The sequence below is a fragment of the Arcicella sp. GW821-FHT09D11 genome (genome assembly GCF_059416265.1).
This window is the reverse complement of record NZ_JBWKOV010000003.1, coordinates 298,930-356,600: the sequence shown is the minus strand read 5'-3', so window position 1 is coordinate 356,600 and position 57,671 is coordinate 298,930. Positions and strand designations below refer to the sequence as shown.

Below are 57,671 nucleotides of genomic sequence, written 5' to 3'. Positions count from 1 at the left end.
GGAAAGCTAAGAACAAAAAGTAAAGGTTCGCACGGAGGGCACAACGGATTGAGGAATATTGAGGAAGTATTGGGTAGTTCCCAATACGCTCGTTTAAGATTTGGTGTTGGCGATGATTTTGGTAAAGGAAGACAAGTAGAATATGTTTTAGGAAAATTTGATGGAAGTCAGTTTGCAGAATTGCCAGAACATCTAGACCGCGCCATAGACATTATTTTTAGTTTTTGTTTACAAGGAATAGATAAGACGATGAACTCGTTTAACCAGTAGTTGTATTATTCTAATATTTTGAAAATAAATTAAAATAATTTAGAACAAAATATTTGCAATGTTTTTGTTATGCATGCAGAATAATATTCTGATTATTTTTAGTTTTGTTTTGCTATCAAGTGTTTTTTGATTGATTTTTAGGTAGTTACTACTAAATTTTGTGCAAGGAATAGGCAATGATATTTGTATATTTATATAATATTGCACAACTTTGCAACGTTATTTATAAAAATGAGTCTTTGTACAAAACCACGAATTATTTTTTTATTATTTTTTTAAAATAATTTCAAAAACGAACTTTTTTGGCAAAGAATTTGTATTATAACTAACAAGACAATGATAAAGCTGATACACAGATTATCATTTTAAAAGAGAAAATTATTAGTTGCTTATAAGATTTATTTTGATAGCAACGATTAGTATATATAATTAAAAATTTTTCATAGTTAAATAGGTTTAGAGGTAAGATGGAAAGGGCGTTTCTTCTAGAGACGCCACTTTTTAAAAAGCTAAGCTTTTTGTGAAGTTGATTGAGGAGTTGAAAAAACTTAGTTTATTGATTTGAATAGTTATTTTTCATAGTTAAATAGGTTTAGAGGTAAGACGGGAAAGGGCGTTTCTTCTAGAGACGCCTCTTTTTAAAAAACAATTAGAGAATCGAGGTAGTGAGAGAGATTGAGTAGTATTCTTCTAATTTTTTAAATATTAAAGTGCAGTTATTTTTCATAGTTAAATAGGTTTAGAGGTAAGACAATAAAGGACATGGCCATTGGTTATGTCCTTTTTTTATGCAGAAAGCCCTTTGTATCATCTACAAAGGGCTTTCTTATTTACTATTATGCTATTTCTGACGCTTAGTTTATCCTAAACGCTTACGGATTGCCTCATAAAGAATTACGCCAGTTGCTACGGATACATTTAAAGAACCCACACGGCCTACTAAAGGAATCGTAGCCAATTCATCTACAGAGCGCATTAAATCGTCTGAAATACCGTCTTCCTCAGACCCCATGATGATGGCTGTAGGAATAGAAAAATCAATATCGTAAATATTTTTTGATACTTTTTCAGAACAAGCGACTACTTGAATACCAGAATTTTGTAAATACCTGACAGTGTGAAATAAATTATCTTCTCTGCAAACAGGTAAAAAGTTTAATGCACCAGATGATGTTTTCATCGCATCGGCATTAATCTGAGCAGCACCTTTGGTTGGAATCACGATAGCATGAACCCCAGTACATTCGGCAGTACGAGCAATCGCCCCAAAGTTTCTTACATCAGTAATTCTATCTAATACTAAAATTAAGGGTACTTCGCCTTTTTCGTACACATCTGCTACTACATTTTCAAGTTTAGCATAATTGATGGCCGAGACAAAAGCAATAACGCCTTGGTGATTTTTACGGGTAATTCTATCTAGTTTTTCACTAGGTACTTTTTGAACAGGAATTCCTTTCAAACGCGCAAACTCTAGTACTTCTAAGCTGCCTAATTCTCTTTGAACCAGTATTTTGTCAATTTCTTTGCCAGAACGAATTGTTTCTAAAACTGATTGAATACCAAATACTATATCTTTATTTTCAGGTTTTGCTTGGTTGAAATATTTGAAGGGCTTTTTTTGTCCATCTGAATGGTTTTCCATTGTTGTTGTATTTAATTGATTATTAATTCTTATCGAGCGATAGTTCCTCTTATTTTTTGTAAAGTTCGGAAACTTTTCATTCTATTTTTAATTTTTGATGAAGAAACACAATAAGTGCTACTTTTTTACGTAAATAAGTACAGTTTAAGATAAACCTTTTAACAGATTTACTACCAGAAAATAAGCTTCTGCCTGTGCCCTAAACCTAGCCGTAGTGGTGCTTATTTATTAAACGGTTGTATTTTTCCAAAAAAATGTCTTATCTTTGCATTGTATCTGTGGAAATATACAAAATCGTTCTTTGAATTTACATTAATATAATCCTTTCTTTAACTGCTGTATTTCAGTAGCTTACTTATCGTTATTTCATTATCCTGATAAATACCAGGAAACAATTTCCACAGAAAAAATCCTAATTACTTAAATATTCAAACATTATTTTTTTTTGTTAAAGTTTCGTCTTTTTTCGAGTCACTCTTTAATTATTGTTCACGTAAGCCAAAAGAGGTTTACTTAAATCCCAAATCAAGGATATGAAAAAATTGATTAAATCGACAGTAACCGTTCTTTTATTGGGTTCTGTACTTTATGCTTGTAAGGTGAAACAGCAACAGAGTAGCCTTTCACACGAAATACAACAAGCGGTACTTCCCCACAAAAGCAATGCTTTACTTACAAAAATGTTAGCCAAAAGTTGGATAATAAATGTAGTGAATTATCAAGCTGACGCTCGTAGAAATGTATTATATGAACGAGGTGTCGCCGCTAATTTACATGATTATTCAAAGGAGGCTTTCAGATTAACAAGTGATGAAGAAGTAGATTATACGGATGGCGCTGGTAAAATTCACCATGGTACTTGGGCATTGAAGGATGATGATTCCAAACTATTGATGTCTTTTGAAGATGGAGAAGAAATACAATGGGATATCATTACAACCGATAAAAACCATTTGGATTTACATCTTGCCATTGATGCCAAAAAAGTAAAATGGAATATTCAAGACTTAAGTCAAATTGATATTCCAACTGCGGTTGTCTTTGCTGGCTTTTATGCTGGAATTGTAGATGAAGATACCCAGAAAGTAAATGTAACCTATCGGATGATGCCGAGAAGCTAAAAAAAAGAGCCATTTTTCGCATGAGAAATGGCTCTTTTTTTATAATAATTCTTTCGTAGGAGACCAGAAGAGTTCTTTAAAATGTTGGATTTTATCGTTTTTTACAATAATTCCTTCGGCTTCCAGTAACTCTTGCATTTTGTTGCCACCAAAAAAGGCTTTGCCAGTTAATACACCATTACGATTTACTACCCGATGGGCTGGTATTGAATCGTCTGTATGAGCAGCATTCATCGCCCAACCCACTATTCTAGCACCCCTTTTCCCTCCCAAGTATTCAGCAATGGCTCCATACGAACTTACTCTGCCAAATGGAATTAGCTTAACCACTTGATAAATATCATCAAAATTGTTTTCCATCTTATAATTGTTCTCTGTCTCTTGCTTCGTTCAAAAGCTCTTGATACCAAGCTTCGCCATATTTTCTGATTAATGGTTCTTTCAAAAACTTATATAGCTCAACACCCAGTTGTTCGCCATGAGAACAAGCATCTGAACAAATGTGCCAGCGGTCGTAGTTGAGGGCTTCATAATGCTCGTACTTCGTAATCCTGATAGGGTATAAATGGCAAGAAATAGGTTTTCTCCATGAAATCTTTCCATCAAAATAAGCCTGTTCTATCCCGCACTTCAACGTATTTCTATCATCATAAATAGCATAGGCACATTCTCTACCTTTGATAACAGGTGTTGAATAGTCGCCTTCCCAATCTTTTACATAAATGCCTTCTTCTTCAATCGTTTTAATTCCTTCTTGTGAGAGATAAGGCTTTACTTCTTGATAGACTTGATTCATAATAGATAGCTCATCATCATTAAGTGGAGCTCCCAAATCACCTTCCACACAACAAGCGCCCTTACATTTGATAAGATCACAAACGAAGAACTTTTCGATAATGTCGTCGCTAATGACTGTGTCTTCTATCAATATCATAATAAATTTTTATTTTCGTTTATATCTTAGCATGCATTTAACACCTTAGATAACGCAAAATTACAGTAAATTTTAATGTAATGACTGAAATTACAATAATTAACCCTTAATACTCCACTAATTTAAGACAAGGTATTTTTAGATATCTTTATTGAGATAATTAAATATTGAAGGTTTAATATTACTTTAGGTAAATTTTTTATCTTCATTAATTTAATATAAGCTATTAATCTTTTATTGGATTACAACTCAAGGAAATAAATCAATTATGTGGTAAATAGGATGGAAGCTTACTCTTTTCATGTTATTTCTCTTAGAATTTCTAAATTATGAACAAGTATTTTTTGGCGGTTTTAATGCTTTTTTCTTACACTTTATCTAGAGGTCAGTCTTTGCCTCGTAGTATTAAAGTTGGGTCTATCAACGTAAAATATGATAGTTATGCTAAGGGTATTATTGAAAAAGAAATACAGAGTTTAAACAATAACCGTAAATACCTTGATGTACTGGTGGATAAAATGGCAATACATTTTCCAGTCATAGAAAAGATTTTAGCTGATGCTGGTATCCCCGATGAAATAAAGTATTTGTGTGTACAAGAAAGTGTTTTTGACCCAGATGCCATCTCTATTTCTGGGGCAGTAGGTTACTGGCAATTTAAAAGTGAAACTGCCAAAGAAATAGGCTTGAGGGTAGATGGAATAGTAGATGAAAGAAAACACCTTGCGGCATCTACTAAAGCAGCCGCTATTTATCTGAACAGAAGTAATTCGTTGTTAAACAATTGGATGACTACCGTGCTTTCTTACCGAATTGGGCAGGGAGCTATCAAAAACCACCCAGCTACAGATTGGGCGAATAAAAAGGAAATTACGGTTACAAATACTACAGATTGGTATTTACTTCGTTTTTTGGCTCATCGCTATCTATTAGAGATTGAATACAACAAAGTAAAAAATAATGCTAAAAGTGATTTTTTATATGAGTATAGTAATAGTAGAGGCAAGAGCATTACTGAAATAGCGAACGAATTATCGGTAGCTCCTTCGGTGATAGCCGTGAATAATGTTTGGTTAAAAAGCTCATCAGTGCCTAAAGACAAAGACTATATTGTGTATGTACCGATGACTACACAGAAGTTTAAAGAATTGAGCCAGAACAATGCCAATCAAAAAAATGATGGCAATAAAAATAATACAAATGATTTAGGTTTTCCTGTATTGGTGCGTCTCACACAAGGGAATAGTAAAACAGAGCCTATTTATTTTGAGATTAATGGGAAAAAGGGAATAATGGCTATCGAAGGGGATACACCAGAAAGTATAGCACGCCGAGCAGATGTTAATCTGCATAGGTTTTTAAAATACAATGATTTGGATATTGATAGCAGAATTATTCCTAACGAAGTTTATTATCTAAAGAAAAAAGACCGCAAGGCAATGGTAGCGTATCATACTGTTCAGGATATAGAAACACTTTGGTCTATTTCGCAGATGTATGGCATTTATCTAGAAGACTTAATGGCAAAAAATAGAATAGCATCCTTACAGCGTTTACAAAAAGGAAGGCTATTATGGTTGATTGATACGAGACCAGATACGCCGATTCAATATGTGGAGATGCCTAAAGTGAACTCTGTTGAAAAAACAGTTATCGTATCGACACCTCCAAAACAAGTAGATACGACTAAATCTGTCGTAATTCTGGATAAACCAAAGGAGGAGAAGCCAACTGAAGTTCCCATTAAAGATAATAAGCCTTCAGGGTCGGGCGTAATTGATAATAGAGTTACTACCAAAGAGAGTACAGTGCCTGTAGTAAAAGATAATACTCAGGTCAGTGATAAAACAAGACCAATTTTTACTGACCCAGCAGGCCCTCCGAAAATTATTATAGAAGAAAAAATAGTAACTAAAGAGTTAAAAAATCATACAGTATTGGCAAAAGATACCTATTTCTCAATAGCTCAACTATATGATATGAAGATAGGTGAACTTTTAACCTTGAATGATTTAAGGCTTGATGAAAAACTACGTGTAGGACAAGTTATCAAAGTGTATAAGGTGAGGAGTACGCCTATTTCTGGAGCTTATGAAAGTGAAAAGAAATTGGATGGTAAAAAGGATGAGAAAGTTGCGGATGTAAAGGTTAAAGAAGCGACTGATAGAACGCCAACTATTATCAATAATCCTAGTAAGGTGTTGACAAAAGATGACCCTGCAAATACCAAGACTGAAATCCCTAGAATAATTACAAAAGAAGAAGTAGACAGAAAAAATTTAGAAGCGATTAAGAATTCTTCTAGAAATATCCACACTGTAAATGCTGGAGAGACACTTTATAGCATTGCTAAACTACATGGAGTTACTGTTGCCGACCTTAAAGCATGGAATGATTTAACTACTAATACTGTAGAAATAGACCAGCAATTATGGTTTTCTAAAAATAGCAGTAAATTCGTTGAAACAAGTGATTATGGGGCTGTTACGCCTAAGGCTATCAAGAAGGTAGTGAAGCCTAGTGAAAACAATATATACCATATCATGAAGGTAGGGGAAACAGTATTCAAGGTTTCACAAATATATGGTGTTACTGTAGAGCAAATTGTAAAATGGAATAACCTCAAGAATTTCTCAGTAAGCGTAGGGCAGAGGATATTGATTAAGAAGTGAGGAGGAGGAGACTTTAGGACTCTGGACTTTAAGACGCTAGATACAAGACTTTGAGACGTTAGACTTTAACACTAAGTACTTTAAGATGTTAGACATAAGATATAATATGCAAGCACATCTTTTGTCTTTTGTCTAGCGTCTTAAGTCTAAAAATCCTAAAGTCCTCCAGTCCTAAAGTCTCCTCATCTCTTCCTACAAATCATCAATCCATCTCTGATAGGCATCAGTATGTTTTCAGTTCTTGGGTCTTCATGACACATCTTATTGAAATCCAATAAGTTTTGAGTATCCCTATCAATCTTTTTATTAGGCTCAATATTAGCGACTTTTCCACTCCAAAGTACATTGTCAGCAATGATATAACCTCCCTTTCGTACTTTATCAAATACCAAATCGTAATATTTTTGATAACTCATTTTATCAGCATCAATAAAGACAAGATCAAATGTTTCATAAAGCATAGGAATGATTTCAGCCGCATCTCCAATTCTGTAATCTATCTTTTCCGCATAGTCGGATGACAAGAAAAATTGTTTTGTAAAGCTCTCCAATTCTTCATTGATATCAATAGTTATGATTTTCCCACCCTCAACTAATCCTTCAGCCAAACATAATGCAGAATAACCTGTATAAGTACCAATCTCCAAGATAGTTTTAGCTTGCAACATATGGGAAAACATTGATAACACTCTTCCCTGTAGATGCCCTGAAAGCATTCTAGATTGAAGGATTTTAGCATGTGTTTCTCTGTTAAGATTGGCTAATAATTCACTTTCTGGAGAAGTATGGCTTTCCGAATAATCATTGATATTTTTAGGTAAAAAGTCCATTGTGATAATTTTAAAAGATTATTATGATAAAACTTGCTGATAAAGTGATTGTAATTGTAAGGCAATATTTTCAGCAGAAAACTGAGCGACGTGTTGTTGTCCATCTAAAACCATTTGTTTCTGCATTGTTTTGTTGGATAAAACTTGTAAAATCTTGCTCGACAAATCGTTTACATCTGCTGGGTTTGCATATAAAGCACCTTTTCCGCCTGCTTCTTCCAAGCATGAACCAGTTGCCCCAATAACAGGAATCCCCGAATGGAGCGCTTCTAGAATAGGAATGCCAAAGCCTTCGAATAGCGAAGGATAAACAAACAAGGATGCGCCTTGATACAAAGCTGGTAAGTCTGCAAAAGGCACTTTGTTAAATATTTTGATATTGCTAAGTGAATGTTCCAATATATACTCCTCAAGCTGTTTTTGATAGACTGATTTTCCTCCTACTAATATTAATTCATAGTCTGAAAGATGTAATTTGTGAAATGCTTTTACGAGTAATAACTGATTTTTTCGTTCGGTAATAGTAGCTACACAAAGCAGGTATTTTTTATGAATATTGTATTTAGCTTTACCCGCTTCAATGTCTTCCTCACTAAGTTTTTCCTTAAAAACATCATCGGAATCTTGATAAACTACGGCAATCTTTTCTGGATTAATTTGGTAGTATTCAATAATATCCCGTTTGGTTTGTTCACTAATAGCGATAACCAAATCTGCATATTGACAAGCTTTCTTGAATTTCAACTGGTAAATAAACCTATCGAAGGCTGGGTATAGGTTTGGGTAACGCTCAAAAATCAAATCGTGGATGGTTACAATAGCCTTGATGTTGTTTCTTTTTAAACCAATAGGCAATTCATTACTAAGTCCATGAAATACCTCGATACCATCTTTTTTTAAATCAGTAGTAATCAAAAAACTTCTCCAGAAAGATTTCAGTTTTTTGAAAGTCGGCATTCTGAGATTGAAATTAAGAGAAGGTGTCGTTAGGTATTTTTCAGTAAAGGGAGCTGTGCTTACCTTAGGAGTGTAGGCAAAATAAGTATTTTTAGTGCTATATTTTAAAAGAGCATCAATGATAAATCGGCTATAATTTCCTAAACCCGTATTATTGTTAAAAGCTCTTTTGGCATCAAACCCGATTTTCATTTTTATTAAATAATTGGTGGATAGTGATTTGTTTTAACTTTTGAATCAAATGAAAATAAATTTCAGAGATTTCTGCACAAAATTACCTTGAATTGGGTTAAATAAAAATGAGAATGATTTGTTTCGCAAATTATACCAATATATCACTAGTACAGAATGCTAGTGACGAATATTTTAACACTATTTGTTTTATGATATAACAAGGCTTAAAATTACTTAACTTTGTATTTAAATTAGATTATATTTTATAAAAAACGAGCAATATATTATGGATAAAATTGCTTGTAAATGATACGCATGTTAGAAATAGAAGAATATAGATTATCGAATGGCATTAGAGTAGTACATCGACAAGTAACACATACAGCGATTTCACACATTGGAATCATGTTGGATATGGGGAGTCGTGATGAGAAAGCTCATCAGCAAGGCTTGGCTCACTTTTGGGAACACATGGCTTTTAAAGGTACTAAAAAGCGTACGTCATTGCAGATTATCAACCGATTAGAAATAGTTGGAGGAGAATTGAATGCCTATACTACGAAAGAGAAAATCTGTTTTCATGCTTCTATTCTGACTCCTCACTATGAACGTGCACTAGAATTATTAGCAGATATCACCTTTCATTCTAGTTTTCCAGATAAACAAGTAGAGCGTGAGCGAGGCGTTATTTTAGAAGAAATGGCGATGTATTATGACTCACCAGAAGATGCTATCCAAGATGATTTTGATGAAATTGTCTTTGCTAATCATCAATTGGGAAAAAATACATTGGGAAATCAGGAAAGCGTTTCGAATTTCAATAAAAAAGATTTATTTGACTTTATCGCTGAGAATCTTGATACTGAAAGAATTATTTTTTCGTCTATCGGTAATTTGCCTTTTAAAAAAGTAATACAGCTAGTTGAGAAGTTTTTAAAAGATATTCCTGCTAAATCTTCTAATTTAATCAGGATTCCTCCAACAGATTATAAACCTCAGAATATCAGCATTACAAGAAGTATTACCCAAGCCCATGTTGCTATCGGAAGAACATCATTCGCATTGGCAGACGATAAGCGATTACCCTTCTTTATGTTGGTCAATTTATTAGGAGGGTTTGGGATGAATTCAAGGTTGAATCTGGCTGTACGCGAACGCAATGGCTTGGTGTATGCCATTGATGCTGGCTACACGCCTTTTATTGATACGGGATATTGGGGGATTTATTTTGCTACCGAAGTAAAACGATTGAATAAAGTAAACGATTTGATTTTGAAAGAGTTGAAAAAGTTGAGAGATATTACCTTAACTAAAACTCAGCTACAAAATACCAAAGACCAGTTAATGGGGCAAATGGCGATGTCGGAAGAAGGGAATATGAGTTTCATGTTGATGATGGCCAAAAGTCTTTTAGACATTGATAGAATAGATAGTCTTGATTATTTATTTGAGCAAATCAAGAAAGTATCGGCTAGTCAATTACAAGATTTAGCCAACGAAATGTTTCAAGAAAAAGACTTGAGCTATTTGACATTTTTGCCCGAGTAATTAATGAAGCTGTTTAAACTTTCCGTTTCTTAGGTGAAAGTATTGTATTTTTGAATTTATTTTTTCAAAATTTGGGAAGCATAGCATCGATACGTTGAGTAAATTTTGGAACAAGCTATTCTAAAAGACTTAGTTTAACCCGAAAGGGAAAGTTTAAACAGCTTCAATATTATATAAAAATTTAATTGCCTTAAAGTTGTTATCTTTAAAGCTGTAGACACTTGCATTTATATATCCACATTCCCTTTTGTAGACAAGCTTGTCATTATTGTGATTTTCATTTTAGCACTTCGTTAAAGTTAAAAAGGGAAATCATCATAGCGATTTGCCAAGAAATAAAACTTCAGAAGGATTATCTTCAACATAAGGAATTACAAACGATTTACTTTGGCGGAGGTACGCCTTCATTGTTGGATGAGCATGATTTAGCCTTGATTTTTGAAACAATTTATCAATGTTTTAGCGTAAATGAAGGTGCAGAGATTACTTTAGAAGCGAATCCAGATGATTTGACAAAGGAAAAAATAATACTTTTTCAACGGTTTGGTATTAATCGAATGAGTATTGGGATTCAATCATTTAACGAAAATCATCTGAAGAAAATCAATAGGATTCATACTGCTCAGGAAGCTGAAACCTGTGTTAAGTTGTCTCAAGATAGCGGTATTCATAATTTAACGGTCGATTTAATCTATGCTATTCCTTCGGAAAGTCACGCTATTTTTGAAAATGACTTATTGAAAGCTACTAACCTTGGGCTTAATCATATTTCTGCTTATTGTTTGACAATAGAACCTAAAACTGTTTTTGGGAAATGGCTGAAACAAGGGAAAATTGAAGTAATCAATGATGAGTTTGCTAGTCAACAATTCGAGATATTAGTCAAACATTTAGCGGATAATGGTTTTGAGCAATATGAAATTTCTAATTTCGCTCGGAATAATCAATATGCAAGGCATAATACCAGTTATTGGAAACAGGAAGAATATTTAGGAGTTGGGCCTTCGGCTCATAGTTTCAACCATCAAAGTCGCCAATATAATAGTGCTAATAATGCTCAATATTTAAAATCATTGGAGAAAGGTCTCGTTCCAACGACTATTGAGTTACTGACCAACGAAGATAGAATCAATGAATATTTACTCACAGGACTAAGAACAAAGTGGGGATGTGATATAGAAAAGCTCAATCAATTGTTAGGAAATGATTTCCTTGATTATCAAAAAGATATTCTTGCAGGTCAATTTGTAGAAAAACTTATTTATCTTAAAGACGATACGCTGCTGATTACAGAAAAAGGAAAATTGTTTGTAGATAGAATTGCCTCAGATTTATTTATCGCTTAAATTTTTAACTCTTTTTTATTAATCAGAAATACGTTTCTACGAAACATCGTAAATTTGTATTATAATTCTTTCTTTGTACTGTTTATTGAAGCGTAAATAGAAAAGAATTAATAGTCAATAAAAATTAATCGTGATATTACATGGCAAAAAATACGTTCAGAACTCCTCCGCCAGAAGAGAACTCAAATTTAAACCCCAACTTATTCCAATCTTCATGGAAGACCTTTGGGATATTTAATAGACGCCATCCCATTTTTCAATATATAGCTTCCCTTTTTATTAAGTTCTTGATTTACTTTATCTCTATTACCCTAGCGTGGGTATTGGTATTAAAGTTTGTTCCGATTTGGGTAACCCCAACTATGATAGACCGTAAAGTAACAGCATTGTTTGATGGAAGAGATTCGGAAATTCATTCAGATTGGGAACCTTATGAAAATATTTCTAAAGAGGCAGCCTTAGCTGTAGTAGCTTCTGAAGACCAGCTATTCCCTCAGCATTTTGGCTTTGATTTCAATGCGATGTGGGGTGCCTTTCGCTATAATTTAAAGGGAAAAAAAATAAAAGGAGCAAGTACTATTTCGCAACAAGTAGCTAAAAACGTTTTTCTTTGGCAAGGACGCAGCTATGTCAGGAAAGTATTAGAAGTGTATTTTACATTTCTAATCGAAATCGTATGGGGTAAACAAAGAATTTTAGAAGTCTATTTGAATGTGGCTGAAATGGGGAAAATGACTTTTGGGGTTGAAGCCGCATCTTTGCGCTATTATGGGCACAATGCTAAGTCAATCACCAGAACAGAAGCTGCCAGAATCGCAGCCGTTTTGCCAAGCCCTAATAGGTTTTCAATTTCGAATCCTTCAAAGTATGTTCAACGAAGAACTAACTTTATCACTCGCCAAATGAGAGGACTAGGAGGGAAAGCTTACATCGCTGAGTTATAGAGATAAACAAATGGTTGATTTAGAGAGTCGATTTTTAAAATACTTTCTAAATTAATCATAAGCGATTAAATTATATTTATCAACTAACTTCATCACTCTATCGGCATAATACTTACCGCCTTTATGAGAATACCCTTTCTCGCCAATTGAATAAACAAAAGTATAGGCTGCTGAATATTTTTCTACCCCTGCTGCTAATTGTCCTCTGTAAAATTTAGGTATATCGCTGTAATCACGTTTCCATTGACCTGTTTTGTGTAAGAAGATTTCTTCTACCAAAAAAGTCATACAATCTCTTCTAGAATTAAAGCGTTTGTACCAGTTATCAGGACGATTCTCTTCATCGTAGATATATTGACCAATGTCAGTAACTCTTATAATTCCAACTTTTCCTTGATGTTCATCAGGCTGACCTTTCAGCTGATATGCATTTGAAGGATTTCCCCACCATTGTTTGATGCCTAAGAAGTTGTTAGCATATACTGCATTTCTGCTAAAGCCATAACCGCTTTCTAAAGCAGACATCGCAATGATTATGCTAGCAGGAACTTGATATTTTTGAGATAAATACTGAGCATCTTGACTGATGTCCGAAATGAAATTACGAGCTTCGTCAGCCGTAGGATGTCCGATGGCTGTCGTATAAACATTTTGGTTTGTTCCCAGAGGGTCTTCATTTGGAGTAGGAGGGAACTTGAACGAAGTAGTAAAATTGTCTGAATATTGATACTTCGGTAGCATTCTATCACGCGATAGATTTTCATCAATCGAGGCATATAGCTTGTTATTCCTACCTGTATTAGTGCGTTCTAGAATGGTAACATTGTTATCAAATGTTTTACCAGAGACTACGATTTGTCCGTATGATACATTGACCGTATCATGCCTAGCAGATATTCCGACAAATTTTAATTGTTTAACACCTGGGTAACTGAAAAGGAACCTGAATACGGCCTTATTCGATTCAACCATCGCTGTGCCTAAACTTTTATTATCAGAATATACTTTTACTCTATGTACATTATCTCCAACACGGAAGATAAAGCTTACATCATCGCCAACTTGTACTTTTTTTTCATAGTCAACATTAAATACAAATCGATTAATTTTATTTGATGGAGTAAATGCAAATAAAATAAAACCCAGTAATAAGATGCCTATTACTTGGTTAATAAAACTGGTTTTTACCATTGTTAATGATTTGTTAGATTTTTTGGATTTTAACTCAGCGGCGGATAAGAATAATCCTTTTGTTAATCTTAACAAAAAAGAATTGTGCCTAACTTTTTATCTCATTAAGCACAACGCAATATAGAAACTTTTGTTTAAAATTTTACTTAGTTGCGATATAAAAAAAGTCAAAACATTCCTCTGCATCATCAGATAAAAAATAATCTTGATAAGTAATACCTGTTACTAATTGATTATCTGATTGTTGAATAAGATTTCTACTCATTCTGTTAGCAATATCATAGGGTATCTGCAACATCCATCTAGGCAGACGATACTGTAAATTAAAAATATCAAATCGGGTAATTTTTTCTACAGAGCGTTTATTTTCTTCATAATAGCTCATTACCTTCTCATTACCATGCACTCCTTGTGTTTTGATACTAGCAAAATGCTTAAGAATAAGATTTTTAAGTTCCGATGCTAGGTATTCTCTAACATGCCAAGGGTTTCTTGAAAGAGAGTACTTCTTATTAACAGTTGTCAAAATAAGCTTTCCACCCGGTTTCAATACTCTATGAGCTTCCTTGATAAATTCATTATCGTCTTCAATATGCTCGATTACCTGAAAAGTAACGATATAATCAAAAGTATTGTCAGCTAGTCCTTTTAATGGGGGTAAAAACATATCAATAAATTTGAACGAAGGATATTGAGCCGTTAATTGATTCATCAAAGGCTCATTTTTATCAACGCCTGTATAGTTTGAAACAGACGGAGCTAAAACAGCTACTCCTCTTCCTGTTCCACAGCCAATTTCTAACAAGTTTCCAGAAACAATTTTAGCGGCTTCAATGTAGGGAAATAATAATCGTTGATGAACAGGATTATCTGAAATAATTTCTGAAGAAGCAATCTCGGTTGTTTTATACATGATATTGAGTAAAAAAGGAATTTGTACTTTAAAATCTTTAAATTTTTTATGTTTTAGTAATAATAAGCTTGTAATCAATTGTTTACATAGCCCACTAGTCGTTTTTAGTGAATGGCTTTTCCGATTGTAAATCTTTTAATTAAAAATAATTTTTAATTTTATTCCAAATTTAAGGCATTTGCTTGACATGAGGAAAATACTTGTTAAATTGAATTCGTTATAAACTCAAAACTTCGTTATAGCATCTAATTAATTGACGTTTTTATTTGTGTCAACATTTCTAATATTTATCAATGCAATTAGCTCCCAAGCTAGTAGCTATTCATTTAAACTGATGAAAAAAATACTTCTTATTATACCGATTATAATGTTTTTGGCAGGTTGTAGTCCCACTTCACCTAAAAAAGGCAAAGAACAAAGTGATAATAAAGTGCTTTTACAGAGATTTCTAAGTAAAAGTAGATTTTTAGATAATGGTACTTCAATAAGGATTTTTTTAAGTATTGATATTGATAGAACATTTACGTTGGCAGAAGCAACCAAAGATTTTGCCATTGCCTATAATCTTTATCCAGACTATAATTCAAAACAAACAAGTTTGGGAAATGGTAACGTAGCTATTACCGCGGAAAATGCTAGTCAGGAAGGAGGATTATTCACTGTTTGGTTTGATATTCCTAAACCTAAAGATTTACTAACAGGCTTGGCTCTTACTGAAATAAGGGATTTGAGAACAGGGAATAAAATCTTAAATGATTGTTTCCTAAGATTTCAATCGGGCAAATCAAGTGATTATTTTATGTTTTTCAATAAAAATGGAAAAACGCCCATTGCAAGAAATTACTTCACTGTTCAAGATACTGTCATGCTAAAAAGCCTTTCAGGCAAACAGCAGACGTTTAAAGTTTTTAAATATCGTTATGAATTTGAGGCGGCCATTTCGCCGATGTCTACTACGCCAAGAGCGGCCACCAAAAGCCTTTATGTAGATTCTTCTTTTACGGTGGCAAGTAATCAGCCCATCACCCTAAAGAGTGATGCACTTTATTATTTTACGAGAGATACCACAGAATCTTATGGAATAGGGATGGTAGTGTCAGATAAGCGATTCCCGAAAGTTACTCGTCCAGAGAAGCTAGTGAGACCTTTGATTTATGTAAGTACTAATGCTGAAACAAGCGATTTGTATAATTCTAAAGACCCTAAGCGTTCGTTAGATAATTATTGGTTAAATATCATGCAAGGAAACCAAGGAACAGCCAAAAGAACGATCAAGTCTTTCTATCAAAGAGTAGAACAAGCCAATAGGCTTTTTACAAGCTATAAAGAAGGCTGGAAAACGGATAAAGGGATGGTATATATCGTAATGGGCGACCCAACCAGAATTACGCGTACTAAAGACAAAGAAGTGTGGACATATACACGTAATAGCCAATACTCAGAAGTGAATTTTACTTTTACTAAAAGGGCTAATCAATTTGCTGACGACCATTATGAACTACAACGTTATGCAGAATACCAATCCATCTGGTTTCCAACAGTTGAACAATGGCGAAATGGAGATAAAATTTAAGTATAAAACCATTTTGAAGAATGCTCAATTATCATTTCAATGATAAAGGAATGCAGTTCTTCAATTAATATACTATCATGAACCCACCTAAAGTTATCCCTTGGGTGGGTTTATTGTTTCTTCCCGTTTGTTTATACTACATTCTTTAATTTACCCAGCTTCCTTTTTGTTTCTGCCGTATATTCTTCCAAATGTTACCTAAAATAAATCCCCTCCGTATATTTTATAATTATTAACAGTAATTATAGAAATTCATTTTCTAAATCATTTTTTTTAGCTTGCCATTAGAGTTCCTCCTCCTTTAGAAGGAATCTTGAAGAAGTACAATTTTTACAAATATTGATAAAGCTACTTAAGATTAAGGAGAATGCCCTTGCGAATAGATGTTATCTAAATGGATGTCTTAAATGAAACACTTTATGTTTTATACAAAATCTAATGAATACCTTTTGTATAGTTGAGTACTTTATTAAAGGTATTTTGATTAAAGGCAATGCATAAGTTTTGTTTTAAATAGAAAATAACGAATAATATTTCGAATAGGACTATTTTGGTGCGTTATAGATAATATTTATATTACTATTTTGATATTGAATAATATAATTTAGATAAAATATACCGCTTAATAATTTTTTTATATGAAAATCGAAATTTGTTCTTACTTTTGACTTAGAAGAATGCAAAAATTCTAAGTTTCATCTAATTACTTGTAATTTTAATTCTTTAATATGTCTAAACGCTATCTAACTTTCATGCTATTTCTTTTTGCATTTTATCTATGCAAGAGTGAAGGTGTTTATGCTATAGACGATTCAACAAACGTTCATAAACATAATGTTTCAATAGGATTATCAATAGGTACTATTGGTCCTAGTATTGAAGTGGCTACTAATATTTCAAAAAATAATCGTTTTTTTGGTAGGCTTGGTACTAGTTACTTACAATACCAGAATCTTTTCAAAGTAGATCTTAATAGTAAATCAACTATTAATGTTGAACCTGATTTAAAATTCAACCAAATTTTCTTAGCGGCTGACTATTACCCTTTCAAAAAGAGTAGTTTCCACCTATTTCTTGGAACTAGTTATATATACAAGTTTAATGTATCGTCTTTTATAGATACTGACACGGGTATTAATATTGATGGAGTAGAAGTAAATGCGGAGGATTTTGGAGAAATCAATTTACGAATCGATTGGAATAAAATTGTACCCTTTGTAGGATTAGGCATTGGTAGGGTAGTACCTAGAAGAAGAGTTGGATTTAACTTTGAATTAGGGTGTTATTACATGGGAAAACCCAAAATCGTTAGCAATTATTTTGGTGTGCTTGATACTACTAATGCTGATGAACTCATTCCAATTATCGAGAGAAATATAAAAGACTATTCTTTTTTACCTTTTATTAATTTTAAGTTGAAGTTCAGAATTAACAAGACCAAACAATAGATTAACAGATTTTATACTTTTTAAGCATCTTATTCATCTTTTAGAAATAGAAACAAAGTCCTAAAATCAAAAATGAAAATCTTTGGATATTCCATAATGTTGATTTTTATTATAAGCTCATTATATGCTTGTAATAATCCTTTGGAAGACGTGTCTATAAAAATAAAAGATCCGCTTACATCATCTGCTATTAATTTAACCTATAAAAATGCCGTATCGACTGATACTACATTGATACCTAAACAAATAAAATTTACTTTTTTAGGTGACGATGCAGAAGGAATTGTGAGTTCAGTGGGCAATAAAAAAATTAATATTAGTCGCGAAGGTCTATTAGGCATTGCTATTGCACCAGATTACGCAAAAAGACCAGCCAATATTAAAGTAGTTGCTAGTTTAGAGGGTTATCTAACCGATATTAATTATATAACCCTAGCTAATACAGCTAATATTAATAGAACTATCAGAATGTTCAATATCAGTAACTTACCTAAAGGGATGAGTGTTGATATTAAAAAAATAGAAAGTTCAAGCGTTGAATCTACTACCACTACTTTAAAAACGAATGGGAAAAATGAACAGGTTAGTCTTGTTTTAAATGCTGGCACAAATTTGTTAGCACAAAATACTGAAAAATTATCAGGACAATTCACGTATACATTAACTCATTTTGAAAATATAGCAAGAGATTTTGTTCCTTCTAATTATACTATTTATCAGGCAGTTGGTCTTGATAATAAAGAGATATCACCATTTGAGTTAGTTCCTTATGGCTTCTTTTCTTTAAAAGCCATGAACGAAAAGTTTGATGAAGGAAGCAACCTTTCAAAGAGTACGAGCGTAAGTATAGAGATTAGCAATAATAGTTATCATACTAATGGGCAAGCCCTAAAAGAAGGAGATGTCATACCATTTTGGGGTTATATCAATAATGTCTGGAAAATGTTAGGTAATCCCGCCATTAAAAAAAATAGCAATGGTAAATTGTATGTTAGTGCAAACATAACAGCTTTGACGTACTATGCACTAGGTGAAATGATTCCAGTTTGTGTTAAAGGACCAACAATTAAAGTTACTAGTTCCAATAATGGATTAGATATTTATCATTATTGTCGTTTAATTGAAGTTAGTTCAGGAAAGAATATTGGAGATTTATATATTAGTTTGAACAATGGTGCTGTATATCCTTTGGCAGGTAGAAGAAAGAATACAGTATATTTGCAAGTATTTAACTTTAATAATCAATTTGGAGGCGATTTATCTAAACCAATTTTTCAGTCTCAGCCATTTGATTTGTGTGACGAGAAAACAATACCAGTTAACATTGTTGCTCCTCCGCCACAGCCAGTCAATGTAGAATTGATTATAGAATGCCCTAAAGGACAAGTTGTAAACGAACCAGCAGTACCAGTTAAAATTGATATTCAATTTCAGCCTCAAGGAGCAGCAGCGAATGATTGGAGAGATTTGATGACCTTAACCAGAACTCAACGCTCTGGTAGTACTTATAAATTAAAAGTAGGCGGTACTTATTCAATTAGAGCCTCACCAAACCCAGCACAAGGCTGGATATTTTACAAAAGAGATACATTGATTAAAGATGTAAATTATCGTTTCTATATTGATAACAAAGAATTTTGTAAGTAGGGTGAGTGTCTGGACAAGATATTTTGATTGAAAATAAAAATATATGTACATGATTTTATCTAATAGAATAATTTGTTTTATTAAAAGAGGTTTTGCAAATTGTTAATTGAATACAGTTATACGTACTTTTACATAAAATAAGCATTTAATCAAGATTAATTTAGCATACAAATAATTCGCTTACAATACTAAAAAATATCCGATTTGATGAAAATTTTTACTAAACTGTCAATCTTCTGGTTATTAGTACTCTGTTTTGCTTTTCAAGCAAAAGCACAGATAGTATATGAACCTAATTATAAAACAGTTTATGGGTATCTATCCAGATTGGCTCAAAAAGGAGTAATAGACTTAAACGACGTCACGCTACCCTTGCCTAGAACATATATTAGTGGCAAGTTGGACTCTCTAAATAATCATCATGAGTTATTGGCAAGTTTGGAAAAAGAAGAATTAGTCTTTTATCTGAAAGAATATACCATTGAACGCAATCTGACCAAAGAAATAGAAGCAGATAAAGCCTTTAAAAGTATTTTTCATACGAATGAAAACGATAGATTTAGGGTTGCGGCTTATCAAGACAAGCAATTCTCATTTAATCTTCAACCAATTGTTGGTTATCAATTAGAAAACATCAATAGTACGACTATTAACCAGCGTTGGATAGGAGCTTGGATGTATGGTTATTTAGGAAAGAGTATTGGTTATAGTGTTGATTTTCGTAACAACCAATTGAATAATTTATTTCCTGGATATGACTACTTAAGAAACTTTAATGCAGAACCGGGTAGAATAGGAGATTTATTAGTGGGAGGGAAAAGATTCGATTATAGTACCATTAATGCAGCTATTACAGCAAAATGGAAATGGGGAAGTGCTACTTTTGGTAAAACTGCTTTGAATTTTGGTTATGGAGTGGGTGGAAAAATAATTTTGTCGGATAAAGCTCCGTCATACCCACAGGTGCGATTAGATATTAATCCAGTAAAATGGCTATCGTTTACTTATGCACATGCTTGGTTAAACTCTAATTTGATTGACTCATCGTCAATTTACAAAACATCTGTTAAAGGAAGCAATCAATTTGAATATCGTGGTAAATATTTGGCTTTTCATGCCTTAACATTTAAACCACTAAAAGGATTAAGTCTTTCAATAGGAGAATCTGCTATTTATAATGATAATGTTAAAATTGGTTATTTAATACCAATTGCTTTATTTCAAGGCATGAATCATTATCTGGGAGAAGCAACTAGTGGACAAAATGCCAGCAATACAATATCTAACTCTCAGTTTTTTTTACAATTTAGTTCAAGAAATCATATTCCTAAAACACATCTATATGCTAGTTTTTTTGTTGATGAAATAGAATTTTCATTAACTGGAGGAAATGCTATAGAACGTAATAATAGAAACCACACGGCCTATCAAATAGGAGCAAGTGTAGCAGATTTTCCTATCAATAATTTGCACTTAACACTTGAATATTCTAAAATACAGCCTTTTACGTATATCCACTTTATACAGGCACAGACTTTTGAAAGTAGTAATTATAACTTAGGACATTGGATTGGACCTAATGCTGACCTACTTTTTGCTCAGTTACATTATAGAGTCATAAGAGGATTAGATGTTAAGTTTATTTATAACTATATCAGAAAAGGAGCCATAGGAACAGGAGCACAGCAGGTAGATTTTAAGACAAGTTATCCTTTTTTATGGGGCACTGGTAATAAGTATAGCTATATACAAGCACAGCTTCAATATGAATTTATACATGATTTATTTTTTAGAGTAAATTATCAAAGTGACAATAACCCAAGCGTTACCACTACAGAAAAAAATAGTAGTATATCAATGGCTATAAATTATAGTTTCTAGTACAAATCCAATTAAACAATCTTATAATAATTTTCAAAATATCATCTTCACTATCAATTCTATGATGAATATGTTTATTAAAACAAAAAAAGTTAAAAACTTTAAACTACTCTTAGCAGCAGTTGGCTTTTCGCTATTTTTCGCTTCTTGTGTTTCCACAAAGAACGTTACCTATTTTCAAGGGACTGATCCTCTAGATTCAGTACGCTATTCAACATTGAAAGATATTACGCCCTTGATTCCTAAAATTCAACCAGATGATATTTTAGCAATTACGGTTAGTTCACTAAGTGCAGAATCAAATGAAGTATTCAATTTTCAAAATGTTACGCCATTAATTACTTCTAACTTCCCAGGAGGTCTTAGTAATGGTATGGTCAGAAATCAGCCACTCGGATATCTAGTAGATCCAGCCGGGAATATTGAAATGGCTTTAATCGGGAAAATACACGTTGCTGATTTGCCCTTAGAAGAAGCTGGCGTGAAAATAAAGCGTGAATTAACGAAGTATCTGAAAGAGCCTACAGCGAGTGTAAGATATTTAAATCAAAAGTTTACGATTATAGGTGAAGTAAACCGTCCTGGTATTTATAACCTTCTCGATAATCACACATCATTGCCTGAAGCACTAGGGGTGGCTGGAGATTTAACCATTTTTGGTAGAAGAGACAATGTAATGCTAATGCGTACTACAGATGGTAAAAGAGAAATCATTAAGCTAGATTTGACAAAACGTGACGTCTTAGAAACGCCATACTTTTATCTTAGAAGTGGTGATGTATTGTATATAGAAGCAACTAAAGGTAAAATTACTTCATCAGACAGGACTTTGCAGTTGATTCCTATTGCTACTGGAGTAACGACTACGTTAGTATTGTTATTAAATTTATTGTTTAAATAATAGGAGATTTTTTTAATAAGGATAATTAAAGTTTTGAAATTATGATGGATAATTCAAATGATTTTATTGAGAGTAATGAAAGCAGTTTCGATATAAGAAAGTTCTTTTTAATGTATATCAGGTATTGGTACTGGTTCGTGTTTTCGTGTTTGATTGCATTAGCTGGTGCGTATTTTTATCTTCGTTATACTGTACCCATTTACAGAGTTGGTGCAGTGTTATTGATTAAAGATGAGAAAAAGGGGATAGGTGGCAATGATATGTTAAAGGAACTAGAGATGTTTTCTGGCAACAAAATTGTTGAAAATGAGATGGAAGTCTTAAAGTCTCGTACGCTTATTGAAAAAGTAGTTGATGACTTAAACCTAACGGTAGCATACTACCAAAAAGGAGAAATTAGACCTTACGATCAGATTTTCAAGAACTCTCCATTATGGGTACAGCATGGCGAATTGACTAAGCTAGCTTATCAAGAGCCATTGTTTATTAAAATTCTTAATAGACAAAAATTCGAGTTGCAAAATAAGGCAGGAGAACCAATAGGAACGTTTGCTTATAGCCAGAATATTAGAAGCAAGTATGGTGCTTTTCGTGTTTTCTTGAATGATTCTCTTTATCGTACTGATAATGATTTAATTAAAATTAATTTTTATGATAAAAATTATTTAGTTGAACAGTATCAGAACAATATCAAGGTAGAGTTATTGAACTTGAAAAGTACAGTTTTAAAATTGTCGTTGGAAGATGCTTCACCGACAAAAGGAAAAGCTGTATTATCAAAACTCATTGAAGCATATACCTTCTCTGCATTGGCTGATAAGAATATGGAGGCTACGGCTACCCTACAGTTTATTGACCAAAGATTAAGATTAATTACAGGAGAATTAGGGGATGTAGAGAAAGATGTAGAAACTTATAAAAGTTCACAAGGTATCACTGACTTGAGCGTTGAGGCTAATTTGTTTTTAGAGAAAGTGAAAGAGAATGATACTAAAATGAATGAAGTAGATATTCAATTAAAAGTATTAGACGGTGTTGAAAACTATTTAAGAAGTAGCCAAACTGGTACTGCTCCAGCGACTTTGATGGTAAATGACCCTGTATTGATTGGATTACTAGGTAAATTAAATGAATTAGAGATTCAAAGAGAAAAATATGCAAGAACTACAGAAGCAGCCAACCCTTTGTTAGGAACTATTAATACTCAAATTGCTAATACTAAAGCCGCAATTAGAGAAAGTATTTCTAACCAGAAACAAGGATTGTCAGTTACTCGTAGTAGTTTGAAAGGATTGAACAACCGTTTTGAATCTTCAATCCGTACGATTCCTAAAAAAGAAAGAGAGTTTGTAAACATTAAAAGACAGCAAGGAATCAAAGAAAGTCTTTTCTTGATGCTTTTACAAAAGAAAGAAGAGACCGCAATTTCTTATGCATCAACTGTGACGGATAGCCGTTTAGTGGATGAACCTTATAGTGACCCAAGACCGATAAAACCCAAAGGTAATTTTATATACCTTATTGCATTATTAATAGGTATTATCATACCAGCAGGTGCAATTAATCTAAAAGAATCTTTCAATGATAAGATTCAGTCGAAGGGCGAGATTGAAAGTACAACAGGAATTTCAGTTTTTGGTGAAATTGGTAAGAAACCAAAAGAAATGAAAGACAATATTGTTGATATGAAGAGTACGAGTTTCTTAGCAGAACAATTCAGAACACTTCGTACCAATTTACAATATGCAGCTGGGGGTGTTAATATTGATGGTAGAGGGAAAGCCATATTATTGACTTCATCAATTGGTGGAGAAGGTAAATCTTTTGTGAGTATTAACCTAACGTCAAGTATTGCCTTACTAGATAAAAAGGTTATCGTACTTGAACTAGATTTACGTAAACCAAAAGTTTCTGAGTATCTAGGAGTATCTCGTGAAGTAGGTATATCAAACTATTTGATTGGTCAGGCGAATATTGAAGATATTATAAAGCAAAGTTCATTGCATCCCAATATGTTTGTTTTGCCTTCGGGTCCTATTCCTCCTAACCCTTCAGAATTATTGTCAAATGGAAAAATGGCTATTTTGATTGAAGAGCTTCGTAAAAAGTTTGATTATGTAGTATTGGATACTCCTCCAGTAGGGCTAGTAACAGATTCTACCATATTGGCAGAATATGTAGATGCAGTATTCTATTTGATGAGATACCAACATACTCCTAAGTCATATTTAAGAGTTTTAAAAGACTTAAAAGATAAAGGTAAGTTCAAATCGCTAAATATTATCTTTAACGGAGTCGATTATCGTAACTCTAAAGAATATGGTTATGGCTACGGTTATGGCTATGGTTATGGTTATGGCTACGGTTATGGCTATCATGGAGATACAAAAAAACCAACGTTCTGGGCTAGAATTAAGGATAGCTTTAAAAGCTAAGGTTTATTGAAAATATTTAAATAAGGAACACACATAATATGAAGATAACTGCCGTAATACCAATTAGAAAAGGATCTGAAAGAGTAAAAGATAAAAATGTTAAACCATTTGGAGGAGATACTTCTTTACTTGAATTTAAAATAAATGCGCTAAAACAAGTTAAGGAAATAGATGAAATAATAGTAAACACCGATTCAGAGGCTGCTATTGAAATGGCCATCAAACATGGCGTAGGTTTTCATCAAAGAGAGGCATTTTATGCATCATCAGAATGTCCTGCTAATGACTATTTTTGGTACTTAGGGGAACATACGGAGTGTGATATTGTTGCCTATACGCCTGTTACTTCTCCATTTATTAAACCAGAGACTTTTAGTAAATGTATTAATCAATTTGATGATGCTCCTAATAGAAGTATCGTTACGGCTAGTATTGTTAAAGAATTTTTATGGAGAGGAGATAAGCCTTTGAATTTCTCTCTTGATAAACATCCTAAGAGCCAAGAATTGACAGATGTTCAAGCTATTAATTTTGGTTTATGCTTACTTCGTAGAGAAACGCTTGTAAAATACAGAACTATAATCGGACCGAATCCTCAAATATATACTGTTTCTCATGTAGAGGGTTTAGATATTGATACACCGCTAGATTTTTTCATTGCGGAACAGGTTTATAGTAAAATGAAGGAAGATTCAACGTTGTTTTAACAGCAAATTTTATAAGCAGATGATAATACGCTCAAAAGCTCCTCTAAGATTAGGACTTGCTGGAGGAGGAACAGATGTTTCTCCATTTAGTGACTTACATGGTGGATTAATACTGAATGCTACAATTAATTTATACGCATTTTGTACAATTGAAGAGGTAGAAGGGAATGAAATTATTTTAAATGCCCCCGATATTAATCAGGAAGCACACTATCCAGTCGCATCATTTCTGCCAATTAATGGAGACTTAGATTTAATTAAAGGAGTCTTTAATAGATTAGTAAAAGACTATAACTTTCAACCTGTTGCTTGCAAAATTACTACTTATTCAGATGCACCTCCTGGAAGTGGTTTGGGTTCATCATCTACAATGGTTGTAGCTATACTTAAAGCATTTGTTGAGTGGCAAAGTTTGCCTTTAGGTGAATACGAAATTGGTCGTTTAGCCTATGAGATAGAAAGAATTGACTTAGGATTAAGTGGAGGAAAGCAAGACCAGTACGCCGCAGCATTTGGTGGATTTAATTTCATGGAATTCTACAAAGATGAAAAAGTAATAGTTAATCCGTTAAGAATAAAACGCTGGATAATCGATGAGTTAGAGGCATCAATGATTCTTTACTATACAGGAGCATCACGTTCATCTGCTAAAATTATCGATGAGCAAAAAAAGAACACTACAGATGGAAATGTAGTAGCAATCGAAGCTATGCATAGAATCAAGAGTAGTGCGATTGAAATGAAAGAGGCTTTGTTGAAGGGAGAAATAAAAAAATATTCAGAAATTTTAGGGAGTTCATGGGAGAATAAGAAGAAAATGGCAAGTTCAATCTCAAATAACGAAATTGATAAGATATTTGAGATTGCTATTAATGCTGGGGCTATTACTGGAAAAGTTTCGGGAGCTGGTGGTGGCGGATTTATTATGTTTGTTGTTGATCCAGAGAAACGAGTTAATGTAATAAATGCATTAAATAAACTAGAAGGTAAAATTGTGAGTTTTAATTTTAGTGAAGGAGGGTGTCATGGATGGAAAATTTTTAATAAATAACTAATCAGAATAAATATAATTGAAACTATGAACTTGAATCTAATTAAATCCCAAATAGAAGGATCTATTTCTACAAAACAAGCATTATTATCTGATGCTCAATTAACAGGTTTAATTGATGAGGTTGCATCTGTAGTTGTTGCAGCATATAAATCTGGCAATAAAACAATGTTAGCTGGAAATGGAGGTAGTGCCGCTGATGCCCAACATATTGCAGGTGAATTTGTTAGTAGATTTTATTTTGATAGACCTGGTTTAGCTTCTATTGCTTTAACAACAGACACTTCGGTTTTAACAGCTATTGGAAATGATTATGGCTATGAAAAACTATTTTCCAGACAAGTACAAGCTCAAGGTAAGCCTGGAGATATTTTTATTGGTATATCAACTTCTGGAAATTCGCCAAATGTAATTAAAGCACTAGAGACATGCAAAGAGATGGGCATAATATCAATAGGATTAACTGGTGAGAAAGGTGGAGCAATGGCTGATTTATGTGATTATTGTATTAAAGTGCCATCTAACGAAACCCCTAGGATTCAAGAAGTACATATTTTAATTGGACATATTATTTGCTGTATAGTTGAAGAAGAAATATTTGCTGAATACAAACCTAAAAAATAAATAATATGGATGTAGTGGTATTAGCAGGGGGGTTAGGAACACGGTTGAGAGGGGTGATAAAAGATATGCCCAAACCAATGGCTATTGTGAAGGATAAACCCTTTTTAGAACACCTTTTAAACTGGGTAACTAAATACCCGATAAATAAAATAATATTAGCTACTGGATATAAGTCAGAAATAATTGAATCATATTTTGGAAATTTTTTCAACGGTATTCCTTTAGAATATTCAATTGAAGATACGCCTTTAGGTACTGGGGGAGCAATTATCAAGTCTCTTTCAGTTTGTTCTTCCCAAAAAGTATTAATTATTAATGGAGATTCTTATTTCCCGATTGATATAAATCAAATGAATGAGTTTTTTAGCTTCCATAATTCTAAATTTACAATAGCATTGAAAAAAATGTTTGAATTTGAGAGATATGGATCGGTAACAATTGATAATCAGAGTTGTGATATTATACAATTCAATGAGAAAAAATATTGCTCAGAAGGTTTAATTAATGCGGGGATTTATCTAATTGATAAAGAATTCTTACTTAAGAATTCTTATCCTGAGAAGTTTTCATTTGAAACAGAAGTTCTTGAAGTAGAATCTAAATTAGGCAATTTAAAAGGACAAACTTTTAATGTTGATTTTATAGATATAGGCATTCCTGAAGATTATAAACGTGCTGGAGATTTTATAGTATAGTTATTATTTTAAATAGAATTATGGTAAAAGCACTTTTTTTGGATAGAGATGGCGTAATTAATGTAGATAAAAACTATGTTTATAAAATTGAAGATTTTGAGTTTAAAGATGATATTTTTGATATCTGCTTAAAATATCAATCTCAAGGTTTTTTGATTTTTGTGGTTACTAATCAAGCAGGAATTGCTCGGGGTTATTATTCAGAGAATGATTTTTGGATTTTGACAGATTGGATGTGTAATAAGTTTCTAGAAAAAGGTATTAATATAAAGAAAGTTTATTTTTGTCCTCATCACCCTGAATTTACGGGTGAATGTTTATGTAGAAAGCCTAATCCAGGGATGCTCCTCAAAGCTATAGAAGAATATGATATTGATATAAATAGCTCTGTAATGATTGGTGATAAACAAACAGATATTGATGCTGCTAAGAATGCAGGGATAAAAAATACTATATTGGTTTCATAGATTGAAGCTTACATTAATTAACTTCTGATAAAAAGAAAGTATGATAATCGAAGAAATAAAAAACTTAATTAAAGTCCATTTAAATGAGATAATGAGCCTTAGAAATACAAAGACCTTAAAGGCTGATGGTAGTTATGTATCTCAAGGGGACTTATTGTGTGAAAACTTAGTGAAGCAATATATTAAGGAGAATTTCTCAGATTATGCACTTGTATCTGAAGAATCTCCAGAAGAAAATACTATTAACTGGCTAAAAGACAAAGTCATTATTCTTGACCCAATTGATGGCACTGAGAATTTTGTTTCGGGTCTTAAAGAATGGGGCGTAGCAATTTGTGTATATGAAAATGGAATTCATAAAGAATCTATGCTAGCGCTACCAGAGCTGGACTGTTATCTTAAGACAGGAGATACTTTTGAGCGATTTGAATCAAGAATCTGTGGAATTTCTTCTAGTTTGACCAAAGAAGATTTATTAAAACTTGAGCCTGGCTTTGAATATAGAATTATTGGATGTGCTGTTTACAATATGTATAATGTAGTGACAGGCTCATTTTTTAGTTTTGAAAACCCTAAAGGAGCAAAAGTTTGGGATATCATTCCTGGCTTAAACTTAGCCTTAGAAAATGGTTTATCAGTAGTAGTCAATAACAAAGAATATAAAGGTGAACTTCTTAGTCCAAACGAGAAATATAAATTCAAAATATTAAACAAAAAATAGGAATATAAACGACCTATCCATTCAAAAGGATATACAGTAGCGTATTACCAAGATAGTTTATACAAATGTTTGAATATAGACTTTGATTGATAAAGTAGGTTTGATATAGAAGATACTGCTTACAAATATTAATAATTAGCACACTATTATGAAAAAAAGGTTAGACTTAATTCAAGTTTTTAGGGGCTTGGCTTCAATGTTAGTTGTATTATATCACTTAGTTTCTACGGGTGAAAAATATTTTTCTACTAAGCCTTTTAATGGTTTCTTTGAATTTGGTTGGGTTGGAGTTGATTTTTTTTTTGTGTTAAGCGGGTTTATTATCATGTTTATTCACTACGGTGATATTGTTAACAAAGGAAATTGGCGTCTTTTTCTAAAGAAACGAGCTATTAGAGTTTACCCAATTTATTGGATAGTAGCTACAATAACCTTTGCCATGTATATGATTTTAATGCATGGGAATATGAGAGATGAATTTATCTTCAATATTCATTCTGTTGACCATTGGATATATTTAGTTAAGCAGTATTTATTGGTTTATCAAGAAACGTATTTTGTTTCTGTTGCTTGGTCATTAACTTATGAAATATTATTCTATTTAATATTTGCCTTATGTATTTTTGTAGGCCTTAGAATAGCTAAATATATTGTTGGAATATGGATTGTAATGATTGCTTTAAAATCTATCACACATGCAGCCATATTTTCTAGTTTTGTATTCGCACCTGGTAATTATGAATTTTTGTTAGGTTGTTTGGTAGGATACCTTTTTTATAAAAAACAATTTATAAGTATCACAAAAGCCTTAGTATCGTTTAGCGTGATTTTAATACTATTCGTTCTGTATTTAAACTATTTTGATTTGACCTCTAATATGTTGATATCAAAATTGTTTTTTGGTTCATTATCAGCGTTAATAATTTGGGTATGTGCATCTATAGATTATCAAAAAGTATATAATGCAGCCAAAATTAAATTGTTAGTAATTATAGGCGACTCTTCTTACTCTCTATATTTAATTCATCCAATTATACTTTCTACACTATGCAGAGTGTTTGCAAAAATTAAATTTCAAACAGCGTATTCTTCTGCCCTTAATAATATGTTGTTCTTGATTATTTTTATTTTAACTGTTTTCGCAGGTTTCTTATTCCATTTTTTTGTGGAAAAAAAGGTGCTGGCTTATCTTTCAAAGAAGTAAGCTCGGAGATAGTATAAATATTGGTATAAATTTATTTTGAAATTATGGTACTAATTTTGCTAGAGATATGCAGAAGGAATTGTGTACCATTTAGTTAACATTCATTTTTAACTATTGTTTTAAAAAAATAGGTAAGATTTTATTACTTCTATACCTGTGATTCAATCATAAGAATTGTCAATAAGATGATAATTTAATTCATGAGACTTGGCAAAAGAAGTAATAGACGTACGATATAACACATTATAACAAATTATAAATTCTTCAAAAAGTAAAATTATGGAGGCATTCTCGACCCAAATCAGAAATATATTTTCAAAATCTAAGACCGATAGAGTTTATGTACTTGGTAAAGGAGCAAGTTTAGGAAAAATTGCCAAATCTCAATTAGAAGATGGAGTTGTTATCAATATTAATGATTCAGAGCGTTTTTATGCAGGAGATATCGCTTTAGTACATAGTTTGTGGGCTTATCAAAGTATCAAAGAAAATGGCTTCAAGGCTTCTTATTATATCTCTGATAAGCAAATGCCAGATTCAGTTCCTAGTATGCAAGTATCATATTTCCCAGATACTTATGAAACAACAGAAAGTTATTTGTTTTCGGCACATGGCGAAGAGCTTTTTATTTCAGATTTCTTGTTCCTTTCAGCTATCCGCTTGGGAGTTGTGATGGCAAAAGAATTGAATAAAAAACTTGATATATATTTCTTAGGTTTTGATTTTGGTAACGATTCTAATACTACGCTAATTGAAGATTATTCTGGGCATAGTCAGCAATTTAGAGATGCGGTTCTTCGTACACAAGAAGATACCTTTATCAGAATCAAATCTTATATCGAGACTGATGTTCCTTCAATCAATCTTCTTCATGTTGGAAGAAAACCTTATAGTGATATTTCTATAGGATTGTTTAACCAAGGAAACTTTAGTGATTTTGCTGAACATAAAAGTAATAATGATCTTTATTTAGGCGTAAAAGAAAAGATTTTTGCAGGTATTCCAATGGTTGTGGCTGAGCTTACTAATAATCATATTGGTGATGAGAAGCGTCTGAGAACAATGATTAGAATGGCGAAGGATGAAGGAGCAGATATTATTAAAGTACAAAGAAGAGATGTTGATTCATTTTACAGTGAAGCTGAATTAGCAAAACCTTATAAATCTCCTTTTGGTAATACATTAGGTCATTATCGTAGATCAGTTGAATTAACAGATGATTTATTTAAGGTACTGATTGATGAATGTAGAAAGAATGAGATTTTCTGGTTTACATCTGTTTTAGATAAAAACTCTTACGAATATATATTGCAGTATAATCTACCGCTAATCAAGCTTCCAAGTACAATTTCTAACCATAGAAATTATCTTAAGCACGTGGCAGATACCTTTGATGGTGATATTGTTGTATCAACAGGGTTTACGGATAAAGAATATGAGGAATTTGTATTAAATGAATTTACTACAAACAACAGATTGCTTTATCTTTTACAATGTACTTCTTCGTACCCTGCACCACCAGATGCTTGTAATATTGCGGTAATTCGTCACTATAACGAAATACGCCACGAGCGTTTCCCTAACATTATTCCAGGTTACTCTAGTCACGATGTGGGAGCATTAGCTTCTCAGATGGCAATAAGTGCAGGGGCTTTGATGATTGAAAAGCACGTTAAATTAGGTAACCTTGATTGGGTACACTTTGATAGCGTTGCATTGGATATTACTAAAGGAGAGTTAAGACAATTTGTTGAAGATGTTAAAAAAGCGACTATTATATGTGGAGAAAAAGAAAAGAAAGTTCATGCTAAAGAACACCACAAATATGTCCCTAATGATAAAAGTAATTAAACATAAAGAGGGTTCTCTTTATTTCAAATAACATAGATGTATAGATTGACAGCAATCTATACATTTATTAATCTTACTAACTGCTAATTAAATATTATATATGAAACTATTATTTGTAATCCTAACCAGTGCCTTATTATTAAGCTGTACTGAAGATTTATTACTAAGTCAATCTCTTTTGGATACTAAGGTAGAGCCAAGTATGGCTATCTACATTGGTAATGAAATAATCAAAAGTCAAAAGACTATTTCAAAAATTGACGCAGAGGTATATGCGCATGATTCAAAACTTTTGATTCATAACGGAATAGGTTATTGTGCTTATTACAGTAATCATACAAGTACCAATGAGGGAGCAGGTGGACAATCCGTTAGGCTATCCGTTTTTGATATCAATAACCCTGTTGCTACCAAAAAAATATATGATGTTTTTGAAGAAAGCCATGTATATGGTACTGTAAAACTAGATAAAAATACACCTTGTTATACGCCTGTTTTGTTTAAAACAGCAGATGGTAAGATTCGTATTTTATCTAAAATATATGTTAATCAAGTTCAAAAATATTATTATAGAGATTTTACTCCAGAAACAGCAACTTTTACCGAACCTCAAGTTTGTAAAATAGGTAATAGTAATTCTAAAGAAGTGGGTGATTTTGATTTATCTAATGTTAAAGGACAAATAAAAAGTGCATTTAATAATAATTACAAGTTGAGTACAGATTATATGTTTGCTACATCTGATCCTATTATTACTAATGAAGGAACGTATATAGGCTTAACACTAGGTAAATTTACAGAAGACTGGAAAACAGATGAAGGCACTACTGTTATTATGAGAACTAAAGATGCTGGTAAATCATTTGAATTCATAGGAACACCATATCCTATAAATGTAGTGCCAAAATATAATAAGCAAACTGTTGAAGGAGCATTTCTATTTAATAATAATAATGAAGTGTTGATGCTAGGTAGAAATAGCATAGCAGGAATATTATTAACAAAAAGTATCGATGGCGGAAATACTTTCAATGCGCCGTATTCTCTTAATGACAGTTGTTCTTTTAAAACTATAGGCAGTAAAATGAATTTTATTAAAATTAGAGATGGTTTTTTATCTATTTGGAATACCTCTGAGAATTTTGGAAAGTTCAATGTAAGAACAGTACTTGAAATTCGATATGGGAAAAACAGTAATATATGTGGTAATGAAGTCAAAATTGTCATTAAAAATGAATTTGGTTGTCATTATCCATGTATTTACAAATATGAAGATAGCTATTACATTACCTATACAACAGATACACGTCGTTTAAATAAAAATAGTACTGGTGAGATTGTATTTGCCAAACTTCCATTTTAAATAATTTGGATTTCATTATGAAAAAAATTAAAAATTTAATTCCTTCAAGCGTTAAGCAAGCTTTATATCTTTGGAAGGATTCTTTAGAATGGTTTTTCTTGAATAGAATTATTTCCTCTTTTCCATCTCAAAGAATAAGGATTGCTGTGCTTAATTATATGGGAGCTACCATTCCCAAATCTACAGCTGTTTATGGTGGAAATGAGTATAGAAACCTTAAAGGACTTACAATTGGAGAAGGAACTGCCCTAGGTCATAGATGTATATTAGATGCAAGAATGGGGTTAGAAATCGGTGAAAATGTATGTTTTGGTACAGAGGTGATGATTTGGTCCCTACACCATGATTATAATGATTTGCATTTTAAGGCAGTGGGTGGAAAAGTAACCATCAAAAAATTCGCTTGGCTTGGCTCAAGATGTATCCTCTTACCGGGTGTAACAATTGGAGAAGGAGCAGTAGTTGCTGCGGGCGCAGTTGTAACAAAGGATGTTCCAGCTTATACCGTAGTAGGCGGAATCCCTGCAAAGCCAATTGCCAAGAGAGAAGAAAAAGAATATGATTATTCGCCGAATGGCTATAAGTTACATTTGGTTTAAATTGATGAATTGAAAACTATAGAGAACTATGCTGGATGATAAGAATTATAAATATTATCAGATTTTAAAACAAAAACTTATTTTTTTTAATGATGGCATCGACTTTAGTAAAGTTTTGGCTCATGACGTAGCAAGAATTGCTTTTAAACAAAGTGATTCAGTCGTATTTAGAGAGATATTATACAATTTTAGTTCTGAAATTGATTTTACTCATCTAAGAAAAGCTATGGAAAATAACAGATTTGTATGTTTATATTCTGTTGATAGAAGTGATTACAGCCATCAAATAGCACAAACGTTTCAGGGTATTGAAAAATATGAAGCCGTATTGTTAGGAAAGTTGCCAAGAAATAAAATATTCAAGCCTTTCCGAATATTAAAAGCTATTTTTTTTACTTTGTTTAAAGTTGGTATCGGCAAAGAAAATCTTAGTGCTATCTTTTTTCTGGCAAGTAAAATAGTATCTTATAAGAATAGCCAAGAATCATTAAAAAAACAATTTGAAGGTTTTGATTATACAGATAAAACGTATGTTTCATTCAACAGTGCTTATACATTTGAGAGCCTAATTACTCAATTTTTTAATATTGCTCAGTGCCCAACGATATCCCTTTCTCATAGTTTCTTTGTGAATTATAAAAAATTTATCCCATTAGATATTATTAATGCTGAATGTATTACCGCTCAGAAACTTCTGGTTTGGGGAGAAACATCCAAGCATGATTTGAAAATAACGCATAAAGTACCAGAGAATATCATCGAAATAGCGGGCAATCCAAAGTATGATAGAAAACCGATTAGACTAAAAAATACATTTCAGAGATGCGTTGTATTATTAGGCAGGAAAATTTATGAGGATACAAATATTGACATTGTAAAAGTGCTGAAAGACTTCCTTGCTATTGAACCTAACGTACAATTTGAGCTTAAATTACATCTATCGTTAGATAAGACGTTTTATGAAGGATTATGTGAAGGAAGTAGTATTACTGTAATAGATGGTAAGGAATCCCTAGTTGAATTGTTTGAGAACAAAGGATATGATTTTTCTATTGTTAATAATTCTACAGCATATTATGAAGCATTATATTATGACTTGATTTGTTTTAGATTTCTACCTTCTGAAAATGAAGAATTTGTTGGTATGGACGATCATTTTAGTGATGCAAATACTTTATTAGAAAGAATTAATTTTTTCAAGCAAGCTGATTTGACCCAATTAAATGCCTCTTTAGAACAACTGTTAAAAGACACTATCGGGATGGGAGTTAATAGGTATAAAGAGATACTAGAGGGCTAGTAAGTAGTAATAAAACTTTGCACAATGAGTAATATAAAAAATATTTTTAGTGGGGTGGCATGGAGTCTTATTTGTAATGTTACAAATGCTGCTTACGGTTTTTTTTCAGTACCACTTTTGTTGACCTATTTTGGTAAAGAAAAATATGGCTTGATAGGAATCGCTATTTCAGTGAATATCTATCTAAAAATCCTTGATATGGGATTTTCATCAGGAAATGTAAAGTTTTTCTCTTCTTATCTTGTCAAGAATGATTATGATGGACTAAGAAAATTATTCCAATCTAGTTTATTATTTTATCTGGTAATCGCTTTTGTGAATGCCTTAGTGCTAGTTGGTTTGAGCGTGTTTTCATCTCAAATATTTCATTTAAGCGCTGCAGATGATGAAATTTTTAAGCAATTAATATATATTCTTATTATCACTTCCTTTCCTGTTTGGGGAGGAAATGTAATGGAACAATTATTACGTTCTAATGATTTAGTGGGTTGGCAACAAAGAATATTATTGTTAACTAAAGTGGCTCAGTTAGTAGTATTATTCCTTACTATTTATTTAAAGCTTAACATTATTTCATTTTTTGCACTTAATACTTTGTGTTCAGTTATAAATATTCCTTTTTATGCTAGCAGAATCAATAAATTAAATTTAGGAATATCCTTTTTGCCAAAATATTATAAGCAAGCTATGGCTGAAGTATTGCCTTATTGCTTAAGTATTTTTTCTTTTGGTATATTCCAATTTTCTGCTAATTATCTACGACCAGTATTTTTAGGAATAAAGTTGGGTTTAACTAGCGTAAGTGATTATAGGGTAGTAGAGGGTATTGCCAACTTGATTTTAATACTAGGTTCTAGTTTTGTTGGGGTTATTTTACCGCATGCTACCAAAGTGAGAGAGTTGGGGGATAAAGAAAGTGAGATGAAAATAGCCATGGATGGAACTAGATATATTACTATTTTTCTAGGCCTAATAGTTTTCGGATTTACGCTTTCTTCCAAAGAGCTTATTATTTTGTATGTAGGAGAGAAAAATGCCTATTTAGTACCATGGCTTAATTTATGGGTGTTTTCATTGTTAGGACTACATAACTCAGCATTGTCAAGCTTAGTATTGGTTAGTAATTCTTTGCGAACAATTATATATATGTCGGCATTTTCAACGATATTCTCGCTTACACTTGCTTGGTTTTTGATGGATAGTTTTGGGATGGGTGGAGTTATCATTTCATATACCTGTTATGTAGTATTTCAAGTAGCTTATTATTACATTTATTATTATCCAACTAAATTGAAATACAATTCATTTAAGATATTTACTGAATCATTCCTATTTCCCATTGCTGTAATTGGTTTTATTGGAATAGCAGTAAAATGGATTTTCTCGATGCAGACAATAAGTAATATATGGCTACTTATCATTGTAAAAGAATCTGTTTTTGCGCTAATTGCTTTAGTGGTTATTTATCAATTTTTATTTACAAAAAGTGATAAAGAATATATAATTGCTTTTGTTTCTAAATTTTTGAAGAAAGATTTAAAGTAGTTTTCGCATTTGTTCAAATCTTATTGCGTTTTATTTAGATTAAGATTAATAATAGAATAGTTAAATTATACAAAAATGGAGGCATTGCTTATACAGTTATTTGCGTTTTTCATCGTATTTCGCATGTACAAAGCCGAAGGTGTGGATAGACTAGCATGGTTTATGTTTGGTATACTGTTTATCTCGGATAATTTTGTAATGTTTCAAGCATATCCAACTACCTCATCTAGATTTTTTATTTTTTTTTTATTTTTAATACAATTAGTAAAAAGCAAATTTTGGGTAAAAGTAAAATACTTTCCTTTAAAGGCTAGTATATCGTTAATACTCATAGGTTTTTTGATTATTGCTTTATTTGACTCAAGACTTAATCTTAATCTTGTTAAGATTTTAAATAGAAGTTTAGGCTATTTTTTTGATAATTTTTTCGTAATGGTACTAACGTTTATGTTAGTAAGAGACATCAATGATTTTATAAAAATTTATAGAATTATCTTATTCTTTTTCCTTGCCTTTGGTGTATATGGATTGTATAACTACGTAACAGGGAATAATTTTTATTCAGCATTTGTCAGCCATGCTTTCGGTTTTGTTGACTACGCTGAAGTATATACCTCTGGCCACGATGGGCGATATAGGATTACCTCTTTTACATGGCACCCGATTTACTACGGTTTCCTATTAACAATAGCCATCCTCATGAATATTTTCTTGTTAGGTAACCTATCTTTCAAGAAAACAAATAAGAACCATTTTATAGCCATCATATTCATTTTGATAATCAATTTGTTTATGGTTAACTCAAGGACGCCTTTCTTTGCATTCTTAGGAGGGGCTGCGGTCTATTTTATTTGGGGACTAGGGTTGGGTAAGAAAATACAAATTGCCTTTATTACAATTTTTGTGATGAATTTAACGATTACTTTCATCCCTCAAGTAAATGATTTTGTAACTAGCTCTTTTGATACTTTTTCTAGTAAAGGCTCTAAACTTGAAGGTAGTTCTGTGGAACTTAGAAATTATCAGTTAGCTTCCTCTGTATTGATTTTTAACAAAAGCCCAATAACAGGAAATGGGTTTTCATACATAGAAGAAAATTTAGGATTTAAAGGGAAAGCAGAAGATAGAGCCAGTGACTCATCTTTTGCAGGATTTGAAAGTTATCTCTATAAACTTTTGATTGAACAAGGCATTGTAGGGATGGTTACTCAACTAATCTTTTCAATCGCGCTTATCTTATATTTAATACGTAATTATCTGCTTGCTAAAAGTAGTTTTGCTAAGAGACTTGCCATACTCACCTTGGGGATGTTCTTAAGTTTTCTATTATTTATATTTGGAACAGGTGACTTAGGAACCTTTAAATTCTTTATGGCTATTATAGGAATAAACATAAAAGGATTAGAGTATTTTAAATATGCAGATAGAAAAAAAGATGATTTTCAGTCGGAAAAGTTGATACCTGTATAGTTGACTATAGAAATAAAAAAACAAATAAGCCAATGTATATTCAATTGAAAATTGGATAATTCTGTAAACAAATTTATACAAATAGATTACAAGTAATATGACAGACACACTAAATGAAAATACTTTAGCTATTGTTATACCAGCGTATAAACACAACTTTCTGAGAGCAACCTTAGAATCTCTTAATCAACAAACCAATAAAAACTTCACGGTATACATAGGAGATGACAACAGCCCAGAAAAATTGTGGGATATCGTTGCTGATTTTACCACTTTACTGAATATTAATTACAAAAAATTCGAGGAAAATTTAGGAGGTAAAGATTTAGTAAGTCATTGGAATAGGTGCATCGAGTTGGTAAAAGAAGAAACGTGGATATGGCTTTTTTCTGATGATGATTTGTTAGGCTTAAATTGTGTTGAAACCTTTTATAAATATATTGATAATAACCCAGCAATCGAATTAGTACATTTTCCTGTCAAGATAATAAACCAAGATGGCGTTGAAATAGAAAATTTCGGACATTCCAAGGAATTCCCACCTGTACTCACAAGTGCTGAATTTTATGCCGAAAAAACCAAAGGAAACATCCAAAGCTTCGTAGTAGAATATGTATTTAAACGTACCCTTTTTGAACAAGAAGATGGATTGGTCAATTTTGATTTAGCTTGGTGTGCTGATGATGCCACTTGGGTAAAATTTTCAAGAAAAAGTGGTATTTATACTGTAGAAGGAGCATACGTTTATTGGAGATATAGTGGACTAAATATATCATCTTTAACGGGTAATCTTTCTGTACTACATAGAAAACTAGAAGCCAAACTGAGTTATGTATCTTGGGTTAATGCGTTTTTTAAAAAGCATGGAATCACACACACACTCGATAAGGTTTCATTAACAAATTGGTTTTTGCTTGAGGTTAAGGAAAATCGACAATTACCGATTCTGAATCGTTTGAAAATAACATACCATTATACAAATCGCTTATTGGGTATTTTAGGTGCTTTTATTTCTTGCTTATATATTTTAGCTTTTTCTGCAAAAAAAGGATTATTATTTGTGAAATCAAGCTAGAAATAGATAAAGTAAGTAAGGATAAACGGCTATGTGATTAAGCATCACATATAAAATCAAGAATAGCCTTTAGAGTATTAAAAATTATAATAGATTATGAAAAAAACGCTTTTAATAACAGGTGGGGCAGGGTTTATTGGTTCTCATGTGGTTCGGTTATTTGTTAATAACTATGCTGATTATACCATTGTTAACCTTGACAAATTGACTTATGCTGGCAACCTTGAGAATTTGAAAGATATAGAAGACAAGCCTAATTATATCTTTGAAAAAGGAGACATTGTTGATGCAGACTTTATCAATCAATTATTTGACAAATATCAATTTGATGGTGTGATTCACTTAGCGGCCGAATCACATGTTGATAGATCAATTGCAGAACCAATGGCTTTTGTAATGACCAATGTAGTGGGTACTTGCAACTTATTGAATGCTGCTAAAAACGCTTGGAAAGCAACTGGATACGAAGGAAAACGTTTTTATCATGTTTCTACCGATGAAGTGTATGGAGAATTACATAATCCAGAAGACTTCTTTACAGAAACCACTCCTTATGACCCACGTTCACCTTATTCAGCTTCAAAGGCTTCTTCTGACCACTTTGTAAGAGCTTATGGCAATACCTATAAATTACCAGTAGTCATCACCAATTGCTCTAACAACTATGGACCAAACCATTTTCCTGAGAAACTATTACCCCTCATGATTCACAACATCTTGAACAATAAACCATTGCCAGTATATGGAAAAGGTGAGAATGTAAGAGATTGGTTGTTTGTGGTGGATCATGCAAGAGCTATCGATACTGTTTTCCATAATGGAGTACTAGGTGAAACCTATAATATTGGAGGTTTTAACGAATGGAAGAATATCGACATCGTAAAGTTGGTTTGTAAAACCATGGATAGCAAACTAGGCAGACCAGAAGGTACTTCAGAAAAACTAATTACTTATGTAACCGACCGTGCAGGTCATGATTTAAGATATGCCATCGATGCTACCAAAATCATGAAAGAACTGGGTTGGGAACCCTCTTTACAATTTGAAGAAGGACTTGATAAAACCGTAACATGGTTCTTGGATAACCAAGAATGGCTTGATAATGTTACCTCGGGGAATTATCAAGAATATTATAAAAAAATGTACTCTTAAATTGCTTTAAGCAATAGGCTATGAGCAATAAGTATTTCATGATGATACCATTGCCTGTAGCCTATCGCCTACAGCCTAAAGCTATAAGAAAGATATGAAAGGAATTATTTTGGCAGGCGGTTCTGGTACACGTTTGCACCCTCTTACCCTAGCCGTTAGTAAGCAGTTAATGCCTGTTTACGACAAACCGATGATTTATTACCCGCTTTCTATTTTGATGTTGGCGGGCATCAAAGAAATATTGATTATTTCTACCCCCCATGATTTACCTCATTTCAAGAAATTGTTAGGAGATGGCTCACAGATAGGTTGTAGATTTGAATATGCAGAACAACCCCTTCCTAATGGATTAGCACAGGCTTTTGTGATTGGAGAAGAGTTTATTGGTGATGATAAGGTAGCCTTGGTATTGGGAGATAATATTTTCTATGGTAGTGGTTTGAGTAAGTTATTACAAGCCAACAATGACCCCGAAGGTGGGGTAGTATATGCTTATCAGGTACATGACCCAGAGAGATATGGGGTAGTAGAGTTTGATGATGATTTCAATGTGCTTTCTATTGAAGAGAAGCCAGTGACTCCTAAATCAAATTATGCGGTACCAGGTTTGTATTTCTATGACAATTCAGTGGTAGAGATTGCCAAGAATATTGCTCCTTCACCAAGAGGGGAATATGAGATAACGGATGTTAACAAAGAATACTTGAAGCAAGGGAAGCTGAAAGTTGGTGTGTTGAACAGAGGGACTGCTTGGCTGGATACAGGAACATTTGTATCATTGATGCAGGCAGGACAGTTTGTTCAAGTGATTGAAGAACGACAGGGACTAAAGGTAGGTTGTATCGAAGAGGTAGCTTACAGAATGGGATTTATTGATGAGGTGCAACTCAAGAAAATAGCTGAACCGCTGGTAAAAAGTGGATATGGAAAATATTTGCTCGGGTTGTTAGGTTAGTGCTTAACTGTATTTTAAATATTATTTTTTCTGAAAATTATCAGTGCCCACAGCACATAAATATGTATTATGAAAGTATCTAATGCAGTGCTTAAAGATGTTTTAATCATTGAACCAAGTATTTTTGGGGATGCACGAGGGCTATTTTTTGAGCCTTTCAATAGTATTACTTGGGGCGAGAAAGGTTTGCCAACCAATTTCGTTCAGGATAATCAATCATTTTCTTATAAAGGAGTTTTAAGAGGCTTGCATTTTCAAAAGGGAGATTATGCGCAAGGTAAGCTTGTTAGAGCAATCACAGGTAAGGTACTTGATGTGGCCGTAGATTTACGTCCTGATTCACCAACTTTCAAGCAATGGGAGTTTTTTGAACTTGATGCACAGTCGAATAAAATGGTGTATATCCCTGTAGGTTTTGCCCACGGATTCTTGGCTTTGGAAGATAGTATTTTTGCTTATAAATGCACAGCAGGCTATAATAAAGCTTCTGAAGGAGGAATTCTTTGGAATGATCCAGCTCTTAAAATAGAGTGGCCAGTAGAAAATCCAAATGTATCTGACAAAGATATGATTCTTCCTACCCTTGAAGAATATTTAGCACAGGCTTAATCTTACTGTATGAAATGGTATTGATAAGATTGTCTTATTAATGCTAAGAATAAAGACCTACAACGCTTGAATTAGGTGTACTTAAATTATATTAAAAGATTCTGATATGAGTATTATTATATTTGGAGGTGTTGGCCAGTTGGGGCAATGCATCAATAAAGTAGCTGAAAGCCAAAATATTGAAGGAATTATCTATTTAGATGAAATTGAAGGTAATATTTTGGATGTGGAACTTTTAGAGAACCTATTTACCAAGCATAAACCTTCGTATGTTGTTAACTGTGCGGCTTATACGGCTGTAGATAAAGCAGAAGACGACGTAGATTTAGCTAGAAAAATCAATAAAACGGGTGCTGCTAACCTAGCAGATGCTTGTGTGGCTCATGGAAGTACATTGATTCATGTTTCAACGGATTTTGTTTTTGAAGGAAACCTTCCCAAAGCTTTATCTGAAGAAGATGAAGCTACGCCAATAGGAATGTATGGTTTAACGAAACTAGAGGGAGAACAGGATATTATTAACAAGATGTCTAAGTTTTTTATCCTCCGCACTAGCTGGTTGTATTCAGAATTTGCCAATAATTTTGTAAAAACAATGCTTCGCTTAGGAAAAGAAAGACCAGAATTAGGCATCATCGTTGACCAAGTGGGTACGCCAACATATGGTGTAGATTTAGCTGCTTGTATTCTTCATATCATTACTACTCAAAGCAAAGATTACGGGTTATATAATTATAGCAATGAAGGAGCGATTTCATGGTATGATTTTGCACAAGCAATCTTTGAGCTAGGAGAAGTATCTGTAAAAGTTAAGCCGCTAAAAACGAGCGAATATCCAACGAAAGCTAAAAGACCAGCTTTCTCTGTGATGGATAAAACTAAAATTAAGCAAGTATTAGGAATTGAGATTCCTTATTGGAGAGATAGTCTGAAGGTTTGTATAAAAGCATTAGCTTAGTACGCGTATCGTCTTTAAGAGAATAGTTAAAATAGAATAACGTAGTAAAATATTACCTCTAACCACTTCCGATAAAAAACTAATTATTGTTTCAGTTTTTAGTCTCAGTACACATCCATCTTGGCATTTTTCTATGCTAAATGTTAGCCAGTTTTCTATAGGTATTGCTGTGATGCAATGTCCGAAATGGTTAGCGTAATTTTAGCATCTAGTCTATTTTTGATTGCTGAATTACAAGCAAATAGTAATGATAAAATGGACTCCTACCAATAAAAAAAAGGAAATTGGATTAGTAAAATGCTGGTTTGTCAAGTTTTTGATAAAAAAAGATATAATTCATTTTAAAAAACTAGTCTTTATTCGAAATAAGAAATATACAAAAACTACATGAATTATTGATAATTGTTTATGTTAATAATAAAATAATTCTAAGAATAGGATATTTTAAATATTAATTGAAATAGTATTCAAATTCAGTATTTTATTGCGAATTAATCAAAAAAGGCTTCTTTTTATCCCTTCTTGTTAAGAATTAACGGAATGTTTGTCTTTAATATTGATTAAATAATAACTTTGAAATTTGTATTTTTTTTAGAATATACCTAAATTTGATAAAGAATAAATTTATATAGGTCATATAAATACATAATACTGATTTTATAAAAATTGAAATAGCTGAGTTATAGTAATAAATAACAAAGTTTGATTTTATATAAGGTTTTAAGAGATTTTTGTAATCTATAAATATTGTAAGTATTAGTCTTGTTTTAGATGAAAATTATTAGCCTATTTTAAATACATGAGATATTATAGGTGCTAGCCTGATGAATAGTAGCTTTTATATATAATAAATTATAAATTTTATGAAGAAAAAAATTATCTATTACACACAGGTTTACTATTTAGATTCAGCCTTAGAATATATTCAAGTAGCCAGTAAGGATTTTGATTTTCATGTATATATTGAAATAACGCCTCATGCGCTGAAAGCGAATATATTTAATATTGATGCTGATTTGACAGAATATCCTCTTGTTATTCCTGTAGAGTCAGTTGTAAAGAAATGGGATATAGAATATATTTCAGCATACTTGAAAAATTGTAAATCATGTCAATTTCTCAATTTTAGTTCTCCTAAAAGTTTAGATGTAGACTCTGTGTTCCGAGCTACCAAATCAATAGCAGGGTTATATAAATTACATGCAGATTTTGTTCATTTGGATGATTTTTCAATGAGACAAATAGGGATGCTTCCTTTTTTCTTATTGAAAAAGAATAGTTTAATATTGGATGTCCATGACCCTAAACCACATACTGGTGAAAAAGATATTAAAAAAGTTATTTTTTCTAAGATACTCTATAAACTGACTTCAAAGTACTTGTGTTTGTCAGAATACAGTACCAATATTTTGAAAGGAATATTAGTAGGAAAGAAGGTATATACAATCAAGTTTTTGCCTTGTAGCGTTTATCAACATTTTATCAAAAAAGATTCGGAAATCAAAAAAGAATACATCACATTTATCGGTAGAATTTCACCATATAAGGGTATCAACTTGTTTATTGATGCTATCAAAAATATTAAGGATGATTCAGTGAAATTTATGATAGCAGGCAAGCAAATAGTTGGATTTGATTTGTCCAAGGAAATACCTGATAATATGCCTAATCTGGTTGTAAGAGAGAAGCATTTAAGTAATGAAGAGTTTGTTGATATTGTTCAACGTTCTATGTTAGTAGTTTGTCCTTATTTAGATGCCACACAAAGTGGCGTAGTAATGACAGCCCATGCTTTAGGATGCCCAGTAGTAGTAACTCCTGTAGGTGCATTGCCAGAATACGTTGATGAAGGGAAAAATGGTATTGTCTCAGATGATATGAGCCCTGAAAAACTATTAGAAAGTATCAATAAAGGGTTAAAAGAATTTAAACATTTAAATCAATCACCAGACGATACTTTGTGGACAAAGTATGCAGCGTCTAATTTAAAAGTAATGCATACGCTCTATAGTTGAGAATCATTTTAAGATATTAATTAAATTCAGATGAAGAAAAAAATACTTTTTTTAGCGCCAGGGCTTGTAGTTGGTGGGGCAGAGAAGTTTTTGGTATCGTTAATGAATCGCTTGGATAAAGAACAATTTGATATTGTTTTGGCTGTTTTGAGCGATAATAATCCCTTACTTAATCAAATAGAAAGTGGTATTCCTGTTAAGGTATATTCGCGTAAATCAAAATTTGATGTTTCACCTATCGTTGAACTTAGAAGTTTATTAAAAGAAATAAAACCTGATATCGTATTTTGCTTGGGTTTATTCCCTTTTTTCTTCCTTCAATTAGCTAGCTTATTGATAGGTTCAACTTTTAGAAAATTAATTTCTTACCATTCTACTGTATATCATACTAAGAAAGACGATAGATTGGCAAGAATGTATTTTAAAATGATTGATAAGGACACTCATGTTATTCCTGTTTCAGAAAATCAACGTGAGTACACAATAGATAGATTTGGGGTAGCTGGCAACATATTTACCACAATCCATAATGGAGTAGATGTTGATTTCTGGACTAACTGTCCTTCTCAAGCAATAAGAGAAGAAACAAGATTGAAATATGACATACCTTTAGAGGCAAAAGTTGTTGTACAAACTGCCGCTTTCAGACCCGAAAAAAACCATGTAGCGGCTTTAAAAGCATTACATGTAATTAATACGAAAGAGAATGCAGAGAAACTTTACCTTTTATTAGTGGGAGATGGGCAATGTAGAAAAATTATTGAGAATACCATTGAGGAATTGCAACTCCAACCTTATGTTCGAATGGCTGGAATCCAAAGAGATGTTCGTCCTTTTTATTGGTGTGCCGACTTCTTTTCATTGACTTCTTATAGTATCGAGACGTTCTCCATCGCAGCCTTAGAAGCAATGTCGACAGGCTTACCTTGTGCATTAACAGATATTGGAGGTGCCAACGAAATGATTGTATCGGGTAAAAATGGACTATTATGTTCGCCAGATTACGAAAGTATTGCAGAGGTTTGGGAACAAATGATGAATACTGCCTACAATCCTATTGATATAAGAAGCTATATTCAATCAAGATTTAGCGAAAAAGGTATGGTAGATGCCTATACGCGATTCTTTAAAAGCTAATAAAATAACTTTATCTATTATCTCAAATTTATCATTTTATAAATTAGTAAATTAACTATGAGTGTTATCATTACAGCTCCAAGCTTAGATCCCAATTTAAATGTTAGTGGCGTTTCTTCAGTCGCTAAATTTATTATTGATAACAACAAGGCCTACAAATACTTTCATTTAGAACTTGGTAAACGCGATAATGAAACAAGAGGCTTAGGGTGGGGCTTACGTATTCTAAAAGCATTAGTGACACTTTTTATACAACTGCTTACGGGTAAAGCAAATATCGTTCACTTTAATTATGCCCTAAGCAAACCTTCTATTATTCGTGATACTCCTTTTATTTTTGTTACTAGATTATTTAACGTTAAACTGATAATACATTTACACGGAGGTGAATTTTTAATGAAAGAAAATCCTCCTCAATGGATTAAACGTTATTTAGAATACGTGTTAAATGGAAACGAGAGTAAAATTGTACTGAGTGAATTAGAAAAACAAGTTGTTGAAGCAAAATTTAAAGCTAAAAATGTATTTGTTCTGCCCAATTGTGTAGATTTAGGGGAAGCTCAAAGTTTTCAAAAAGTCATTAATAATACTGCCCCTTTAAAGGTATTGTTTATGGGGAGAATAACCATAAGTAAAGGAATAGAGCAAATTGTAGATGCCTTTAAACTACTCAAGAATGAAGGGATTGCTGTTGAATTTAGTTGTGCAGGAAAAGGACCTGAGGCTGATATTTTTATTGGTGAAATGACTAATATTTTGGGGGATAAATTTATTTATAATGGCGTAGTAAAAGGTGCTGGCAAGATAGATCTCCTAAAAAAATGTGATGTTTTTATCCTTCCTTCCTTGTTTGGTGAAGGTCTGCCAATGGCGTTATTAGAAGCAATGTCTTTTGGACTTGTTCCTATTGTGACAGACGATGGTTCAATGAAATTTACAGTTGATGATAAAAAATCAGGCTTTGTAGTAGCAAAAAAATCTCCAGAAGAAATTATGCAGGCTATAAAGAGTTTAGCAAATGACCGCATCCAGCTCGGAAATATGTCTAATGAAGCGCAAAAAAATATTTTCACTAATTATAACCCTGAAGTGTATATTCAAAAACTAGATGAGTTATATAAAGGGAAATGATAAATTTTTATTACAAAGACTTACTGTACTAGGACATAGTGCTCATCAACCCTAATAAAACCTAAGTAAATCGGAAAAGAGTTATGGCTCAACAAAAACTTATTAGCATTAATATCACCTTAGGTAGCTATCAGCAGATTGTTGCTGATATCATCTCTTTGGCTAAAAAAAGATACTCCTCTTATGTATGTGTAGCCAATGTTCACATGTGTATTGAAGCGTATAATTCTAAGGAGTTTGCAAATATCGTTAATTCAGCAGACATTGTTACTGCGGACGGTAAACCGCTGTGTGTAGGCTTAAAATTGATTAATGGAATAGATCAAGAGAGAGTGGCAGGTATGGATTTAACACCGTCTCTTTTGAAAGAAGCAGAATTGAATAATATTAAAGTATTTTTGTATGGTTCAACAGATGAAGTGCTTGATAAAATACAAAAAGTAGCAAAAGAAAAATATCCTAATTTAGCAATTGTCGGTGCGATTTCACCACCATTCAGAGTATTATCAGAGGCAGAAATAGCCAATGATATTAATACCATCAATGATAGTGGTGCAGGACTTGTTTTGGTAGCACTAGGTTGCCCTAAGCAAGAAAAGTGGATGTATAGCATGAAAGGTAAAATACAAGCTGTCATGGTTGGAGTAGGAGGGGCATTCCCTGTTTTTGCAGGAATACAACCAAGGGCTCCTAAATGGATGCAAGATTACAGCCTTGAGTGGTTACATCGTTTATCACAAGATCCTAAAAGGCTTTTTAAAAGGTATTTTGTTACTAATTCCCTTTTTATATCGCTTCTTATTAAAGAAAAAATACGTACTATATAATTTTTTAACAACATATTGGTATTCAATAAATGGAAAAAGACTCCAAAATATATATAGCAGGTCATCGAGGAATGGTGGGTTCTGCTATTCTAAGAAAATTACAAAATGAAGGTTATGAAAATTTTGTATTAAAAACGTCTAAAGAGTTAGACCTCAGAGACCAACAAAAAGTAGCTGAATTTTTTGAAGTAGAAAAACCTGATTATGTTTTTTTAGCGGCTGCTAAAGTAGGAGGTATCGTTGCCAATAATACTTATCGTGCAGATTTCTTATATGAAAACTTAGCGATTCAAAATAATATCATTCATAGTGCCTTTGTTAGCAAAGTAAAGAAGTTAATGTTTTTAGGGTCTTCATGTATTTATCCTAAACTTGCTCCTCAGCCACTTAAAGAAGAATATTTACTTACTGGTCTTTTAGAGCAAACCAATGAGCCTTATGCCATTGCTAAAATTGCGGGTATTAAAATGTGCGAAGCTTATCGTGCTCAATATGGATGTGATTTTATTTCAGTAATGCCTACTAATTTGTATGGACCGAATGATAACTATGATTTACAAAACTCTCACGTATTGCCTGCCATGATTCGTAAGTTTTATGAAGCGAAGGAAAACGGCGTTGAGCAAGTAATTTTATGGGGTTCGGGTTCTCCTATGAGAGAATTTTTATATGCTGATGATTTAGCAGCAGCCTGCGTATATTTAATGGAGAATTATTCTGAGCCAGAGTTAATCAATGTGGGTACAGGAATAGATGTGACTATTAAAGAGTTGGCTAATACGGTAAAAGACATCGTAGGCTTTGAAGGTGAAATCGTTTGGGATAGCACTAAACCAGATGGCACACCAAGAAAATTGATGGATGTATCTAAATTGAATGGTAAAGGCTGGAGACATACCATAGAATTGAAAGAAGGAATCGGTTTAGCCTATCAGGATTTCTTGGATAACCATGCAAAACTAAGATTATAGATTGTATAAATTATGGTTGTTGTAAGATGCAACAACACTCAACATATATCTTAAAAATACTTTAAATTTTATTTATTACTAACACTGATAAATTTATCAGTAGCATTAACACAACGATTATGAAAAAAGCCCTTATTACTGGTATAACTGGACAAGATGGAGCCTATTTGGCAGAACTACTATTATCAAAAGGATATGAAGTACACGGTATTAAACGTCGTAGTTCATTGATCAATACTGCACGTATCGATCATTTGTATGAAGATTTACACGAAGACGGTGTTAAATTTATCATGCATTATGGCGATTTGTCAGATTCAACTAACATTATCAGAATTATTCAAGAAGTACAACCAGACGAAATATACAATTTAGGTGCAATGTCGCACGTAAAAGTTAGTTTTGATGAACCAGAATATACTGCTCAAGTAGATGGTATCGGTACATTAAGAATTCTTGAAGCGGTTCGTTTATTGGGATTAATAGAAAAAACTAAAATCTATCAGGCTTCTACTTCAGAGTTATATGGTTTAGTACAAGAAGTACCTCAATCTGAAACAACTCCTTTCTATCCACGTTCTCCTTATGCTGTTGCTAAGATGTACGGTTTCTGGATTACTGTTAACTACCGTGAAGCATATAATATGTTTGCGGTGAATGGTATTTTATTTAACCACGAATCTCCATTAAGAGGTGAAACATTTGTTACTAGAAAAATTACTAGAGCGGTATCTCAAATTGCATTAGGACAACAAGAGAAATTATATCTTGGAAACTTGGATGCTCAACGTGACTGGGGTCATGCGAAAGATTATGTTGAAGCAATGTGGTTAATCTTACAACAAGATGTTCCTGAAGACTATGTAATTGCTACTGGTATCACAACAAGAGTTAGAGAGTTTGTTAGAATGGCATTTGCTGAATTAGGTATCGAAGTTGAGTTCTCTGGAGAAGGAGTAGACGAAATCGGTACAATCGTAGCTTGCTCAAACCCATTGTATCAAGTTGAAATAGGTAAAGTTGTTGTAAACGTTGATGCTCGTTATTTCAGACCAACTGAAGTAGAATTGTTGATTGGCGACCCAACTAAATCAAAAACTAAATTAGGATGGGTACCTAAATATGATTTGCCAGCTTTAGTAAAAGACATGATGCAGTCTGATATTAAATTATTTACAAAATAATTAAGCAGAATTTAAGACTTCTTTGTCCTAAACGAAGTCTTAAATTTTACTATATTACTAGTAGAATCGCTAACGTATTTGATAATACGATGAATATAGAATTGTTTATCAATATGGATTTTATGAAAATATGTTGCTCAAAAAATATACGAACACTTTATGTAAATAGCATAGTTAATTGACGTATAGAAAAACAATTGCGCTTAAGTAAGGAAGAAATAAGCTTGATGCAATAAGGAGGCTTTTGCTTACTTATTTTATATGAGCAAGATGCTTTTAATATTTAGATTCCTTGTTGAAGGAATAGTGAAGTGTAGGGTGAGCTTAAATTTTGACAAATATAACTAGCGTATTTAGGCAAAAGTTAGTTATATTTTTATTGAGAATTGATATAAAAAAGCCACCAATCATAAATGAATGATTGATGGCTTTTTTTCTAAGAACTTTTATCAATTCTTTAAAAATTAATAAAATAAGTCAGTGCTGCCAAAAGGATAATTAATGTAATTCTTCCCCATATTTGAAGTGTGTATTTAGATTCATTGCTCATAATGTAAGGAGGTTAAGATACGTAAAGAATAAATGAAATGTTAATCATATCACAAAATTACAATATTTGAGTTAAATTTATCCTAAAAGATTCACCTATTTATTAAACGGTATGTAGAAGGTTACTTGTTTGTAAATATTCCAATATTTAATTGTTTTTTAAAACGGTATTTTTAATTGTGATTTTATTATTACCAGTTGACGTTCATAATTCGCTAACATCCCCCAAAAAATATAAACTATTATGCCTCAAAGTATAAGTAAAGTAAACTATTTCAGGTTGTTGTCTGATATTATTTCTATTATATGTGTTTTTGTTTTTTCTTCATTTATCACAAAACCTGAATTAGAAAAAAGTGATAGTATTCTATTATTATTACTTGTAATAGGTTGGTATTTTTCTACTAAAATTTCAAATACCTATGATGACTTTAGAACTGAAAGATATATAGGTGAACTACTATTAATTTTTCAGAATGTATTAGTACAGTCTGTAATAGCAGGACAAGTTTTGTTTATACTGAACCGTCATGAATATACTAGAAGATTTATCTTTGCCTATATTGTGATTTTGTTAATTGTATTAATTATCAAGAATTATATTATTAAAAGAATCCTATTTTATTATCGGCAAAAAGGAGGAAATATCAAAAATGTGGTATTTGTTGGTTATAATGAAATTACGGCCAATTTAATTACTCAAATTCAAGAGAACCCTCATTATGGCTTTAGAGTAATTGGGATTATTGCCAAAGAAGAAGAAGTAAATGATATTGGTGGAAATACTTATTTAGGAGACCTCAGGAAGTTCTTGTCAATGAACGAAAATTATAAAATTGACGAAATCATTATTACTACGGATGAAATTAGTAATAGTTTAATGCAAGAAGTTTTTATGGTATCTGAAAAAAGAGCCATCAGAACTAAAATTGTACCAAGCTATATTACGTATTATCCAAGTAGATTGCAATTCAAATTTTTTGGTAATTACCCACTGATTACGTTTAGGAGCGAGCCATTGCAAGAATATCATTGGAGATTAGTAAAAAGAGTATTTGATATTATATTCTCGTTACTAGTGTTTATTTTCATTTTTTCTTGGCTGTTTCCAATCATTGCTGTTCTGATAAAACTTGATTCTAAAGGACCAGTATTTTTTAGACAGTATAGATGGGGAAAGAATAATAAAAAATTCAAGTGTTTCAAGTTTAGGTCGATGAGACCCGAAAGTAAAGATGTAACTGAAAATGGAACATTTAACCAAGCACAGATGAACGACCCAAGAATTACAAAATTAGGTCAGTTTTTAAGGTCATCGAGTTTGGATGAATTGCCACAGTTCATCAACGTATTATTAGGCGATATGTCAATTGTAGGGCCTAGACCTCATGCACATGAACATAATATACGTACGAAGGATGAAGTAGATAGTTATTTAGTTAGGCACTGGATTAAACCAGGTATCACTGGCTGGGCGCAAGTAAATGGCTACAGAGGAGAAACAAAGACGCTGGAACAAATGGAGCAAAGAGTAAAATATGATATCTGGTATATTGAAAATTGGTCGCTAGGCTTAGATTTCAAAATCATCTTCATGACAGTCTATAATGTGATTAAAGGCGAAGATATGGCTTATTAATATCATCCCATATTGCACATCATTTATTAAGGCATGGTAATTATCAATAATTACTGTGCCTTTTATTTTTATAAAAATTATTGTAATATTTTAATTTATTGTATTGTTTATTTTGTGAATAGGTAGTTCTAACGTAAATTTAATATCGAAGAAATACATTTGCTTAATTAGTTAATATTCAATGGGTTAAAAAATAGGGTTGAACTGGAAAATAAAGGACAATGCTATTTATTAATAATTAGTTCTTACAGAGCTATTATAAATATACCGTTTAATAGATTTTTTTGTGACTATCCAACATAGATTGTAAATTTGTAGCAAGGTAATTCGGTCAATAGCACATTAAACATAAATTTATGATGAAAGACTACTTTGGAAGAGAAAATTATTATTTACGATTGCTTACTGATATTTTAGTGTTAATGCTTTCTTTTTACTTGACTTCAGTAGTCAGTAATCGTAATAATTCTATTCATGATAGAGAGGTTTTCGTGCTTTTAGTAATAGTTTGGTATTTTTCTAGTAAAATAATCCATGTTTATGATGACTTTCGTACACTCAAATTTATTGACGAGTTTTTGTTGCTAGTTCCTGTTATTGCTATTCAAGCATTGGTATTGATTCTGTTTTTATTCTTCCTAAACGATAGAGATAATGCGCGTAGATTTGTACTAGAGTATTGTGCAATGCTTTTCGTTTTTCTTTCTATCAAGAAATACCTCTTAAAAAAATCTTTTGAGTTCCTGAGAAGAAAAGGAAGGAATACACGTAATCTTTTGATTGTCGGTAGTTCAGAAATGGGCGTTTCCTTTTTTGATTTTGTAAAGAACAATACTCAATTTGGCTATAATCCTATCGGTTTTATTGATGAAACCAAATCCGTATACTTAAACGGGTTATACAAAGGAAATTTTGATGAAGTAGATAAAATTATCATAGATAATCAGATAGATGAAATTGTGGTAGCAATGCCACAGTTTAATAAGCAACAATTAGATAAAATCATTTCAGCAGGCGAAAGAAATGCTGTTAGGACTAGAATCATCCCTGATTATTTTAAATTTAGTTCTAATAAATTTAAAATGGGAATGTTCGGCAACTTCCCGATGATTACAGTAAGGGATGAACCTTTAAATCAATTACATTGGAGGCTCATTAAAAGAATAATAGACCTCTTTTTCAGTCTACTATTATGTGTGTTGATTTTTTCTTGGCTTTTCCCAATTATTGCGTTGCTTATACGCCTAGAATCAAAAGGGAATATTTTCTTTATTCAGGAAAGATGGGGTAAGAATAAAGAAATCATACGATGTTTGAAATTCAGAACAATGTTTATTGAAAGTAAAGTAGTGGTAGATGGTAAGTTTCAGCAAACTACTGAAAACGACCCTAGAATTACAAAAATTGGAAGAATATTACGTAAAACCAATTTAGATGAGTTGCCACAATTTTTAAATGTAATCGGAGGGTCAATGTCGGTCGTAGGACCACGCCCGCATGCTTTACAACATAATATAGAAAGCCAAGCCCTTATTAATAATTATGCTCTCCGTAACTGGGTAAAACCTGGTGTAACTGGTTGGGCTCAGGTGAATGGATTAAGAGGAGAAACTAAAGACTTTAGTTTGATGCGTAAAAGAGTTGTTTTTGATATTTGGTATATTGAAAACTGGACTCCTTGGCTAGATTTTAAAATCGTGATTATGACAGTCTATAATATGTTCAGAGGCGAAGACATGGCTTATTAATATTCATCAATAGCTCAAAACATTAATCAAAAAAGCAGTCAGAAATTAATTCCTGACTGCTTTTTTGATTTTAAAATTCTGGATGCTTAATGGTTCAAACAACCATTAAACTTTCTCATTAAGATGCCTTAATTTAGAGAGTTTACTAAGAATAGTTTTAGATTGTAATAATTTATTCAGAATTCTTACATCGTCAGGTCTGTGTAAATCAGTCCCCATAAACTCATAGAGATTCATGTCCAACAATTTATTGGCTATTTCATTAGCTTTAGGCCCGTATTGATTGACCAATGACATCAGGTTCAATTGTAAATGGCATCCTAATGCTTTCAATTCTTCAAACTTAGCAAGGTTTTCACTTAAGTATAAGTATCGCTCTGGATGAGCAATAATTGGGCGATATCCTTTTGTTCTTAAGTTGAAAATAATAGTTTCTAAGTTAATTGGGGCAGCTACAAAAGAGAACTCCACCAATACATACTTATCTCCGAAAGTTAATAAATTATTATTTGCTAATAATGTTGAAAATTGTTCATCAATTTTGTATTCAGCTCCCACTTCTATCTCAATTTCTATTCCCGCTTCCACCAAGGCTGCTTTTAAGATAGTCAAACCTTCGTTGATGATTTCAGGCGTATTAGGATATACTTCTGCCATGATGTGTGGCGTAGTTATGATTTTAGAGAATCCTAATTCCTTTAATTTTTGGATACAAGCAATAGAGTGTTCAATACTAGAACATCCATCATCAATGCCCGGTATAAGATGCGAATGAATATCTGTACCAATAAATGAAAAATCTACTATTTTAGGAGTATCGGATGATTTTTTAAAAAATGAAAACATATCTTTTAATTTGAGCTATAAGCTTTACGCCATAGATAATTAAGCTATAAGCTTTTTTGTTTTAAATTTTGAGCGAAGAGTCTTATTCTGTAAGGCTTTTAATTGTTTAAACACTTCTAATAATATTGTTGAAGTTTTAAATAACGTTCGTTTCTGTGCCATAATGAGCTTATGACATATTTATTTTAGCTGTAAGCTAAACATTTATGCTAAAATACCATAAATCTTTGATAATAACGTGAATGCTATATGTTTGTAAATGTTTTTTCTTTGTATTATCAAATTATTATTGAAAAAAGAGAGTAGTTTATGATTTTTTCTACTTGTTAATGCGATTATGCATGTATTAATCTTAAACTATTAACATATTTTTTATGAAAAACAGATATTTAGTACCTTTTATTTTATTGACTACTTTGTTTTTCCTTTGGGGATTTGCACATAACTTAAATCCAATATTAATTCCACACCTTAAGAAAGCTTGTCAGCTTACAGATTTTCAATCTTCATTAATTGATGGTTCTTTTTTTATTGCATATTTTATTATGGCCATCCCTGCGGGTATGGTAATGAAGAAGTTTGGGTATAAAACGGGTATTATTGCTGGTTTACTTTTATTTGCAATAGGGGCATTTTTATTTATTCCCGCCGCTAATACGCGTGTTTTTACTTTTTTCTTAACAGCCCTGTTTGTGATAGCAAGTGGCTTGACTTTTTTAGAAACCGCAGCAAATCCATACATGACAGTCCTTGGTGAACCAGAAGGAGCATCACAAAGATTGAATCTTGCACAGTCATTTAATGGGTTAGCTGCCACGATTGCTCCGATATTAGGAGGGCAATTTATTTTATCTGGAAAAACGTTAACCAACACTGAAACAGCTTCAATGACGGCTGAACAAATGAGTGCTTTTCTAGACGGCGAAGCTGCAACGGTAAAAATTCCTTATTTAATAATAGGTATTGTAGTATTAGTTGTAGCGGTTTTATTATATAAAAGCAAGCTACCAGAAATTACAGAAGCAGGGCACGACATTGAATTGCCAACAGGAAGCCAATCTATTATGCGTCACAAACATTTAGTTTGGGGAATAGCAGCTCAGTTTTTTTATGTTGGGGCGCAGGTTTGCGTATCTAGTTTTTTTATTCGCTATTTAGGTAAGACTGCTAATATCGATGAAATAACGGCTTCGCGTCTACTAGGAGCTGCCTTGTTTTGTTTTATGATTGGTCGATTCATCGGTACTTTTCTGATGCGTTATATCAGCCCTAATATCCTTTTGGCATTGTATGCTTTAATCAATGTTGTGCTTTTAATAGTAGTAGTAATCTACGGCGGAATGTTATCGGTATACGCTTTAATTGGCGTTGAGTTCTTTATGTCGATTATGTTCCCAACTATTTTCTCATTAAGTATTAAATCATTAGGCAAGGAAACAAAAATAGGGTCATCATTAGTCATTATGTCTATCGTTGGGGGTGCTATCTTCCCGTTAATTATGGGTAGAATTTCTGATATGATGAGTATCCAAGTAGCATATTCTGTACCATTGGTGTGTTTTTTCGTCGTGTTTTATTTCGGTTGGAAAGGTTCAGAAGTTAAGAGTTAAAGTTAATTAGATTAGGAAAAAGCGTGAGTTGGTCTTAATCTGTTTACAGATTAAGGTGATATTGTATGCAGTTTAGGTATATGATTTATAATCAAGCATAATTAAAAATATAGGAATTAGTGAAAACAATTATTCTAAATCAACCTGGTGAGTTTCAGTTAATCTCAAGGGAAATAGATGATAAGTTGGCGGATAATGAGGCACTTATCAAAATTCATAAAATTGGTATTTGCGGTACAGACTATCATGCTTTCAGAGGAAAACAACCATTTTTTTCGTATCCACGAGTACTTGGTCATGAGTTGGGTGCTGAAGTGGTTGCATTAGGACAAAATGTTGATACTGAACAATTGGCAATTGGTGATAAGGTTTCTGTTGAGCCTTACTTGAATTGCGGTACTTGTCAGGCATGTTTAAATGAAAAGCCTAATTGTTGTGAAAACCTGAAAGTAATGGGCGTACATACGGATGGAGGAATGTGTGAGTTTCTAAAGATTCCTGCGCATAAACTACACCGTTCAAAAGTGTTAGGTTATGAACAATTAGCACTAGTAGAAACGTTGGGTATCGGCGCTCATGCTGTGCAGAGAGCCAATGTCACTAGCAATGATATTGTGTTAGTCATTGGTGCAGGACCGATTGGTTTATCGGTAATCCAGTTTGCTAAATTACATCAAGCTAAGATTGTGGTGATGGATTTTAACCAACAAAGACTTGATTTTGCTAAGCAATTGTTTGATACAGATGTATCGGTACTAGCAAAAGAAGGATATATGGCAGATGATTTAAAAACCACATTAAAGGGTGCTTTGCCAACGGTCATTTTTGATGCAACGGGCAATTCACAGTCTATGATGAAAGCCTTTTCTTATTTAGCTTTTGGTGGGAAATTGATTTTTGTGGGGTTATTTCAAGGAGATGTTACATTTTTTGATCCAGATTTCCATCGTAGAGAAATGACACTTTTTGCTAGTAGAAATTCTCTTCCAGCTGATTTTAAAATGATTATTAAAAATATGGAAGAAGGAAATATTCAGACCCAAGCTTGGCTTACGCATGAAGCTCCTTTTGAAGAATTACCAAATGTCTTTGAATCTTGGCTAGACCCAAGTTCTAAAGTGATTAAAGCAATGTTAAGCGTGTAAGCTTTCAGATTTCGGATTTCGGATTTCGGATTTCGGATTTCGGATTTCGGATTTCGGATTTCGGATTTCGGATTTCGGATTTCGGATTTCGGA

At 32.5% G+C, this 57,671-nt stretch carries 48 protein-coding genes (1 of these 48 running past the window's edge); 40 read left to right on the top strand and 8 right to left on the bottom strand.

The features are described from left to right. A protein-coding gene (pth, locus tag AC07N0_RS11665) for an aminoacyl-tRNA hydrolase (RefSeq protein ID WP_494589304.1) crosses the window boundary here: on the top strand, positions 1 to 270 show its 3' portion. 291 nt of this gene lie to the left of the window's left edge; the window shows 270 of its 561 coding nt (coding positions 292–561); the start codon falls outside the window, past its left edge; its stop codon occupies positions 268 to 270. Positions 271 to 1,129: 859 nt separating this feature from the next. Here the strand turns inward: pth and rlmB are convergent. Beyond that, a complete protein-coding gene (gene rlmB, locus AC07N0_RS11660) occupies positions 1,130 to 1,915 on the bottom strand; it encodes a 23S rRNA (guanosine(2251)-2'-O)-methyltransferase RlmB (protein ID WP_494589303.1) in 786 nt (261 codons plus the stop codon). A gap of 533 nt (positions 1,916 to 2,448) precedes the next feature. Here rlmB and AC07N0_RS11655 point away from each other — a divergent pair. Next, positions 2,449 to 3,036, top strand: a complete 588-nt coding sequence (locus tag AC07N0_RS11655; protein ID WP_494589302.1) for a lipocalin family protein — start codon at positions 2,449 to 2,451, stop codon at positions 3,034 to 3,036. A 39-nt stretch (positions 3,037 to 3,075) separates the two neighbouring features. Here AC07N0_RS11655 and AC07N0_RS11650 read toward each other — a convergent pair whose 3' ends face one another. Both AC07N0_RS11650 and AC07N0_RS11645 read right to left on the bottom strand, forming a co-directional pair. Further along, on the bottom strand, positions 3,076 to 3,396 hold the full coding sequence (locus tag AC07N0_RS11650; RefSeq protein ID WP_492799900.1) for an MGMT family protein: 321 nt from the start codon (positions 3,394 to 3,396) through the stop codon (positions 3,076 to 3,078). A gap of 1 nt (position 3,397) precedes the next feature. Continuing rightward, positions 3,398 to 3,970 carry a DUF3109 family protein gene (locus AC07N0_RS11645; RefSeq protein ID WP_492799899.1) on the bottom strand — a complete coding sequence of 191 codons (573 nt, stop codon included), beginning with the start codon at positions 3,968 to 3,970 and terminating at the stop codon, positions 3,398 to 3,400. 329 nt (positions 3,971 to 4,299) lie between these two features. On the opposite strand from AC07N0_RS11645, the gene AC07N0_RS11640 reads away from it, so the two are divergent. Further along, complete coding sequence (locus tag AC07N0_RS11640) at positions 4,300 to 6,642, top strand: LysM peptidoglycan-binding domain-containing protein (protein ID WP_494589301.1); 2,343 nt, start codon at positions 4,300 to 4,302, stop codon at positions 6,640 to 6,642. 182 nt (positions 6,643 to 6,824) lie between these two features. On the opposite strand, the gene AC07N0_RS11635 is transcribed toward AC07N0_RS11640, so the two are convergent. Continuing rightward, the gene (locus AC07N0_RS11635) at positions 6,825 to 7,472 is read right to left on the bottom strand and encodes an O-methyltransferase (RefSeq protein ID WP_494589300.1); all 648 of its coding nucleotides are present in this window, start codon (positions 7,470 to 7,472) and stop codon (positions 6,825 to 6,827) included. 21 nt (positions 7,473 to 7,493) lie between these two features. Next, entirely contained in the window at positions 7,494 to 8,621 is a 1,128-nt protein-coding gene (locus AC07N0_RS11630; RefSeq protein WP_494589299.1) for a glycosyltransferase family 4 protein, read from the bottom strand. Positions 8,622 to 8,918: 297 nt separating this feature from the next. Here AC07N0_RS11630 and AC07N0_RS11625 point away from each other — a divergent pair, with 297 nt between their 5' ends. The 3 genes from AC07N0_RS11625 (at position 8,919) to mtgA (ending at position 12,441) form a co-directional block, all read left to right on the top strand. Continuing rightward, positions 8,919 to 10,151, top strand: a complete 1,233-nt coding sequence (locus AC07N0_RS11625) for a M16 family metallopeptidase (protein WP_494589472.1) — start codon at positions 8,919 to 8,921, stop codon at positions 10,149 to 10,151. A 221-nt stretch (positions 10,152 to 10,372) separates the two neighbouring features. Beyond that, positions 10,373 to 11,497, top strand: a complete 1,125-nt coding sequence (hemW, locus tag AC07N0_RS11620; protein WP_494589298.1) for a radical SAM family heme chaperone HemW — start codon at positions 10,373 to 10,375, stop codon at positions 11,495 to 11,497. A gap of 140 nt (positions 11,498 to 11,637) precedes the next feature. Next, the gene (gene mtgA / locus AC07N0_RS11615) at positions 11,638 to 12,441 is read left to right on the top strand and encodes a monofunctional biosynthetic peptidoglycan transglycosylase (protein ID WP_494589297.1); all 804 of its coding nucleotides are present in this window, start codon (positions 11,638 to 11,640) and stop codon (positions 12,439 to 12,441) included. A gap of 51 nt (positions 12,442 to 12,492) precedes the next feature. Here the strand turns inward: mtgA and AC07N0_RS11610 are convergent, their stop codons facing one another. After that, positions 12,493 to 13,632 carry a glucosaminidase domain-containing protein gene (locus AC07N0_RS11610; protein ID WP_494589296.1) on the bottom strand — a complete coding sequence of 380 codons (1,140 nt, stop codon included), beginning with the start codon at positions 13,630 to 13,632 and terminating at the stop codon, positions 12,493 to 12,495. Between the two features lie 142 nt (positions 13,633 to 13,774). Beyond that, positions 13,775 to 14,545 carry a class I SAM-dependent methyltransferase gene (locus tag AC07N0_RS11605; RefSeq protein ID WP_492799892.1) on the bottom strand — a complete coding sequence of 257 codons (771 nt, stop codon included), beginning with the start codon at positions 14,543 to 14,545 and terminating at the stop codon, positions 13,775 to 13,777. A gap of 334 nt (positions 14,546 to 14,879) precedes the next feature. On the opposite strand from AC07N0_RS11605, the gene AC07N0_RS11600 reads away from it, so the two are divergent. The 32 genes from AC07N0_RS11600 to AC07N0_RS11445 all read left to right on the top strand — a co-directional run bounded on the left by AC07N0_RS11600 (position 14,880) and on the right by AC07N0_RS11445 (position 53,977). Beyond that, complete coding sequence (locus AC07N0_RS11600) at positions 14,880 to 16,118, top strand: GWxTD domain-containing protein (protein ID WP_494589295.1); 1,239 nt, start codon at positions 14,880 to 14,882, stop codon at positions 16,116 to 16,118. Positions 16,119 to 16,870: 752 nt separating this feature from the next. Further along, the gene (locus AC07N0_RS11595; protein WP_494589294.1) at positions 16,871 to 17,566 is read left to right on the top strand and encodes a hypothetical protein; all 696 of its coding nucleotides are present in this window, start codon (positions 16,871 to 16,873) and stop codon (positions 17,564 to 17,566) included. Positions 17,567 to 17,638: 72 nt separating this feature from the next. Continuing rightward, complete coding sequence (locus AC07N0_RS11590; RefSeq protein ID WP_494589293.1) at positions 17,639 to 19,213, top strand: hypothetical protein; 1,575 nt, start codon at positions 17,639 to 17,641, stop codon at positions 19,211 to 19,213. A 207-nt stretch (positions 19,214 to 19,420) separates the two neighbouring features. Further along, positions 19,421 to 21,094: a capsule assembly Wzi family protein gene (locus AC07N0_RS11585; RefSeq protein WP_494589292.1), complete on the top strand. Its 1,674-nt coding sequence runs from the start codon at positions 19,421 to 19,423 to the stop codon at positions 21,092 to 21,094. Positions 21,095 to 21,164: 70 nt separating this feature from the next. After that, positions 21,165 to 21,995 carry a polysaccharide biosynthesis/export family protein gene (locus AC07N0_RS11580; RefSeq protein WP_492799887.1) on the top strand — a complete coding sequence of 277 codons (831 nt, stop codon included), beginning with the start codon at positions 21,165 to 21,167 and terminating at the stop codon, positions 21,993 to 21,995. 41 nt (positions 21,996 to 22,036) lie between these two features. Continuing rightward, on the top strand, positions 22,037 to 24,430 hold the full coding sequence (locus tag AC07N0_RS11575) for a GumC family protein (RefSeq protein ID WP_492799886.1): 2,394 nt from the start codon (positions 22,037 to 22,039) through the stop codon (positions 24,428 to 24,430). Between the two features lie 38 nt (positions 24,431 to 24,468). Further along, entirely contained in the window at positions 24,469 to 25,137 is a 669-nt protein-coding gene (locus tag AC07N0_RS11570) for an acylneuraminate cytidylyltransferase family protein (RefSeq protein WP_492799885.1), read from the top strand. 19 nt (positions 25,138 to 25,156) lie between these two features. Beyond that, on the top strand, positions 25,157 to 26,188 hold the full coding sequence (locus AC07N0_RS11565) for a GHMP family kinase ATP-binding protein (RefSeq protein ID WP_494589291.1): 1,032 nt from the start codon (positions 25,157 to 25,159) through the stop codon (positions 26,186 to 26,188). A gap of 27 nt (positions 26,189 to 26,215) precedes the next feature. Next, positions 26,216 to 26,812, top strand: coding sequence for a D-sedoheptulose 7-phosphate isomerase (gene gmhA2 / locus AC07N0_RS11560; RefSeq protein WP_494589290.1), 597 nt, complete (start codon positions 26,216 to 26,218; stop codon positions 26,810 to 26,812). Between the two features lie 5 nt (positions 26,813 to 26,817). Further along, the gene (locus tag AC07N0_RS11555; RefSeq protein ID WP_494589289.1) at positions 26,818 to 27,507 is read left to right on the top strand and encodes a nucleotidyltransferase family protein; all 690 of its coding nucleotides are present in this window, start codon (positions 26,818 to 26,820) and stop codon (positions 27,505 to 27,507) included. Positions 27,508 to 27,527: 20 nt separating this feature from the next. Next, positions 27,528 to 27,974 (top strand): D-glycero-beta-D-manno-heptose 1,7-bisphosphate 7-phosphatase, encoded by a 447-nt coding sequence (gene gmhB, locus AC07N0_RS11550; protein ID WP_494589288.1) that lies wholly within the window; start codon positions 27,528 to 27,530, stop codon positions 27,972 to 27,974. A gap of 40 nt (positions 27,975 to 28,014) precedes the next feature. Further along, on the top strand, positions 28,015 to 28,695 hold the full coding sequence (locus AC07N0_RS11545; RefSeq protein ID WP_494589287.1) for an inositol monophosphatase family protein: 681 nt from the start codon (positions 28,015 to 28,017) through the stop codon (positions 28,693 to 28,695). Positions 28,696 to 28,843: 148 nt separating this feature from the next. Further along, on the top strand, positions 28,844 to 29,899 hold the full coding sequence (locus tag AC07N0_RS11540; RefSeq protein ID WP_494589286.1) for an acyltransferase family protein: 1,056 nt from the start codon (positions 28,844 to 28,846) through the stop codon (positions 29,897 to 29,899). A gap of 279 nt (positions 29,900 to 30,178) precedes the next feature. Continuing rightward, the gene (locus AC07N0_RS11535) at positions 30,179 to 31,750 is read left to right on the top strand and encodes an N-acetylneuraminate synthase family protein (RefSeq protein WP_494589285.1); all 1,572 of its coding nucleotides are present in this window, start codon (positions 30,179 to 30,181) and stop codon (positions 31,748 to 31,750) included. Positions 31,751 to 31,850: 100 nt separating this feature from the next. Further along, positions 31,851 to 33,113 carry a sialidase family protein gene (locus AC07N0_RS11530; protein ID WP_494589284.1) on the top strand — a complete coding sequence of 421 codons (1,263 nt, stop codon included), beginning with the start codon at positions 31,851 to 31,853 and terminating at the stop codon, positions 33,111 to 33,113. 17 nt (positions 33,114 to 33,130) lie between these two features. Next, positions 33,131 to 33,712 carry an acyltransferase gene (locus tag AC07N0_RS11525; protein ID WP_494589283.1) on the top strand — a complete coding sequence of 194 codons (582 nt, stop codon included), beginning with the start codon at positions 33,131 to 33,133 and terminating at the stop codon, positions 33,710 to 33,712. Positions 33,713 to 33,740: 28 nt separating this feature from the next. Further along, positions 33,741 to 35,012: a hypothetical protein gene (locus AC07N0_RS11520; protein ID WP_494589282.1), complete on the top strand. Its 1,272-nt coding sequence runs from the start codon at positions 33,741 to 33,743 to the stop codon at positions 35,010 to 35,012. Between the two features lie 24 nt (positions 35,013 to 35,036). Further along, entirely contained in the window at positions 35,037 to 36,557 is a 1,521-nt protein-coding gene (locus tag AC07N0_RS11515) for a lipopolysaccharide biosynthesis protein (protein WP_494589281.1), read from the top strand. A 432-nt stretch (positions 36,558 to 36,989) separates the two neighbouring features. Next, a complete protein-coding gene (locus AC07N0_RS11510) occupies positions 36,990 to 38,027 on the top strand; it encodes an O-antigen ligase family protein (RefSeq protein WP_494589280.1) in 1,038 nt (345 codons plus the stop codon). A gap of 97 nt (positions 38,028 to 38,124) precedes the next feature. Continuing rightward, complete coding sequence (locus tag AC07N0_RS11505; RefSeq protein WP_494589279.1) at positions 38,125 to 39,102, top strand: glycosyltransferase family A protein; 978 nt, start codon at positions 38,125 to 38,127, stop codon at positions 39,100 to 39,102. Positions 39,103 to 39,198: 96 nt separating this feature from the next. Further along, positions 39,199 to 40,254 carry a dTDP-glucose 4,6-dehydratase gene (gene rfbB, locus AC07N0_RS11500; RefSeq protein WP_492799415.1) on the top strand — a complete coding sequence of 352 codons (1,056 nt, stop codon included), beginning with the start codon at positions 39,199 to 39,201 and terminating at the stop codon, positions 40,252 to 40,254. A 94-nt stretch (positions 40,255 to 40,348) separates the two neighbouring features. Beyond that, entirely contained in the window at positions 40,349 to 41,209 is an 861-nt protein-coding gene (gene rfbA, locus AC07N0_RS11495) for a glucose-1-phosphate thymidylyltransferase RfbA (RefSeq protein ID WP_492799876.1), read from the top strand. A gap of 69 nt (positions 41,210 to 41,278) precedes the next feature. After that, on the top strand, positions 41,279 to 41,818 hold the full coding sequence (gene rfbC, locus AC07N0_RS11490; protein WP_494589278.1) for a dTDP-4-dehydrorhamnose 3,5-epimerase: 540 nt from the start codon (positions 41,279 to 41,281) through the stop codon (positions 41,816 to 41,818). A gap of 106 nt (positions 41,819 to 41,924) precedes the next feature. After that, complete coding sequence (rfbD, locus tag AC07N0_RS11485) at positions 41,925 to 42,776, top strand: dTDP-4-dehydrorhamnose reductase (protein ID WP_494589277.1); 852 nt, start codon at positions 41,925 to 41,927, stop codon at positions 42,774 to 42,776. 863 nt (positions 42,777 to 43,639) lie between these two features. After that, positions 43,640 to 44,791 (top strand): glycosyltransferase family 4 protein, encoded by a 1,152-nt coding sequence (locus tag AC07N0_RS11480; protein WP_494589276.1) that lies wholly within the window; start codon positions 43,640 to 43,642, stop codon positions 44,789 to 44,791. A gap of 30 nt (positions 44,792 to 44,821) precedes the next feature. Next, positions 44,822 to 45,928 carry a glycosyltransferase gene (locus AC07N0_RS11475; RefSeq protein ID WP_494589275.1) on the top strand — a complete coding sequence of 369 codons (1,107 nt, stop codon included), beginning with the start codon at positions 44,822 to 44,824 and terminating at the stop codon, positions 45,926 to 45,928. A gap of 57 nt (positions 45,929 to 45,985) precedes the next feature. Further along, the gene (locus AC07N0_RS11470) at positions 45,986 to 47,059 is read left to right on the top strand and encodes a glycosyltransferase family 4 protein (protein ID WP_494589274.1); all 1,074 of its coding nucleotides are present in this window, start codon (positions 45,986 to 45,988) and stop codon (positions 47,057 to 47,059) included. Positions 47,060 to 47,142: 83 nt separating this feature from the next. Next, on the top strand, positions 47,143 to 47,886 hold the full coding sequence (locus tag AC07N0_RS11465; protein WP_494589273.1) for a WecB/TagA/CpsF family glycosyltransferase: 744 nt from the start codon (positions 47,143 to 47,145) through the stop codon (positions 47,884 to 47,886). A 29-nt stretch (positions 47,887 to 47,915) separates the two neighbouring features. Beyond that, positions 47,916 to 48,857, top strand: a complete 942-nt coding sequence (gene fcl / locus AC07N0_RS11460; protein WP_494589272.1) for a GDP-L-fucose synthase — start codon at positions 47,916 to 47,918, stop codon at positions 48,855 to 48,857. 119 nt (positions 48,858 to 48,976) lie between these two features. Then, a complete protein-coding gene (gene gmd, locus AC07N0_RS11455) occupies positions 48,977 to 50,041 on the top strand; it encodes a GDP-mannose 4,6-dehydratase (protein ID WP_492799868.1) in 1,065 nt (354 codons plus the stop codon). A 793-nt stretch (positions 50,042 to 50,834) separates the two neighbouring features. Continuing rightward, the gene (locus AC07N0_RS11450; RefSeq protein ID WP_494589271.1) at positions 50,835 to 52,229 is read left to right on the top strand and encodes an undecaprenyl-phosphate glucose phosphotransferase; all 1,395 of its coding nucleotides are present in this window, start codon (positions 50,835 to 50,837) and stop codon (positions 52,227 to 52,229) included. Positions 52,230 to 52,585: 356 nt separating this feature from the next. Further along, the gene (locus AC07N0_RS11445) at positions 52,586 to 53,977 is read left to right on the top strand and encodes an undecaprenyl-phosphate glucose phosphotransferase (protein ID WP_492799866.1); all 1,392 of its coding nucleotides are present in this window, start codon (positions 52,586 to 52,588) and stop codon (positions 53,975 to 53,977) included. Between the two features lie 105 nt (positions 53,978 to 54,082). Here AC07N0_RS11445 and AC07N0_RS11440 read toward each other — a convergent pair whose 3' ends face one another. Beyond that, positions 54,083 to 54,823: a tyrosine-protein phosphatase gene (locus AC07N0_RS11440; RefSeq protein ID WP_494589270.1), complete on the bottom strand. Its 741-nt coding sequence runs from the start codon at positions 54,821 to 54,823 to the stop codon at positions 54,083 to 54,085. Positions 54,824 to 55,197: 374 nt separating this feature from the next. Between AC07N0_RS11440 and fucP the strand changes: the two genes are divergently transcribed. Then, positions 55,198 to 56,433, top strand: a complete 1,236-nt coding sequence (fucP, locus tag AC07N0_RS11435; RefSeq protein WP_494589269.1) for an L-fucose:H+ symporter permease — start codon at positions 55,198 to 55,200, stop codon at positions 56,431 to 56,433. Between the two features lie 119 nt (positions 56,434 to 56,552). Then, positions 56,553 to 57,578 (top strand): zinc-binding alcohol dehydrogenase family protein, encoded by a 1,026-nt coding sequence (locus AC07N0_RS11430; protein WP_494589268.1) that lies wholly within the window; start codon positions 56,553 to 56,555, stop codon positions 57,576 to 57,578. Positions 57,579 to 57,671: the final 93 nt, after the last annotated feature.

Bases quoted from the DNA above. Each gene is read 5' to 3' on its own strand.
- rlmB (WP_494589303.1), bottom strand. From the start codon at position 1,915: ATGGAAAACCATTCAGATGGACAAAAAAAGCCCTTCAAATATTTCAAC.
- AC07N0_RS11655 (WP_494589302.1), top strand. From the start codon at position 2,449: ATGAAAAAATTGATTAAATCGACAGTAACCGTTCTTTTATTGGGTTCT.
- AC07N0_RS11650 (WP_492799900.1), bottom strand. From the start codon at position 3,396: ATGGAAAACAATTTTGATGATATTTATCAAGTGGTTAAGCTAATTCCA.
- AC07N0_RS11645 (WP_492799899.1), bottom strand. From the start codon at position 3,970: ATGATATTGATAGAAGACACAGTCATTAGCGACGACATTATCGAAAAG.
- AC07N0_RS11640 (WP_494589301.1), top strand. From the start codon at position 4,300: ATGAACAAGTATTTTTTGGCGGTTTTAATGCTTTTTTCTTACACTTTA.
- AC07N0_RS11635 (WP_494589300.1), bottom strand. From the start codon at position 7,472: ATGGACTTTTTACCTAAAAATATCAATGATTATTCGGAAAGCCATACT.
- AC07N0_RS11630 (WP_494589299.1), bottom strand. From the start codon at position 8,621: ATGAAAATCGGGTTTGATGCCAAAAGAGCTTTTAACAATAATACGGGT.
- AC07N0_RS11625 (WP_494589472.1), top strand. From the start codon at position 8,919: ATGTTAGAAATAGAAGAATATAGATTATCGAATGGCATTAGAGTAGTA.
- mtgA (WP_494589297.1), top strand. From the start codon at position 11,638: ATGGCAAAAAATACGTTCAGAACTCCTCCGCCAGAAGAGAACTCAAAT.
- AC07N0_RS11610 (WP_494589296.1), bottom strand. From the start codon at position 13,632: ATGGTAAAAACCAGTTTTATTAACCAAGTAATAGGCATCTTATTACTG.
- AC07N0_RS11605 (WP_492799892.1), bottom strand. From the start codon at position 14,545: ATGTATAAAACAACCGAGATTGCTTCTTCAGAAATTATTTCAGATAAT.
- AC07N0_RS11600 (WP_494589295.1), top strand. From the start codon at position 14,880: ATGAAAAAAATACTTCTTATTATACCGATTATAATGTTTTTGGCAGGT.
- AC07N0_RS11595 (WP_494589294.1), top strand. From the start codon at position 16,871: ATGCTATTTCTTTTTGCATTTTATCTATGCAAGAGTGAAGGTGTTTAT.
- AC07N0_RS11590 (WP_494589293.1), top strand. From the start codon at position 17,639: ATGAAAATCTTTGGATATTCCATAATGTTGATTTTTATTATAAGCTCA.
- AC07N0_RS11585 (WP_494589292.1), top strand. From the start codon at position 19,421: ATGAAAATTTTTACTAAACTGTCAATCTTCTGGTTATTAGTACTCTGT.
- AC07N0_RS11580 (WP_492799887.1), top strand. From the start codon at position 21,165: ATGTTTATTAAAACAAAAAAAGTTAAAAACTTTAAACTACTCTTAGCA.
- AC07N0_RS11575 (WP_492799886.1), top strand. From the start codon at position 22,037: ATGATGGATAATTCAAATGATTTTATTGAGAGTAATGAAAGCAGTTTC.
- AC07N0_RS11570 (WP_492799885.1), top strand. From the start codon at position 24,469: ATGAAGATAACTGCCGTAATACCAATTAGAAAAGGATCTGAAAGAGTA.
- AC07N0_RS11565 (WP_494589291.1), top strand. From the start codon at position 25,157: ATGATAATACGCTCAAAAGCTCCTCTAAGATTAGGACTTGCTGGAGGA.
- gmhA2 (WP_494589290.1), top strand. From the start codon at position 26,216: ATGAACTTGAATCTAATTAAATCCCAAATAGAAGGATCTATTTCTACA.
- AC07N0_RS11555 (WP_494589289.1), top strand. From the start codon at position 26,818: ATGGATGTAGTGGTATTAGCAGGGGGGTTAGGAACACGGTTGAGAGGG.
- gmhB (WP_494589288.1), top strand. From the start codon at position 27,528: ATGGTAAAAGCACTTTTTTTGGATAGAGATGGCGTAATTAATGTAGAT.
- AC07N0_RS11545 (WP_494589287.1), top strand. From the start codon at position 28,015: ATGATAATCGAAGAAATAAAAAACTTAATTAAAGTCCATTTAAATGAG.
- AC07N0_RS11540 (WP_494589286.1), top strand. From the start codon at position 28,844: ATGAAAAAAAGGTTAGACTTAATTCAAGTTTTTAGGGGCTTGGCTTCA.
- AC07N0_RS11535 (WP_494589285.1), top strand. From the start codon at position 30,179: ATGGAGGCATTCTCGACCCAAATCAGAAATATATTTTCAAAATCTAAG.
- AC07N0_RS11530 (WP_494589284.1), top strand. From the start codon at position 31,851: ATGAAACTATTATTTGTAATCCTAACCAGTGCCTTATTATTAAGCTGT.
- AC07N0_RS11525 (WP_494589283.1), top strand. From the start codon at position 33,131: ATGAAAAAAATTAAAAATTTAATTCCTTCAAGCGTTAAGCAAGCTTTA.
- AC07N0_RS11520 (WP_494589282.1), top strand. From the start codon at position 33,741: ATGCTGGATGATAAGAATTATAAATATTATCAGATTTTAAAACAAAAA.
- AC07N0_RS11515 (WP_494589281.1), top strand. From the start codon at position 35,037: ATGAGTAATATAAAAAATATTTTTAGTGGGGTGGCATGGAGTCTTATT.
- AC07N0_RS11510 (WP_494589280.1), top strand. From the start codon at position 36,990: ATGGTACTAACGTTTATGTTAGTAAGAGACATCAATGATTTTATAAAA.
- AC07N0_RS11505 (WP_494589279.1), top strand. From the start codon at position 38,125: ATGACAGACACACTAAATGAAAATACTTTAGCTATTGTTATACCAGCG.
- rfbB (WP_492799415.1), top strand. From the start codon at position 39,199: ATGAAAAAAACGCTTTTAATAACAGGTGGGGCAGGGTTTATTGGTTCT.
- rfbA (WP_492799876.1), top strand. From the start codon at position 40,349: ATGAAAGGAATTATTTTGGCAGGCGGTTCTGGTACACGTTTGCACCCT.
- rfbC (WP_494589278.1), top strand. From the start codon at position 41,279: ATGAAAGTATCTAATGCAGTGCTTAAAGATGTTTTAATCATTGAACCA.
- rfbD (WP_494589277.1), top strand. From the start codon at position 41,925: ATGAGTATTATTATATTTGGAGGTGTTGGCCAGTTGGGGCAATGCATC.
- AC07N0_RS11480 (WP_494589276.1), top strand. From the start codon at position 43,640: ATGAAGAAAAAAATTATCTATTACACACAGGTTTACTATTTAGATTCA.
- AC07N0_RS11475 (WP_494589275.1), top strand. From the start codon at position 44,822: ATGAAGAAAAAAATACTTTTTTTAGCGCCAGGGCTTGTAGTTGGTGGG.
- AC07N0_RS11470 (WP_494589274.1), top strand. From the start codon at position 45,986: ATGAGTGTTATCATTACAGCTCCAAGCTTAGATCCCAATTTAAATGTT.
- AC07N0_RS11465 (WP_494589273.1), top strand. From the start codon at position 47,143: ATGGCTCAACAAAAACTTATTAGCATTAATATCACCTTAGGTAGCTAT.
- fcl (WP_494589272.1), top strand. From the start codon at position 47,916: ATGGAAAAAGACTCCAAAATATATATAGCAGGTCATCGAGGAATGGTG.
- gmd (WP_492799868.1), top strand. From the start codon at position 48,977: ATGAAAAAAGCCCTTATTACTGGTATAACTGGACAAGATGGAGCCTAT.
- AC07N0_RS11450 (WP_494589271.1), top strand. From the start codon at position 50,835: ATGCCTCAAAGTATAAGTAAAGTAAACTATTTCAGGTTGTTGTCTGAT.
- AC07N0_RS11445 (WP_492799866.1), top strand. From the start codon at position 52,586: ATGATGAAAGACTACTTTGGAAGAGAAAATTATTATTTACGATTGCTT.
- AC07N0_RS11440 (WP_494589270.1), bottom strand. From the start codon at position 54,823: ATGTTTTCATTTTTTAAAAAATCATCCGATACTCCTAAAATAGTAGAT.
- fucP (WP_494589269.1), top strand. From the start codon at position 55,198: ATGAAAAACAGATATTTAGTACCTTTTATTTTATTGACTACTTTGTTT.